General features: G+C 71.9%; 56 protein-coding genes (2 of these 56 cut by a window edge). 16 read left to right on the top strand and 40 right to left on the bottom strand.

Going from position 1 to position 54,350, the window contains the following annotated elements; genetic code table 11:
• From ACX9MN_RS33420 to ACX9MN_RS33390, 7 genes are all read right to left on the bottom strand, one after another.
• Positions 1-186, bottom strand: partial view of a hypothetical protein gene (locus tag ACX9MN_RS33420; protein WP_234083189.1) — the 5' portion only. It extends 39 nt beyond the left edge of the window; the window shows 186 of its 225 coding nt (coding positions 1-186); its start codon is at positions 184-186; the stop codon falls past the left edge of the window.
• 312 nt (positions 187-498) lie between these two features.
• The gene (locus ACX9MN_RS33415) at positions 499-1,011 is read right to left on the bottom strand and encodes a hypothetical protein (protein ID WP_489726542.1); all 513 of its coding nucleotides are present in this window, start codon (positions 1,009-1,011) and stop codon (positions 499-501) included.
• 59 nt (positions 1,012-1,070) lie between these two features.
• Positions 1,071-2,900: a glycoside hydrolase family 15 protein gene (locus ACX9MN_RS33410; RefSeq protein WP_489726541.1), complete on the bottom strand. Its 1,830-nt coding sequence runs from the start codon at positions 2,898-2,900 to the stop codon at positions 1,071-1,073.
• 77 nt (positions 2,901-2,977) lie between these two features.
• The gene (locus ACX9MN_RS33405) at positions 2,978-3,868 is read right to left on the bottom strand and encodes an SMP-30/gluconolactonase/LRE family protein (RefSeq protein ID WP_056531092.1); all 891 of its coding nucleotides are present in this window, start codon (positions 3,866-3,868) and stop codon (positions 2,978-2,980) included.
• 55 nt (positions 3,869-3,923) lie between these two features.
• Complete coding sequence (locus ACX9MN_RS33400) at positions 3,924-4,184, bottom strand: hypothetical protein (RefSeq protein WP_026605127.1); 261 nt, start codon at positions 4,182-4,184, stop codon at positions 3,924-3,926.
• Positions 4,185-4,577: 393 nt separating this feature from the next.
• Positions 4,578-5,237: a response regulator transcription factor gene (locus ACX9MN_RS33395; RefSeq protein ID WP_489726540.1), complete on the bottom strand. Its 660-nt coding sequence runs from the start codon at positions 5,235-5,237 to the stop codon at positions 4,578-4,580.
• 8 nt (positions 5,238-5,245) lie between these two features.
• Positions 5,246-6,586 carry a sensor histidine kinase gene (locus ACX9MN_RS33390; RefSeq protein ID WP_489726539.1) on the bottom strand — a complete coding sequence of 447 codons (1,341 nt, stop codon included), beginning with the start codon at positions 6,584-6,586 and terminating at the stop codon, positions 5,246-5,248.
• A 178-nt stretch (positions 6,587-6,764) separates the two neighbouring features.
• Between ACX9MN_RS33390 and ACX9MN_RS33385 the strand changes: the two genes are divergently transcribed.
• A complete protein-coding gene (locus ACX9MN_RS33385) occupies positions 6,765-7,670 on the top strand; it encodes an MBL fold metallo-hydrolase (protein WP_489726538.1) in 906 nt (301 codons plus the stop codon).
• Positions 7,671-7,728: 58 nt separating this feature from the next.
• Here ACX9MN_RS33385 and ACX9MN_RS33380 read toward each other — a convergent pair whose 3' ends face one another.
• Together ACX9MN_RS33380 and ACX9MN_RS33375 are read right to left on the bottom strand one after the other, a co-directional pair.
• Complete coding sequence (locus ACX9MN_RS33380) at positions 7,729-8,859, bottom strand: epoxide hydrolase family protein (protein ID WP_489726537.1); 1,131 nt, start codon at positions 8,857-8,859, stop codon at positions 7,729-7,731.
• Positions 8,860-9,089: 230 nt separating this feature from the next.
• Complete coding sequence (locus tag ACX9MN_RS33375) at positions 9,090-10,295, bottom strand: MFS transporter (RefSeq protein ID WP_489726536.1); 1,206 nt, start codon at positions 10,293-10,295, stop codon at positions 9,090-9,092.
• A gap of 102 nt (positions 10,296-10,397) precedes the next feature.
• On the opposite strand from ACX9MN_RS33375, the gene ACX9MN_RS33370 reads away from it, so the two are divergent.
• Positions 10,398-10,961 carry a TetR/AcrR family transcriptional regulator gene (locus ACX9MN_RS33370; protein ID WP_489726535.1) on the top strand — a complete coding sequence of 188 codons (564 nt, stop codon included), beginning with the start codon at positions 10,398-10,400 and terminating at the stop codon, positions 10,959-10,961.
• 85 nt (positions 10,962-11,046) lie between these two features.
• Here the strand turns inward: ACX9MN_RS33370 and ACX9MN_RS33365 are convergent, their stop codons facing one another.
• Positions 11,047-12,132 carry an alpha/beta hydrolase family protein gene (locus ACX9MN_RS33365; RefSeq protein WP_489726534.1) on the bottom strand — a complete coding sequence of 362 codons (1,086 nt, stop codon included), beginning with the start codon at positions 12,130-12,132 and terminating at the stop codon, positions 11,047-11,049.
• Positions 12,133-12,425: 293 nt separating this feature from the next.
• Between ACX9MN_RS33365 and ACX9MN_RS33360 the strand changes: the two genes are divergently transcribed.
• Positions 12,426-13,037 (top strand): TetR/AcrR family transcriptional regulator, encoded by a 612-nt coding sequence (locus ACX9MN_RS33360; protein WP_489726533.1) that lies wholly within the window; start codon positions 12,426-12,428, stop codon positions 13,035-13,037.
• Between the two features lie 53 nt (positions 13,038-13,090).
• On the opposite strand, the gene ACX9MN_RS33355 is transcribed toward ACX9MN_RS33360, so the two are convergent.
• Positions 13,091-13,537 carry a type II toxin-antitoxin system VapC family toxin gene (locus ACX9MN_RS33355; RefSeq protein ID WP_489726532.1) on the bottom strand — a complete coding sequence of 149 codons (447 nt, stop codon included), beginning with the start codon at positions 13,535-13,537 and terminating at the stop codon, positions 13,091-13,093.
• Positions 13,538-13,541: 4 nt separating this feature from the next.
• On the bottom strand, positions 13,542-13,781 hold the full coding sequence (locus ACX9MN_RS33350) for a type II toxin-antitoxin system Phd/YefM family antitoxin (RefSeq protein ID WP_026605131.1): 240 nt from the start codon (positions 13,779-13,781) through the stop codon (positions 13,542-13,544).
• A 214-nt stretch (positions 13,782-13,995) separates the two neighbouring features.
• Here ACX9MN_RS33350 and ACX9MN_RS33345 point away from each other — a divergent pair, with 214 nt between their 5' ends.
• Together ACX9MN_RS33345 and ACX9MN_RS33340 are read left to right on the top strand one after the other, a co-directional pair.
• Positions 13,996-14,604, top strand: coding sequence for a PAS domain-containing protein (locus tag ACX9MN_RS33345; protein WP_489726531.1), 609 nt, complete (start codon positions 13,996-13,998; stop codon positions 14,602-14,604).
• A gap of 121 nt (positions 14,605-14,725) precedes the next feature.
• Complete coding sequence (locus tag ACX9MN_RS33340; protein ID WP_489726530.1) at positions 14,726-16,018, top strand: TAXI family TRAP transporter solute-binding subunit; 1,293 nt, start codon at positions 14,726-14,728, stop codon at positions 16,016-16,018.
• Between the two features lie 58 nt (positions 16,019-16,076).
• Here the strand turns inward: ACX9MN_RS33340 and ACX9MN_RS33335 are convergent, their stop codons facing one another.
• Positions 16,077-16,343, bottom strand: a complete 267-nt coding sequence (locus tag ACX9MN_RS33335) for a GNAT family N-acetyltransferase (protein WP_489726529.1) — start codon at positions 16,341-16,343, stop codon at positions 16,077-16,079.
• Between the two features lie 672 nt (positions 16,344-17,015).
• Between ACX9MN_RS33335 and ACX9MN_RS33330 the strand changes: the two genes are divergently transcribed.
• On the top strand, positions 17,016-17,279 hold the full coding sequence (locus ACX9MN_RS33330) for a hypothetical protein (RefSeq protein WP_020094423.1): 264 nt from the start codon (positions 17,016-17,018) through the stop codon (positions 17,277-17,279).
• A gap of 336 nt (positions 17,280-17,615) precedes the next feature.
• Positions 17,616-17,864: a DUF6894 family protein gene (locus tag ACX9MN_RS33325; protein ID WP_026605132.1), complete on the top strand. Its 249-nt coding sequence runs from the start codon at positions 17,616-17,618 to the stop codon at positions 17,862-17,864.
• Positions 17,865-17,952: 88 nt separating this feature from the next.
• On the opposite strand, the gene ACX9MN_RS33320 is transcribed toward ACX9MN_RS33325, so the two are convergent.
• The 6 genes from ACX9MN_RS33320 to ACX9MN_RS33295 all read right to left on the bottom strand — a co-directional run bounded on the left by ACX9MN_RS33320 (position 17,953) and on the right by ACX9MN_RS33295 (position 24,903).
• The gene (locus ACX9MN_RS33320) at positions 17,953-19,017 is read right to left on the bottom strand and encodes a HoxN/HupN/NixA family nickel/cobalt transporter (protein WP_091981621.1); all 1,065 of its coding nucleotides are present in this window, start codon (positions 19,015-19,017) and stop codon (positions 17,953-17,955) included.
• A gap of 186 nt (positions 19,018-19,203) precedes the next feature.
• A complete protein-coding gene (locus ACX9MN_RS33315) occupies positions 19,204-21,321 on the bottom strand; it encodes a TonB-dependent siderophore receptor (RefSeq protein ID WP_234083185.1) in 2,118 nt (705 codons plus the stop codon).
• Positions 21,322-21,869: 548 nt separating this feature from the next.
• Positions 21,870-22,412, bottom strand: a complete 543-nt coding sequence (locus tag ACX9MN_RS33310) for a c-type cytochrome (RefSeq protein ID WP_244534887.1) — start codon at positions 22,410-22,412, stop codon at positions 21,870-21,872.
• Positions 22,399-23,643 (bottom strand): sulfite dehydrogenase, encoded by a 1,245-nt coding sequence (soxC, locus tag ACX9MN_RS33305; protein ID WP_489726528.1) that lies wholly within the window; start codon positions 23,641-23,643, stop codon positions 22,399-22,401. Before soxC ends, ACX9MN_RS33310 begins: the two co-directional genes overlap by 14 nt.
• 170 nt (positions 23,644-23,813) lie before the next feature.
• On the bottom strand, positions 23,814-24,047 hold the full coding sequence (locus ACX9MN_RS33300) for a tautomerase family protein (protein ID WP_020094429.1): 234 nt from the start codon (positions 24,045-24,047) through the stop codon (positions 23,814-23,816).
• Between the two features lie 85 nt (positions 24,048-24,132).
• Positions 24,133-24,903, bottom strand: coding sequence for an SDR family oxidoreductase (locus ACX9MN_RS33295; protein WP_447715062.1), 771 nt, complete (start codon positions 24,901-24,903; stop codon positions 24,133-24,135).
• A gap of 101 nt (positions 24,904-25,004) precedes the next feature.
• On the opposite strand from ACX9MN_RS33295, the gene ACX9MN_RS33290 reads away from it, so the two are divergent.
• The 3 genes from ACX9MN_RS33290 to ACX9MN_RS33280 all read left to right on the top strand — a co-directional run bounded on the left by ACX9MN_RS33290 (position 25,005) and on the right by ACX9MN_RS33280 (position 28,465).
• Complete coding sequence (locus ACX9MN_RS33290) at positions 25,005-25,454, top strand: winged helix-turn-helix transcriptional regulator (protein WP_489726527.1); 450 nt, start codon at positions 25,005-25,007, stop codon at positions 25,452-25,454.
• A 200-nt stretch (positions 25,455-25,654) separates the two neighbouring features.
• Positions 25,655-27,001 carry an MFS transporter gene (locus tag ACX9MN_RS33285; RefSeq protein ID WP_056532321.1) on the top strand — a complete coding sequence of 449 codons (1,347 nt, stop codon included), beginning with the start codon at positions 25,655-25,657 and terminating at the stop codon, positions 26,999-27,001.
• Between the two features lie 324 nt (positions 27,002-27,325).
• Positions 27,326-28,465 carry a hypothetical protein gene (locus ACX9MN_RS33280; RefSeq protein ID WP_489726526.1) on the top strand — a complete coding sequence of 380 codons (1,140 nt, stop codon included), beginning with the start codon at positions 27,326-27,328 and terminating at the stop codon, positions 28,463-28,465.
• 76 nt (positions 28,466-28,541) lie between these two features.
• Here ACX9MN_RS33280 and ACX9MN_RS33275 read toward each other — a convergent pair whose 3' ends face one another.
• The 9 genes from ACX9MN_RS33275 to ACX9MN_RS33235 all read right to left on the bottom strand — a co-directional run bounded on the left by ACX9MN_RS33275 (position 28,542) and on the right by ACX9MN_RS33235 (position 37,875).
• Positions 28,542-29,018, bottom strand: coding sequence for an SRPBCC family protein (locus ACX9MN_RS33275; protein WP_020094434.1), 477 nt, complete (start codon positions 29,016-29,018; stop codon positions 28,542-28,544).
• A gap of 47 nt (positions 29,019-29,065) precedes the next feature.
• The gene (locus ACX9MN_RS33270) at positions 29,066-29,818 is read right to left on the bottom strand and encodes an ABC transporter ATP-binding protein (RefSeq protein ID WP_056527151.1); all 753 of its coding nucleotides are present in this window, start codon (positions 29,816-29,818) and stop codon (positions 29,066-29,068) included.
• Positions 29,815-30,633 carry an ABC transporter ATP-binding protein gene (locus ACX9MN_RS33265; protein ID WP_489726525.1) on the bottom strand — a complete coding sequence of 273 codons (819 nt, stop codon included), beginning with the start codon at positions 30,631-30,633 and terminating at the stop codon, positions 29,815-29,817. The genes ACX9MN_RS33270 and ACX9MN_RS33265 overlap by 4 nt, the downstream gene beginning before the upstream one ends.
• Positions 30,627-31,667 (bottom strand): branched-chain amino acid ABC transporter permease, encoded by a 1,041-nt coding sequence (locus tag ACX9MN_RS33260; RefSeq protein WP_489726524.1) that lies wholly within the window; start codon positions 31,665-31,667, stop codon positions 30,627-30,629. Before ACX9MN_RS33260 ends, ACX9MN_RS33265 begins: the two co-directional genes overlap by 7 nt.
• Entirely contained in the window at positions 31,664-32,563 is a 900-nt protein-coding gene (locus tag ACX9MN_RS33255; RefSeq protein ID WP_489726523.1) for a branched-chain amino acid ABC transporter permease, read from the bottom strand. Before ACX9MN_RS33255 ends, ACX9MN_RS33260 begins: the two co-directional genes overlap by 4 nt.
• Positions 32,564-32,597: 34 nt before the next feature.
• Complete coding sequence (locus ACX9MN_RS33250) at positions 32,598-33,845, bottom strand: ABC transporter substrate-binding protein (protein ID WP_489726522.1); 1,248 nt, start codon at positions 33,843-33,845, stop codon at positions 32,598-32,600.
• A gap of 235 nt (positions 33,846-34,080) precedes the next feature.
• Positions 34,081-36,465 (bottom strand): xanthine dehydrogenase family protein molybdopterin-binding subunit, encoded by a 2,385-nt coding sequence (locus tag ACX9MN_RS33245; protein WP_489726521.1) that lies wholly within the window; start codon positions 36,463-36,465, stop codon positions 34,081-34,083.
• On the bottom strand, positions 36,462-37,001 hold the full coding sequence (locus tag ACX9MN_RS33240; RefSeq protein ID WP_100251668.1) for a (2Fe-2S)-binding protein: 540 nt from the start codon (positions 36,999-37,001) through the stop codon (positions 36,462-36,464). Before ACX9MN_RS33240 ends, ACX9MN_RS33245 begins: the two co-directional genes overlap by 4 nt.
• Positions 36,991-37,875 carry an FAD binding domain-containing protein gene (locus tag ACX9MN_RS33235; protein WP_489726520.1) on the bottom strand — a complete coding sequence of 295 codons (885 nt, stop codon included), beginning with the start codon at positions 37,873-37,875 and terminating at the stop codon, positions 36,991-36,993. The genes ACX9MN_RS33240 and ACX9MN_RS33235 overlap by 11 nt, the downstream gene beginning before the upstream one ends.
• 133 nt (positions 37,876-38,008) lie before the next feature.
• Here ACX9MN_RS33235 and ACX9MN_RS33230 point away from each other — a divergent pair, with 133 nt between their 5' ends.
• Both ACX9MN_RS33230 and ACX9MN_RS33225 read left to right on the top strand, forming a co-directional pair.
• Entirely contained in the window at positions 38,009-38,665 is a 657-nt protein-coding gene (locus ACX9MN_RS33230; protein WP_244540058.1) for a TetR/AcrR family transcriptional regulator, read from the top strand.
• Between the two features lie 123 nt (positions 38,666-38,788).
• Positions 38,789-39,217: a cupin domain-containing protein gene (locus ACX9MN_RS33225; protein ID WP_020094444.1), complete on the top strand. Its 429-nt coding sequence runs from the start codon at positions 38,789-38,791 to the stop codon at positions 39,215-39,217.
• Here the strand turns inward: ACX9MN_RS33225 and ACX9MN_RS33220 are convergent.
• From ACX9MN_RS33220 to ACX9MN_RS33180, 9 genes are all read right to left on the bottom strand, one after another.
• Complete coding sequence (locus tag ACX9MN_RS33220) at positions 39,214-40,434, bottom strand: FAD binding domain-containing protein (protein WP_489726519.1); 1,221 nt, start codon at positions 40,432-40,434, stop codon at positions 39,214-39,216. The genes ACX9MN_RS33225 and ACX9MN_RS33220 overlap by 4 nt on opposite strands.
• Positions 40,435-40,527: 93 nt before the next feature.
• Positions 40,528-41,040: a 2-oxo-4-hydroxy-4-carboxy-5-ureidoimidazoline decarboxylase gene (gene uraD, locus ACX9MN_RS33215; protein WP_056527116.1), complete on the bottom strand. Its 513-nt coding sequence runs from the start codon at positions 41,038-41,040 to the stop codon at positions 40,528-40,530.
• Positions 41,041-41,045: 5 nt separating this feature from the next.
• Positions 41,046-41,399 carry a hydroxyisourate hydrolase gene (gene uraH, locus ACX9MN_RS33210; protein WP_056527114.1) on the bottom strand — a complete coding sequence of 118 codons (354 nt, stop codon included), beginning with the start codon at positions 41,397-41,399 and terminating at the stop codon, positions 41,046-41,048.
• 35 nt (positions 41,400-41,434) lie between these two features.
• Complete coding sequence (gene uraH, locus ACX9MN_RS33205) at positions 41,435-41,989, bottom strand: hydroxyisourate hydrolase (RefSeq protein ID WP_056527111.1); 555 nt, start codon at positions 41,987-41,989, stop codon at positions 41,435-41,437.
• A 25-nt stretch (positions 41,990-42,014) separates the two neighbouring features.
• Positions 42,015-43,382 (bottom strand): MFS transporter, encoded by a 1,368-nt coding sequence (locus ACX9MN_RS33200; RefSeq protein WP_091682436.1) that lies wholly within the window; start codon positions 43,380-43,382, stop codon positions 42,015-42,017.
• A gap of 99 nt (positions 43,383-43,481) precedes the next feature.
• A complete protein-coding gene (locus ACX9MN_RS33195) occupies positions 43,482-44,219 on the bottom strand; it encodes an aspartate/glutamate racemase family protein (RefSeq protein WP_489726518.1) in 738 nt (245 codons plus the stop codon).
• A 193-nt stretch (positions 44,220-44,412) separates the two neighbouring features.
• Positions 44,413-45,909, bottom strand: a complete 1,497-nt coding sequence (locus ACX9MN_RS33190) for an NCS1 family nucleobase:cation symporter-1 (protein ID WP_489726517.1) — start codon at positions 45,907-45,909, stop codon at positions 44,413-44,415.
• A 178-nt stretch (positions 45,910-46,087) separates the two neighbouring features.
• On the bottom strand, positions 46,088-47,251 hold the full coding sequence (puuE, locus tag ACX9MN_RS33185) for an allantoinase PuuE (RefSeq protein ID WP_489726516.1): 1,164 nt from the start codon (positions 47,249-47,251) through the stop codon (positions 46,088-46,090).
• Between the two features lie 249 nt (positions 47,252-47,500).
• A complete protein-coding gene (locus ACX9MN_RS33180; RefSeq protein ID WP_489726515.1) occupies positions 47,501-47,923 on the bottom strand; it encodes a response regulator transcription factor in 423 nt (140 codons plus the stop codon).
• Between the two features lie 409 nt (positions 47,924-48,332).
• Between ACX9MN_RS33180 and ACX9MN_RS33175 the strand changes: the two genes are divergently transcribed.
• The 3 genes from ACX9MN_RS33175 (at position 48,333) to ACX9MN_RS33165 (ending at position 51,537) form a co-directional block, all read left to right on the top strand.
• Positions 48,333-50,006 carry a methyl-accepting chemotaxis protein gene (locus ACX9MN_RS33175; RefSeq protein ID WP_489726514.1) on the top strand — a complete coding sequence of 558 codons (1,674 nt, stop codon included), beginning with the start codon at positions 48,333-48,335 and terminating at the stop codon, positions 50,004-50,006.
• A gap of 343 nt (positions 50,007-50,349) precedes the next feature.
• Positions 50,350-50,688, top strand: a complete 339-nt coding sequence (locus ACX9MN_RS33170) for an SPW repeat domain-containing protein (protein ID WP_331298763.1) — start codon at positions 50,350-50,352, stop codon at positions 50,686-50,688.
• A 156-nt stretch (positions 50,689-50,844) separates the two neighbouring features.
• A complete protein-coding gene (locus ACX9MN_RS33165) occupies positions 50,845-51,537 on the top strand; it encodes a helix-turn-helix domain-containing protein (protein WP_056527092.1) in 693 nt (230 codons plus the stop codon).
• A gap of 168 nt (positions 51,538-51,705) precedes the next feature.
• Here the strand turns inward: ACX9MN_RS33165 and ACX9MN_RS33160 are convergent, their stop codons facing one another.
• Complete coding sequence (locus ACX9MN_RS33160) at positions 51,706-52,608, bottom strand: LysR family transcriptional regulator (RefSeq protein ID WP_020094457.1); 903 nt, start codon at positions 52,606-52,608, stop codon at positions 51,706-51,708.
• Between the two features lie 167 nt (positions 52,609-52,775).
• On the bottom strand, positions 52,776-53,675 hold the full coding sequence (locus tag ACX9MN_RS33155; RefSeq protein WP_100251682.1) for a LysR family transcriptional regulator: 900 nt from the start codon (positions 53,673-53,675) through the stop codon (positions 52,776-52,778).
• A gap of 89 nt (positions 53,676-53,764) precedes the next feature.
• Here ACX9MN_RS33155 and ACX9MN_RS33150 point away from each other — a divergent pair, with 89 nt between their 5' ends.
• A complete protein-coding gene (locus ACX9MN_RS33150; protein ID WP_020094459.1) occupies positions 53,765-54,208 on the top strand; it encodes a PACE efflux transporter in 444 nt (147 codons plus the stop codon).
• Positions 54,209-54,289: 81 nt separating this feature from the next.
• Here ACX9MN_RS33150 and ACX9MN_RS33145 read toward each other — a convergent pair whose 3' ends face one another.
• Positions 54,290-54,350, bottom strand: the end of a protein-coding gene (locus tag ACX9MN_RS33145; RefSeq protein ID WP_489726513.1) for an ATP-binding response regulator. The gene runs 1,781 nt beyond the window's last position; the window shows 61 of its 1,842 coding nt (coding positions 1,782-1,842); the start codon falls outside the window, past its right edge; it ends in the stop codon at positions 54,290-54,292.

Below are 54,350 nucleotides of genomic sequence, written 5' to 3'. Positions count from 1 at the left end.
CGCGACAAGGAGCGGCGCCCAGAAATGGACCAGGCCGCCGCCGCTCCAGACGGAGAAGGTCTCCCGGCACCCCGTCGTGTTCATCGCACATCCCAGGGGGACGAAGTACATGAACCACACGAAGGTCGCGATGACGAGAAGTGTCCCGAAAATCAGCGCGGCGCCCCGCATCGACAACATCCTCATGCGCGCCTGGTCCGGGCGCGCTCCGCTACGGCCCGGGGCCACGATCGGATCCCACCCTGCCAGGACCGACGTCTCCTGTCGCTCCATGACGGGCGCGTCCGCGAGGTTCGCGTGAGAGCCGCGACAGGGATCTCGCGGGATCCGCGCCGGCGCGCACCGCGAGGCGGGGGTCCGCGCCCGTGACCGGCCGCGGCCGGAAGAGAGGCGCGCCGCGGATCCGGCCCGTCCGCTACCGGTGAGATGGCGCGGAAGCCGTCGCCGGTGTGCAAGGGCCGAGCCCGGAGCGCCCGCGGCGGCCGTCCGGGTCTGGCGCTACCGCGGACCGCCGCCGCGCCGCCGCGCGATCTCGTGTCCCGCGCTGTCGAGGGCGCCCGACGGCGCGAGGCTGTCGTTCGGAACGGCCTGCATGCCATCGTGCGCGGTGCGCGAGGTCGGTCGCGCGAGACCGTGATCGCCGGCGGCCTGCTTCATCGCCAGCGCCCTGCGGGAGCTCGTGACCAGGCGACCGCGCGCCCGGGCGTTCCGCCTGCGCTCGCTCTCCTTGCTGGCGCGCTTCACCGCGGCTGCCAGCACCGCGGCCTTCCGGCGGGTCCCGGTATTGTCGGTCGCGGCGCGCGCGCCGGACGGGGCGGCCTTGCCGCGCAGCTCGCGGCGCTGCCGGCGGGAGATATCCCGTGCACGGTCGCGGCTTGCCCGAAGACGCGCGACCAGCTCCGCCAAGCCGCCGTCATCGGCCTCACCGAGCCAGGGGTGATGCGAGCGCGCGACGAGATCGGCCTCGTCCACGCTCAGGAGACGGGCTTCGTGACGGCTCGATCGGGACATGGGCACTCCTGCGCTGAATGAAGGGTGGCGACAGCGGACGGGCGGATGGCGGGCGGCGATCAGTCGGGGCCGCCCAGGGTCGGTGTCCGGCGCAGCGCCGTCTCGCGCAGGGACCGGTCGGCGTAGGTGCCCTGCACCGCCGCGCGACCGCCGTGGTCGAACAGGTCGAGCATCAGGGCGCTGTGGATGAAGCCGAGATGGCTGAAGGCCTGGGGGAAGTTCCCCAGGAAGGCGCCGTCCGGCGCGACCTCCTCGGCGTAGAGGCCGACGTCGTTCTGGAGGGCGCGCAGGGCGTTGAAGCGCAGCCGCGCCTCCGCGTCCCGGCCGAGCCAGAGCAGCGCGTCGACCAGCCAGAAGGCGCAGAGCAGGAAGGTGCCCTCGTGGCCGGGCAGGCCGTCGTCGTTCCGGTAGCGGTAGACGAGGTGGCCGTGCCCGAGGCGCTCGATGACGACGTTCACGGTCCGGGCGAAGGCGGCCTCGTCGACCGGGAAGCCGACCAGGGGCGCCATCAGCAGGGCGGCGTCGACGTCGTCACCGCCGAGATATTGCGGGTAGTAGCCGTCCCGGTGGATCCCCGGGCCGTTCACGCAGGCGACGATGCGGTCGCGCTCCCGGCACCACGTCTCGCGCGGGCCGAACAGGCGGATCGCCCGGTCCAGGGCGACCCAGTTCATGATCGCCGCGTGGAGGTAGCGCTGCTCGGGCTTGCGCGGCTCCCAGAGACCGGCGTCGGGCCGGTGCCAGTGCGCGGCGGAGATGTCGGCCAGCCGGGCGCCGTGCCCGAGCATCGCCTCCGGGAGCGTGCCGCCCAGGCGTGTGTAGAGGTAGAGCAGGTCGAGCACCTGCCCGTACGCGTCGGCCTGATGCTGCTCGGCGGCCTCGTTGCCGGCCCGCACCGGCGCGCTGCCCCGCCAGCCCTCGAAATGCGCGATCGTGGTCTCGGCGAGGTCGGCCTCGCCGGAGACGCTGTAGAGCGGCCGCAGCCGCCCCTCCGCCCGCGCGCAGAGGTCGGACACGAACCCGAAGAAGGCCTCGGCCTCGCGCAGCATGCCGAACTTCTTCAGGACGTAGAAGGACAGGCACGCGTCGCGGATCCAGCAGAACCGGTAATCCCAGTTGCGGATCCCCCCGATCTCCTCGGGGAGGGAGGTCGTGGCCGCCGCGACCATCGCGCCGGTGGGCGCGTATGTCAGCGCCTTGAGCACGAGCGCCGACCGGATCAGCTCATCGGCGAGCGGTCCCGTGTAGGCGGCGTCCTGCGTCCACAGCACCCAAGCCTTGCGCGTCCGCTCCATCAGGGCGCGCGCGTCCGGCGGGGCGTCCGGCAGGGCATCGCCGTAGATGCTGAAGCTCCGCGCCTGCCCGCCCTCGAGGACGAACCGCGCGGCGGCCCCGGCGCCGTCCCGCACGAGTTCGACATCCGCGACGAGGCCCGGGCATCCCGGTGCCGTCACCCGGCCGCCCGCGATCTCCGGCGGCGCGAAGGACTCGGCGAAGCCCGCCAGCGGCCGGTAGGCGACCACCATCGGGACACGGCCCGACACGCCGCTGACGAGCCGGACCAGGAGCGGCCGGTGCGGGCCGCCCTCCGGCCCGACCATGAAATCGTGCAGGGTCACGAAGCCGTCCGGGGTGGTGAAAGTGGTCTCCAAGATGTTGCTGCGGCTCAGGTACTGCCGCGCCGTCTCGTACCGCCCCTCGGGGCGGATGGAGAAATGGCCGCCGCGCCGGCGGTCGAGCAGCCGGGAGAAGGCCGGGTCGGCGTCGAAGCGCTCCAGGCAGGCCCAGTCGATCGATCCGTCGCTGGCGACGAGCGCGCACCCCTCGCAGTTGCTCAGGAGGGCGTAGGCTTCGATCGGCTGATAGGGGCGCTCGCCCGCGTCGGTCATGGAGTCTCCTGGGTGTTGCGCTTCGACGCGCCGGCTGATGTCGGGCGAGGGCGGGCGAGAACCGCGGTCCGGCCTGGTCAGGCGCAGAGCCGGAAGGCCGGCTCCAGCAGCCCCCGCGCGCCCACGTCGATCAGGATCGTCCGGCCATGCTCCGGATCCTCGGCGCGGTCCGCCACGTCCATGCCCTCGTAGGCGGACGTGACCAGCAGGCGGTCGAGATCGCGTCCCGCGAAGGTCGGACAGGTCGGCTGCCGCATCGGCACCGACACGGTGCGGACCCGCTCGCCCGCGGGGCTGTAGGCGTCGAGGCAGCCGGCGCCGAAGCGCGCCGTCCAGATCAGGCCCTCGGCATCCACGGCGGCGCCGTCGATCGCGCCCTCGCCGCCGCGGTGGTCGAAATGGATCTCGACCGGTCCCCGCGGCAGCCCGGTCCTCGGATCGAGCGGGACGCGGTGAAGCACGCCGACGTCGGTATCGACGAAGTAGCCGGTGGCGCCGTCCGGCGAGAAGCTGATGCCGTTGGGGATCGTCAGGCCGCCGAAGAGGCGGTGCACCTTCGTGCCGGCCACGTGATAGATCGAGCCGCGCCCCTTGGTGGCGTCGCGGTCCATCGTACCGATCCACAGCGCGCCGCTCGGATGGACGCGGCCGTCGTTGGACCGGTTGTCGTGCAGGTCCTCCTCAAGGGGGCAGAGCATCCGGATATCCCCGTCCCGGATCGACCGGACGTAGAGACCGTCCTCCGCCGAGAGCAACTGGTGGGCGCCGTCGATCGCCGCGATGTCGCTGACCTGGACAGGCAGGACGTGGACGAGCGCCTTCTGGGCGCTCGCGATCGGCTTCTCGAACAGGCGCGCTTCCAGGATATCGACCCACCACGCCGTCCCGGTGCGCGGATCGTAGCTCGGTCCTTCACCGAGGTGGCAGCGCACCTGGCTGAGAATTCGGATGTCGTGCGGAGGACGCAAAGGCTCGTTCCCGTTCGTGTCGGTCGATGTTCGAGGCGGACCTGTCGCGACGGCGTCAGCACTTGTCGCAGACGCTGCCGAGGACCGCGTCGAGGTCCTTCTGCCGTCGCGTCCGCTCGCGCGGATCGTGCAGCGGCGCGGCCCCCGCGCCGGGCGGCACCGTCTGCCCCACCGACGAGCGGTACGGCGCGTTGATCGTGGTCTCAGGGCCGCCGCCCGTCCCCGTGAACGCGGCTGCCAGCGCCGCATGGATGCAGATGAACGGCGCGATCAGGCCGATGATCGCTCCACGGGTCATCGCTTGTCCGACAGTCATGGCGAGCCTCCCGATTCAATCTCCGATCCGATCTGCCTGCGCGGTGATGCGCGCCTCGTCCGCGGGGCGAGAGCCGACGACCGACGGGAGATCCACGATCGACCACGCCGCCATCGGTGGGCGGGTGCTCCCCGCCGGCCCGCGACCTGCGCACCGCGCCGACCAAGAGCAGCGACGCCCTCTCCATGTAATCGTCGTTTAATCCGCAGTCTCGGCAAAATCACCAACCGTGACTTCACGCATCATTTCGTGCCGCGATGGCAAAGTAGATGGTGACATGCAATCGCGGAGTGCCCTCACGCACGCATCGGCGCGGATTAAACGCGGCGCGCAGTTCAGCGATGGATGTCGGGAAGGATCATCCGTCACTCAGACAGATGCGCGCGGTCCCCGTCACGCCCTGCCGGCCAGCTCTTCGGGCGGGCACACGAGCCCGGCGCCCACGGCGATCCAGACGAGGTGTGCATCCGTTCGGGCACCGAGCTTGGCGCGGATCCCGGACAGGTTGTTGTGCACCGTCTTCAGGCTCAAGCAGAGGGCCTCGGCCACGGCCTGCGCCGTCATCCCCCCCGCGGTCAGGCTCAGGATCTCGACTTCCCGCGGGCTCAGCGCGTCGACGGCCGAGCGCCCGCCCGCCACCTCGTCCTGGGCGATGGCGTGGGCGATGTCGGCGCTCATCGCCCGCTCGCCGCGCAGCACGGCCGCCACCGCCGCCAGCAACGCGCGCGGCGGGCTCGCCTTGGTGACGTAGCCGCACGCCCCCGCGGCGAAGGCTCGGCGCGCGACGACGGCCCCGGTGCGCATGCTGAAGATCAGGATGCGGGCCGCCCCGTCCCACTGGCGGATGTGCCGGATGGCCTCGATGCCGCTCGGCCCCGGGAGCGACAGGTCGAGGATCACGAGATCCGGCCCGTGCGCCTTGTACTGGCGGTAGGCCTCCGCCGCGCTCGCCGCCTCCGCCGTCACGACGAGTCCCGGCTGTCGCTCGATCAGGCGGCGATAGCCCTCGCGCACCACCGGATGGTCGTCGACGAGCAGGATGGACGTGGGCATGAGACGCCTCAGCCCGCGGTCGGGACGGTCGCGCAGGCGCGGATCCCGCTGCCGGTGCCGGTCAGCGTGAAGCTGCCGCCGAGGGCGGCGAGCCGCGCGCGGATGCCGACGAGGCCGCGGCCGGTGCCGGAGGCCGTGCACGAGACATCGCCCTTGCCGTCGTCGTCCAGCGTGAGCGTCACCGCCCGCGTTCCGGTCTCCGTCCGGACGACCCGCAGGAAGATCCGGCTCGGACGCCCGTGGCGGAGGGCGTTGGTCAGGAGCTCCTGCGCGATGCGGTAGAGGCTCGCCGACACGGTCACGGGCATGTCGGCGAGGTCGCCGGCCACGTCGAGATGGAGGGCCGGGCCGGACCTGAGCTGCGCCCGCCAATCCGCCACGAGGCCCCGCAGCGCGTCCTCCAGCCCGGTCTCGGCGAGGTCGGGCAGTTCGAGGCGTGCCAGAGCCCCGCGCAGGCTCTCCCGCATGGTGGCGAGGACGGCCTCGATGCCGCGCGCGTCCGCGCGCAGATCCTCGCGGTCGTCGGGCGCGGCGAGTTCGATCGCGGCCGCCCGGGCGCCCGCGGCGGCGAGGCACTGGCCGAAGGCGTCGTGCAGGTCCCGCGCGAGCGCCTGCCGCTCCTCTTCCTGCACCGTGACGAGCCGCTGCATCAGCTCCGCGCGCGCGGCCTCCGCGCGGGCGAGCCGGTCGGCGAGGTCATCGCAGGCGCGTGCGATCCGGTCGAACTCGGCGGCGGCGAAGCGCGGCAGCGGCGACCTGGTCGGGGCCGCGTCGAGCCTCGCCAGCCCGCGCACGATCTGCCCGGCGGGCGCGACGAGGCGCATGACCGCGAGCCAGTTGAGGAGCAGTGTCGCCGCCGTCAGAGCGAGCGCGAGCCCGCCCGCGAGACGCACCCGCTGCCAGACGCGGGCCGCCGCGGCGATCGGATCGGGCCAGGCGGTGACGCTGCCGATCGTGCGCTCGCGGAAGACGATCGCGCGGATCGTCGGCGCGGCCGCGGCGTCCCCCGTAACCGCCTCCCGGAACCACGCGGGGGCGGCGTCGAGGCCATCCCAGTCGCCGCAGACGCGCCGGGGCAACTCGACGCCGAGCTGGATGTCGGCGCAGATCCCAGGGAGGATGGTGAGGAGGGCCGGTGCGGGTTGCGGCGGCGCGGCGGGCATCGCGACCGGACCGGCGCTGCCGAGACCCGGCTGACGCGCGAGCTGCGCGGCGATCCGCTCCGCCGAGGTCGCGGCCTCCCGCTGCAGGCTCGCCTGGGCCGCGAAGCCGGTCCAGGCGACCGCTCCGGCCAGGCACAGGAGGGCGACCACGAGGAGGCGTAGGCCGAGATGCGCGGGCAGGCTCATGGGGGCGAAACGGCCGGGCTCGAAGCGACGCGCCGATCTGGCACCGGGAACGTCCCGACGCGCAAGCTGGGCCGGGTAAACGCGGGAAGAATGCCCGGTCGCGGGCGGGAGAACGTCCCTGGCCCGAGGCTGACCCGGTCCGCAGGATGGCAGCGTCCCGTCTCCCGCGGAGCCCGCCATGGCCCTTCGTCTCTCCCGCCGCGGCCTGCTCGCCGCCTCCGCCCTGCTGCCGCTCGGCCTGCGCGGCCCCGCCGCGGCCGCGCCCGGGCCCTATCGGGTCGGCGCGATCACCGTGACGCCCCTACGCGACGGGCTGTTCCCGCTGGAGCCGCGCATGATGCCCGCGGCCGAGAGCCCGGCCGGGCGGGCCCTGCTGAAGGGTGCCGGTCTCGCCGCGGACGGTCCGTCGCCGGAGCCGGTCAACGCCTTCCTGATCCGGCGCGGCGCGCGCCACTGGCTGCTCGATGCGGGCTGCGGCACCGTCTTCGGACCGGACTTCGACCGGGTGACCGCCGCGCTGGCGGCAGAGGGCGTGCGGCCCGATCAGGTCGAGACCGTCTGGCTGAGCCACCTCCACGCCGACCACGTGGGCGGTCTCCTGACGCCGGGCCGTCTGGCGCGGTTCGCGAATGCCGAGCTCGTGGTCCAGGAGCGGGAGGTCGCCTACTGGACGGATGCGGGGGCGCAGGCGTCCGCGCCCGCCGCCCTGCGCCCGATGTTCGAGACGGCGCAGGCCGTGCTCGCCGCCTATCGCGATCGGATCCGCCGCGTCTCGGGCGAGGCGGAACTCGCCCCCGGCATCCGCGCGCTGCCGCTCCCCGGCCATACGCCGGGGCATATGGGCGTGCTGATCGCGGACGGCGCGGACCGGTTGCTGATCTGGGGCGACGTCGTCCACTCGCGGCTCCTGCAGATGCCGCACCCGGATTGGACCGTCATCTGGGACACGGATCCGGCGGAGGCGATCGCGACCCGCCGGCGCATCCTCGATCGCGCGGCGGCGGAAGGTCTGATTGTGACCGGGATGCACCTTGCCGCCCGCGGGCGGATCGAGCGGACCGATGCGGGATACGCGCTGATCTAGAGGATCCGGTTCGTGCCGCCGGGTCCGGCTGAGCCCGCGATGCGGCGGGACGACGCCGTCAGCCGCGGCCCCAGTCCCGCAGGTCCCGGACGAACAGGTCCGGCGCCTCCATGGCGGCGAAATGGCCGCCGCGGGGCATCGTCTGCCAGCGCGAGACCGCGTAGCCGCGCTCCAGCCACTCTCGCGGCGGCGCGGGCGTGCGCGGATCCGGGTAGGCCGCGAAGGCCGTCGGCACCGTGACGCGCCGCCCCGGCGGCATCCGGCGCACACCCTCCTGCTGCGCGCCGGCGTAGAACCACGTCGCCGTCGCGAAGGAATCGGTGAGGATGTAGAGCAGGGCGTTGGTCAGGAGCTGATCGTTCGTGAAGACCTGCGCGAAGGGCCGCTCCCGCAGGTCGGCCCAGTCGTGGAAGCGCTCGACCAGCCACGCCAGCTGCGCCACCGGCTCGTCCGCCATGGCGTAGCCGAGCGAGAGCGGCCTGGTGCCCTGCAGCTGCGCGTAGGCCCCGAGCGCCTGCTGGGTGGCTCCGGCCTGCTTCTGCCAAACCCGCTCCGCGGCGCTCTCCGGCTCGGCATCGGGCTGCACCAGCAGGTAGTTCAGGTGGATCGCCTCCAGCGACGCGGCGTGGTCGAGGCCGAGCCAGGCCGCGACCCCGGCGCCCCAGTCGCCGCCCTGCACCCGGTAGCGCGGGTAGCCCAGAGTCTCGCGCATCAGGCGGTCGAACAGCCGCGCCGTGCTGCGCGCGCCGATCGGCGCGGCGGGTTTGCCCGAGAAGCCGAAGCCGGGCAGCGCCGGGATCACGAGGTCGAACGCGTCCTCCGGCCGCCCGCCGTGGCGCGACGGGAAGGCCAGGGGCTCGATCACCGACCAGAACTCGTAGATCGAACCCGGCCAGCCGTGGATCAACAGCAGCGGGCGCCGGCCTTCCGCCTCGCCGACGACGTGGACGGCGTTCAGGTCGAGATCCTCGACGCGGGCCAGAATCTGCGGGAAGCGGTTGAGCTCGGCCGCGGCCGCGGCCTCGTCGAAGCCGTCGAGCCAGTGGGCGCACAGGTCGGCCAGGACGTCCGGATCGCAGCCGTAGCGCCAGCCGGCCCCCGTCGGCAGGCGCGGCATGCGGTAGGCCCGCACGCGCTCCCGCACCCAGGCCAGCCGGTTCGCGTCCCAGGCGACGGTGAAGTCTCGCATGATGCCTCCGCTCGGCTCCGCGTCCCGGGAGCGTGCCGATACCGGCCGTCCCGTTCGCGCGACGTTGATCCGGGTCAACGCGGCCGGGCCGGGACGGTCGCGCCGGGATCGCCCCGCCCGGCACGACGGCTATTGGCGGCGCGATCGCGCGAGGGCTCTCGGCGCCCGGCGGCCGGCTTCGGTGCCCGTCCGGGACGCGGATTCGACCGGAGCGCCGCAGGCAGGGTGCGTCAGCCGGGCGAGACGCGTCGCGACGTCAGCGCCCGCCGCGCCAGGAACCCGGCCGCGCTCATGGCGAGGATCGCGGCCGCGTAGAGGTCGGCGGTCGTCACGTAGCCGATCCGGCGCACGAGATACCCGGCACAGATCACCGGGAGGCTGAACGCCAGGTAGCTCTCGACGTAGTAGCTCGCGAGGAGCTCCGCCCGCTCGCTCGGCTTCGCCAGCGGGACGATCGTGCCGAGGGCTCCGAGGAAGCTCGTCCCGAAGCCGGCCCCGCCGACCAGGGTCCCGCCGATCAGGACCGGCACGCTCCCGCCGTGCATGCCGGCGAGCACGATGACGAGGCCGGCGGTCATGGCGAGCGTCCCGATCGTCAGGTTGGCCGCGGCGTCCCGGCCGCGCCGCTGGAGGACCGCGTGGGCGCCGGCGACCATCAGGGCCGCGACCATGACGCCGCTCGTCAACGGGCTCCGGCTGCCCGTCGCGGCGACGACCAGCGAGGGAACGATGGAGAGGTAGAAGCCCCCGAGCATCCAGGTCGCGATATTGGTGGGCGTGATCGCGGCCAGCGGCCGCCTGGCCTGCGGCGGAACCACGACGCGCGGCCTCAGGGCCCGCAGGGCACCCGCGCGGCGCTCGCCGGTCTCGGGCGTGAGCCAGAGGAGCGCGGCCTGCGCGGCGAACACCGCGCCCAGGATCGCGTAGACGAGGTGGAGGGGGTGCGGGCCGTACTGCACGAGGGCGCTGGTCCCGAGCGCGCCCGCCGCCATCCCGATCAGCGGCATGATCGCGTTCACGAGCTGGGCCCGCGCCCGGTCGACGTCGACGAGCGCGGCGCCCAGCGAACTCGCCGCGATGCCGGTCGCCACGCCCTGGACGAAGCGCGCCGCGATGAGTCCCCACGCCCCGCTGGCCGTCGTGAACAGGGCCATCGCCACCAGCTCAAGGAGCAGCGCGCCGAAGATCACCGGCCGTCGGCCCAGATGGTCCGAGATCGACCCGGCGACGAGGAGCGCCTTGAGGAGCGCCAGCGCGTAGACGGCGAACACCGCGGTCGTGAGCACGGGGGAGAGCGCGTAGGTCTCCTGGTAGAACCGGTACAGCGGCGTCGGAGCGGCGGACGCGGCGAGGAAGGTGCCGAGCACCGCCGCGTGGAAGAACAGCGTGCCGCTGCCCGCGACAGCCACAACTTTCAGCTTGCGGTCCCTGGTCATTGGCGAACCTAAAGGCTAATCCGTTGCGTTTGATGCGTAGGCCCTCCGCACCACAAACGCAATATCTTTGCGTTTGTGGTGCCCCAGATGGCAGAGTGCAGGATGACGACGAGGCAAGGGCCGCGTCCGGGCGGCCGCAGCGCGCGGGTGCAGACCTCGGTTCAGGCGGCCGTGCGCGCGCTCCTGACCACGACGGACCGTTCGGAGATCACGGTGCCCCTGGTGGCCGCCGCGGCCGGCGTGACGCCGTCGACGATCTACCGCCGGTGGGGCACGCTCGCCGAGCTCTTGGCCGATGTCGCGGTCGAGCGGCTCCGTCCTGACGGCGAGCCGGCCGATACCGGGAGCGGCCGGACCGATCTCGAGGCGTGGGCGGAGCAGTACGCGGACGAGATGTCGTCCGCGCCGGGGCGGGAGATGATCCGGGACGTCCTGGCGGCGGCGGACGCGAACTGTGCCCAGCGATGCTGCAGCTTCACCCGCGATCAGATCGCGATCATCGCGGATCGGGCCGTGGCCCGCGGCGAGGCCTTCCCGGACCCCGAGGCGGTGCTGGACGGGGTCGTCTCGCCGATCCTCTACCGGATCCTGTTCGGGACCGCGCTGGACCGGGAACGGATCCTCGAGCTGGTCGACCGCACCCTGACGGCGCTCGAAGCGACCTGACCCGAGGCGCCGACCCCGTGCACCAACCTCGCGGAGGAGGCCGGGCTCCTGACCTCAGCCGCCAGGTGGCGCGACGAGCGGCCTGTCAGAGCGGCTCCACGGGCTGGGCGCGCGTCCGGTCCTTTCCGCGGGTCGCTATCGCGGGTTGCGCCAGCGACGCGCTCGCGTAGCCCGCGGGCGCGACGGCGAGGATCGGTCGCCAGGTCGAGGACCACGCGCGCAGCGGCTCCGGATCGCCGCGGAAGGCCAGGTCGAGAAAGGCCAGCGTTCCGGCGGCGGTCGCCGCCTTGACCTGCGGGTTCAGGTTCAGACCGCCCGTGAGGGGACGGTCGGTGAAGATGCTGTGCGAGCCGCCCTGGAAGACCGCCAAGGACTTCCGGGACGTCGCGATCGCCTCGTACACGGCGAGGCGGTCGCTGAACGGCGAGGTGCGACCGGGCAGCTGGATGACATCCTCAGTCGCCGTCACGTGCAAAGTCGGGATCTCGACGGCGCCCAGGACGGCCCGGAGGTCGCGCTCGCCGTAGAAGGGCGGCGCCGAGATCACGATCCCGGCCGCGATTCGCGGATCCCGCGCCTGAAGGGCGTGCCCGTCGCGGACGACGCGCGCACCCGCGGCGATCAGAGTCGTGTTGGCGCCGTAGGAATGGCCGGCCGCCACGATCCGTCGCGGGTCGATCCGGTCTCCGAAGGCGCCCCCGTCCTGAACGAGGAGGCGGTCCAGGGCGAAGCGCAGGTCGCGCGCCCGGGCGATCGCCTCCCGTTCCTGCGCCGCCCGCTCGATCCGGTCGAGCAGGGCCAGGGGATTGCCGGTCCAGACGGAGCTGTCGCTGCCGACGTGCTGCAGGTGCAGGCTCGCGATCCCGTGGGACGACCAGTGCCGACCGAGATAGCTGTAGCCGGTCCGGGACTGTCCGAGACCGTGCGAGAACACGACCAGCGGGACGCGGCGCCGGAGCGACGACGTGTTAGGCCAGTACAGGCGTACCGGCACCGGTCGCTGGCGCGCGCCGTCGACCCAGTCGAAGTCGACGATCCGGACGTCCTCGACGACGGGCTCCGCCGCGGCCGGCCGCGTCACACCCGCGGCCAGGGTTCCCAGCAGCATGGCGCCAACCTGCCGACGGTTGGGCAATGGCCGTGCCGCTGTCGGACCGGAAGACTCGAGCATGGGGAGGGCTTTCGCGAGAGGAGGGGAGCCAGGAGGGTTCGCAGAGCCGCGCATCGCCGGCCGCAACCCGATCACGACGCGCCCTCGCCCCCCGGCGCGCGCCAACCGAATTCCGTTCGCCGACGGAGGCCCCGACGGCGAACGAGGCTGCCGATATCGGCAGGAAGGGGCGGGCGCCCGACCGGACTCCGCACCGCGTCCCGAGACCGCGCGTCAAAATCGCACTCGGTGTAAAAATATAATTGCACCGCGTGCAACTTTGCAAGTGCGGAATCGCATGTCACAACGCCGGCATGGGGAGCCCGCCACCGAAGCCCGGCAGCCTGCGCGCGCGAAAACGGCAGGAGACACTGGAACGGATCGCCGAGACCGGCCTGCGGCTGTTCAGCCGGCACGGCTACGAGGCGACGACCCTGGACGCGATCGCCGAGGCGGCCGGCATCTCGCGTCGAACCTTCTTCTACTACTTCAAGTCAAAGGAAGAGATCCTGCTGGACTGGCAGATGCGCGGCTTCGGCGCGGCGCTACGCAAGGCCGTCCTGGCCCAGCCGGATGGCAAGGTCCCGGTCGAGGCCGTCCGGGACGCCTTGCTGGCGCTGTCGACGGGTTTCCGGACCCAGGAGTTCATCAGCATCGATCGCGTCATGCGGTCCAGCGAGACCTTGAAGGCCCGCAAGCAGGCGGCCTACGGCCTGCACGAGCAGGCCCTGCATGCCGCGCTGATCGAGCGCTGGCCGGACCCCGTCCGCAGCGCCCCGCTGCGCCTCGTCGCCATGGCGTCGCTCGGTGCGATGCGCTTGGCGATCGAGGCCTGGATCCAGGCGGGCGGCGACCGTCCCGTGGACGCCTTCCTGCGGGCGGCCTTCGCCGGTCTCACGGCCGAGTTCTGCACACCGTCCCGATAGTCCCGCCGCGATCGGCACGCCGCCGCGGCCCCGCGGTGACCGGCGCGACGCCGTCACCGCCCATCGGCCGGCAGCGCGACGAAGGGATCGCAGGCGGGAACGCCGAGCGGCGCGAAGTGCCGCACGTTCCGGGTCAGGACCGTCCAGCCGTTGCAGCGCGCGGTGGCGGCGATCGCGAGATCCGCGAAGCCGGGCGCGTGCCCCTGCCCGCGCGCCAGATCGGACAACCCGCCGATGTGGCGCGCGACGGCGAGGTCGATCGGGAGGACCTTGGCGGCGTACAGGTGCAGCAAGGTATCCAGCCACGCCGCGAGGCGCTCGGCCTTGCGCGAGGCACCGTCCCTGCGGCTCTTCGCGATGCCGTCCTCGATCTCGGCGATCGTGACGACCGAGAGGTGGAGCCCCGCGCTGTTCCGGTCCATCCAGTCGATCAGTGCGACGGCCGGAACGGCCTTGGTCGGCGCGCCGGCCGAGAGCACGTTGGTGTCGACGAGGTACACCGCCTCACAGCTCGGCGCTTCTGAGTCCGCCGGACGGGGGGGCGAGGTCGTCCGCCGCGACGGGCGCGGCCATGAGCAGGCGGCCGAACGACGGGACGCGGGACAGCCGCTGCCAGTCCTCGAAGCTGAGCAGCACGGCCTCGGGGCGGCCGTGGCGGGTGATGATCGAGGGCGCGCCCTGCTTCGCTTGGTCGATGACGGCCGACAGCGTCGCCTTGGCGTCCCGAAGCTGGATCTCCTGCATGGCGCTCTCCGTGACCACTGTAGTCATAATGGGTGTCCAGGTTCCGATCCGCAAGGACCGCCCGCGGCCCGTCGTCGGCACCCGGCCCCGGCGGCTCGCCGAAGCCGACCCGTGTCCGGCACGCAACAGTTGATTGCTGACCAGATTATGCCCCTTGCGGTTGCAGCGCTTTAGGACCAACGTATGTTACTGTTAACTGAATACGGGTGCTCGGGTGGCAGCTTTTAAGCCCCTAGACGGGCAAACAGCCTCGGAAACCTTCCAGACGGCGCTGGACGCGCTCGACGTCGTCGGCCGCTGGGAATGGGACGCGGGCGTCGATCGGGTGCGGGCCGACGCCTTCGTCGCCCTGGTGTACAACGTCGATCCGGCCGAGGCCGAGGAAGGCGTCCCGCTCGGCCGCTACATGAGCAGCATCCACGCGGACGATCGCGAGCGGATCGATGATCTGATTCGGCGCAGCGCCCGCGATGGGACACCGTACCTCGCCGAGCATCGGGTGACCTCGGCGGACGGTCGGACGCGCTGGGTCCTGGTGCGCGGGCGCTTCACCGGCGATCATGTCGGGCGGCTCCAGGGCGGCAGCGGCATTCTCCTCGACATCACCCGGATGCGGATGTTCGAGGACATGGCCGACGAGGCCGTGCCGCGTGCGGAGACGTCGCCTCTCGAGCTGGCAGCGGATCACGCCATCGCGGCGATGTACGCGATCAGCGAGTTGCGGGACGCGGAGCTCAAGGTGCAGGCCGAAGCGCTGCTGATGACGCTGGGCCGCAGGCTCGCCGCCCAGGAGGTCCAGGACCGGCACCGCCAGATGAACTGATCGCGGCGCGCCGGAGCAAGATACAGCACGGGGCGGAGCGTCGACCGATCCTGTCCGGGAGCGGGAGACTGGGCCAGACACGCGCGCTATGCTGGCGGATCGGCAGGTCAGCGCGGCACGGATGATCCGGCGTTCCAGAACGACAGTCATCGTCCTCGGCGTCATCGCCGGGGCCGCCGTCGCTGCTCTGCTCATCCATCTCCTCCTCGGCCTGCTCTCCCTCGACATCGCGGTCGCCAAGACCAGCACCGAGGATCGGGAGGCCGCGCAGGCGCTCACGCAGCTCTTCCAGACCCAGCATCCGCGGGTGCGCATCCGGACGATCTTCGAGCCGGATCGCCTCGGCGCCTCGGCGGCCCTCGACAAGGGCGAGACCCAGCTCGCCCTGGTGCGCAGCGACGCCGCGCCGAAGGACGGGCAGACCCTGGTCATCCTGCGCCGCGACGCGGTGGTCTTCGTCGCGCCCGGGGGCAGCCCCGTCGACAGCGTGGCCAAGCTGCGGGGCAGCACCGTCGGTCTCCTCGACGGGCGGAAGCTCGACCCGCTCCTGCTCGACCTGATCCTGACGCATTTCGGCGTGCCCCCGAGCAGCGTGCATCGCCGGATCCTGAGGATCGACCAGCTGACGGAGGCCGCCCGCAGCCGCCAGATCGGTTCGGTGTTCGTGGTGGCCCCTGTCGGGAGCGCGCTGTGGCTGCCCCTGTTCACGGCGCTGCGCAAAGGCTCCGGGACGGCGAAGCTGTTCGAGGTCGACGAGGCGGCGGCGATCGCCAAGGAGCACCCCGTGCTCGACACGATCGACGTGCCCAAGGGCGCGTTCCTCGGCTCCCTGCCGGCACCGGGCGACGACATCACCACGCTGTCCGTCAGCCACCGGCTCGTGGCCCGCGGCGCCATGCCGGACTGGCTCGCCGGCGAGATCACCCGCGAGGTTCTCACCGGCAAGCCGCGGCTCGTCGCGCTCGACGACGATCTGGCCGGCATCGAGGCTCCCGACACCGACGACAAGGTCCAGGCGCTCCCGATCCACCCGGGCGCGACGGCGTACCTGACCGGGAACCAGCCCAGCCTGAGTGATCAGGCGCAGAACGCGGCCTACTGGGTCGGGCTCATGATCAGCGCGCTGGCCTCCCTCGGCGCGGCGGGCATCGGCCTGTATCGGCGCTTCCGGCCGCTGCAGCCGCCCACCCGGGTCATGCGCCTCCTGGAGATCTGGCTGTCCGTGTCGAGCGCCGATCCGGTCGAGCTCGATCATCTGGAGCGGGAGGCCGACGCGCTCGCGGCGGAGACGATCCGGATGGAGGCCCACAGGCGGACGGAGAGCGTCGAGATCCGCCTCGTCGCCCTGCTCGTCGCGCATGTCCGCGAGGCCGTCCAGCGCCGGCGGCGGCACGTGGCGCAACGGATGACCTAGCGCCAGGCGATCTCGGCACCGCCCCCCGGCGGCGGCCGATCCCGGCCCGGTCGCGGCCTCACGCGAGCAGGTCGCGATGCGTCCGATGCCCGCGCAGCCACGCCCGGGCGTAGCCGCACAGGGGCACGATCCGATCGCCCTCGGCGCGCGCGTGCGCCGCGACGCCTTCCATGAGCCGGCCGGCCGCCCCGGTGCCGCGCAGGATCGGCGGCGCGTAGACGTGGCTGATGACGAGCTGGCCGGGCTCCCGCCGATAGGTCGCGAAGACGACGTCACCGCCGACCTGCAGCTCGAAGCGGCCTCGCTCGACATTGTCGCGCAGCATCTCGGTCCTCCTCGTCCCCCGGCTTTGCGCGGCTCCGATCGGGAAGCACCGCGTCGAACCCGGCGCCCTGCAGGATCCCGCGCCGCCACGGACGGCCTCCCGAAGGCCCGCGCTCCCGCGACGGTTATATGGGGCGCGTGTCCTCGTCGCGGACGCGGGTCAGAACCGACGCGTCGGCATCGCCGCCGACGACGTCGACATGGCGCGCGAGCGCCGCAGCACGACGAGACCCGCCGGCCGGCGCGGCCGGCACGGCAGTCCGCTCCGCGCGGCGCGGATTAAGCGCGGCCCGCGATCGTCTAACCCTAGACATCCCGAGACCACCTGGACCGCCCGGCTCACGCCGCGGCGGTCATTTCGTGCCGGCATCGTCGGCGGACCGGCCCCTCCGGCCCTCCGAGCGGCTCTCAGCGCGGCCCGCCGCGCCGTGTCGGACCGATCTGCGGGCTCCCCGCGGGGAGGCCTATCCACGTCGGCTTCCCACAGCTCAGGCGCGATCCGGGCGGTTTGCCCGCCGATGCGCGCGCGCCCGGACCGCCATCGGATATTTCGGCACGTCGACCCGCAGTATTCAATAAGAAAAACATAACATCATGAGCTCGATATTTTGCGATATTCCGGAACTCATACAGCTTTCTGTGCTTGCCCAATGGTAGTTTTCGGGAGAACATCATGACCGCAATCCGGATCTTCGTCCTCGTGTCGTCGCTCCTTCTCGGCACGGCCGGCGCGGCAACGGCGCAGGGCGCCGCCGGAGGATCGACGTCCGGGCCAGCGCCGTCCGGTTCGGGCGGGCAGCGGATGCAGCACGGCGATCAGATGAAGGGCGGAGAGAGGGGCGGGGGCTCGGGCAACACCGGCGTTCCGGGCGCCTCGCCGGCCGACGACGGAAACAAGACGCAGGATTCCCGTACCACGAAGACGAGAGACCGCTGAGAGACCGCGGGTCCGCGACCGCCCGTCCGGAGGCACGGGCCCGGCCGGAACGGCCGGAGCGGTCCCGTCACGCCGCGCACGCCGTCGCGCGGCGCTCTCACTTCCGATCCGCAGCCCCGCGCGACGTGTCCGTTCGGGGACGCGATCCGGCGACGCGACGGCACGGCCGCCAGCGCCGGAAGGCTCGGAACGGATAGCCGGCCGGGCCCGGCCGGCGCCCGCTCATCCGAGGGCGTCGGCCGCGGTCACCGGCGCGGATCGGGCGCCGCGCGCCGAGAACCGGCGTTTCCGATCCCGGTTAGCTTTCGTGAGGGGAAGCCAGTCACGGAGGCGTGGGTGCCGCGCTATTTCTTCGATATCCACGACGGTCAGTTGCAACGCGACGAGGACGGGACCGAGTGCGCCGATTTCGACGCTGCGCGCAGAGAAGCGATGATCTCCCTCCCGGACGTCGCGCGATGGGAGATCCCGAGCGACGGGGACAGGCAAACCTACACGGTGGTCGTCCGGGATGCGGCCGGCGCCCCGATCTACACGGCGACGCTGACGTTCACCGGCCTGAGGCTCAGCGAGGCGGCCGGGTAGGTTCAGCCCGCCGCGCGCATCCGGCGCGCTCCGACATCGGCCCAACTCACCGGCGCCGGACGTCCCGCGTGGACACGGCCGACGCCGGTCAGGGGATGTCGGCCGGCTTGACGTCGATCCGGTCGAACCGGCCGAGGCGGTAGATGAGGAACGACAGGAGCCACGCCGCCGCGAAAAGGCCGACGATGCCGAAGCCGAGCACGCCGAAATGGTCGTTGATCGCGGCGATCCGCTCCCAGAGCCAGCCCTGGAGGTTGAGCTTGTCCGCCAGGAGGTTCAGCGCCTCCAGCGTGCCGACCACCAGCGCGACCACCACCGACACCAGGGTGATGGTGAGATTGTAGAACAGCTTGCGCATGGGCTGGACATAGGCCCAGCTGTAGGCGCCGAGCATCAGCACGCCGTCGGTCGCGTCGACCAGCGTCATGCCGGCGGTGAACAGCGCCGGGAAGACCAGGATCGTCCAGAGATCGATGCCCTGGCTCGCCTGGGCGGCTGAGAGCCCGAACAGGCTCACTTCCGTGGCGGTATCGAAGCCGAGCGCGAAGAGCAGGCCCAGCGGGTACATGTGCCAGGAGCGCGTCACGAGGCGGAACAGCGGCCGCAGGATCCGGGCGAGGACGCCCTGGTTGGCGAGCAGCATGTCGAGGTCGGCCTCGACGTAGCGGCCGGTGCGCCGCACCTGCCGGAACGCGCGCCAGACCCCCGCGAGGACGACGAGATTGACGAGGCCGATGAGGATCAGGAAGGCGGCCGAGACGCCTGTGCCGATCAGGCCGCCGAGTTCCCGGTAGCCTTCCGAGGCCGTGATCAGGCTGGTGGCGGCCAGCGCCACCGCGGCCGCGGCCACCACCACGACGGTGGAATGGCCGAGGGCGAACCAGAAGCCGACCGAGACCGGCCGCTGGCCCGCCTGCATCAGCTTGCGCGTGACGTTGTCGATGGCGGCGATGTGGTCGGGGTCGACCGCGTGGCGCAGCCCGAAGACGTAGGCCAGCAGCGCGGTCGAGAGCAGGGCCGGCTGCCCCGCGAACAGGCTGTAGGCCCAGGACCAGGCGGCGACGTTGGCCGCGATCAGGACGAGGTAGAGCAGAACGATGCGGCGCCGCACGACGCGGGGCGCCGTGCCATCGGACGGGACGATCGCTTCCATCAAAGCCTTACCCACCCGAATACCGTCCCCTCGGCCCCGTTGCCCGGGCCTGTCGCGTCGCTGCTGCCGTGCAGCACGGAATCCGACATAGCGCAGAAGCGGTCGGCCTGCGGAGTCCCGCAGGCGCGCCCTCTCGCCGGAGCGATGACCCCGGCGGCTGCCTGGACGGGGGCCGCGGGCCCGCCATCAGAACCGCACCGTCACCGAGCCCGTGATCCGCCGGGGCGAGCCCGGATAGACCCGGAACACGTTCAGCGAACTCTCGTAGTACGCGGTGTCGAAGATGTTCTCGACGTTGAGCGCGATCCGGGCGTTGTCGAAGCGGTAGTAGGCGAGCGCGTCGACCGCGACGTAGGCCGGCAGGGTGAAGCCGGAGCCGGCCGCGTCGCCGGCGCGCGCGCCCACGCCCCGCACGCCGCCTCCGATACCGAAGCCGCGCCACGCCCCCTCCGGCTCGTAGACCGCGAGGAGGCTGCCGGAATGGCGCGGCACGTTGATGAGCGGGGCTCCGACCGGGAGCACGTTGTCCTTGGTCACCCGGGCGTCGGCGTAGACGTAGCCGGCCAGGAGCTTCAGCTCGGGCGTGATCTGCCCCTGGGCCGTCAGCTCGAACCCCTGGCTGCGGACGGCCCCGGCGGCGAGGGAGAAGCCGGTATTGGCGGGATCGGGCGTGAGCACGTTCTCCCGCTCCACCCGGAAGGCGGCGGCGGTGAGGAGCAGGCTGCCGCCGAACAGCTCGGACTTGGCGCCGACTTCGTAGCCGAGGCCGGTCTCCGGCGGCAGGGCCGTGCCGCGGGTCACGGCGGCGGCGTCCGGGCCGATGTTCGGCCGGAAGCTCGTGCCGACGTTGGTGTAGAGGGCGAGTTCCGGGATCGGCCGGTAGACGAGGCCCGCCCGGGGCGACGCGGCGACCCGCGACTGGTCGACCTGACTGCGGACGGCGCGCTCGCGGAAGCTCTGCTCGAAGATGTCGAGGCGCACACCGACGAGCGCCCGCCATTCGGGGCTCAGGACGATCTCGTCCTGCGCGTAGAGGCCGGTGTTGGTGATCCGCTCCAAGTTGTTGCGCGGGATGGTGATCGGCGGCAGCGCCTGCCCGTAGACCGGGGCGTAGATGTCCAGGGCGAACGGGCTCGTGCGGAAGTTCGAGCGGAAGTACTGCGTGCGGCTGTCGGTGCTCTCCCGGTCCATGCCGAGCAGTAGCGTGTGGCCGATGCCGGCGGTATCGAAGCGCCCGACGAGGTCGGCCTGCCCGACGGCCACGTCCCAGCGGTAGTCGCGCACGTTGCGGTCGCGCGAGACCGTGCGGTTGTCGGCAGCGATGGCGCGGATCTCCGCCGACTCGCCCGCGAGATCGCCCGTGTTGAAGTAGGTCGCGAGGCGAAGCTGCCAGTTCTCGTCGAAGCGGTGGTCGACGCGGACCTGCAGCGTGTTGTTGTTCTGATAGGTGCTCTGCCCGGGCTCGCCGAGGAAGCGGGAGACGGGCAGGAACCCGAGTTGCCGGTTCAGCGCGATGACGCCCCGGTCGAAGACGATCCGGTTCTTCACGAACTCGGTCTCGACCGTGATCCGCGTGTCCGGGGTGACCTGCCAGCTCACCACCGGCGCGACGAGGAGCCGGTCGCTGTCCACGAAGTCGCGGAAGCTGCCCGCACCCTGGGCGGCGAGGTTGAAGCGGTAGAGCACCGTGCCGTCCGCGCTCAGCGCACCGCCGGCATCGATCGTGCCCCGGGTCAGGCCGAACGAGTCGACCTGGTTGCCGAACTCGACGAACCGCTCGGCGGTCGGCTGCTTGGTGATCAGGTTGACCAGCCCGCCGGGGTCGCTGCGCCCGAACAGGGCCGCTCCCGGCCCCTTGAGCACCTCGATGCGCTCGATGTTCTGGGCGTCGGGCGGCGGCGGCGTCCCGCGATTGAGGGGGAAGCCGTTCTTGTAGATCTCGGAGGTGGTCACGCCGCGGATGGCGTAGCTGAAGATCGACAGGCCGCCGAAATTGTTCTGGCGGGCGACGCCGGGCAGGTAGTCGAAGACCCGGTCGACGCGGGTGGCGGCGATATCGGTGATCGTCTCGCGCGGCGCCACCGACACGGCCACGGGCACGTCGATCTGCGGTGTGGCCGTGCGCGTCGCGCTGACCGCCGCGCCGGCGCCGTAGCCCGGTGTCGGACCGATCAGGCCGATGCTGCCGCGCCCGGACGCCGTCGTCCGGGCGGCGCCCTCGCCGACATGCTCGACCGACAGTTCCTCCAGGGTCACGCTCTCCTGCGCGCGGACCTCCCCGACCGGCACGCCGGCGGACAGCATGGCCGCCAGGGCCAGGCGCGGGCTGCCGCGCCGCGCCCCGGCAGGGCGGGCGCATCCCCGGCGCGGCCTGGGACTCTCGCGGAACGACAATCGTCCAGAACTCGCCACCACACACTCGCTGCTGCCGGCGCGCGGCCACGCGGAGGCGGGCGGCGTCACGCCCGGACGGGCGGCACCGCGCGCTCCGCTGGGGCACCGCGCCCGAGGAACGTCGTCGCGCCGAAGGCCGCCTCCCGTGACGCGCGTCATCGCCGCCGCCGGACCGTCCCGGTGCGCGGCACCGGCGGCCGCGGGGAACGGGCGCGCCCAGTCGACAGGTGCGGGGCAGATCCGGACGCACCGCGCAGCGCGCACCGGATTACCACCCCGGCTCCGGACCGTGCCCGGATAACCTTGGCAGGAAAATACTTGCCGCGGCGACCGGCCGGGTCAACGCCCCGGCAACCGAATGTAATAATGTTGCGACGACAGTGGCGGAACGGCCACAGCACCGTGGCGCCCCGGCGGCGGGCGGGGCCGGGGCGGCCTGATCGGGTACGCCGCTCCCGTCAGGGTCTCACATCCGGCCTGGGATCCGGCACGAACCCGTCGCGGTTCGGCATGCGGACGGCGGCCAGGGTGGCGGCATCGAGCACGGCGCTCTCCGGGACGAGCCCGTTCAGGTACAGGACGTAGCCCGAGACCGCGTAGACGTCGTCGGCGCTGAGCGATTGCGGGGCGTTCATCGGCATCGCCCGCCGGATGTAGTCGAACAGGGTCGGCGCGTAGGGCCAGAAGCTGCCGACGGTCTTGAGCGGTTTCGCCGAGGCGAGCGTGCCCTGGCCGCCGGCCAGCCGCTCGCCGGTCCCGCCCTCGCCCCGGCTGCCGTGACACGAAGCGCATTGGGTCTCGAAGACCTCTCGGCCGTGGGCGACGCTGCCGTGTCCGGGCGGCAGCTTCCGGCCGTCCCGGTCGACGTCGATGTTCCAGGCGGCGATCTCGGCCTCCGTGGCCGGACGCCCGATCCCGAGGCGCTCCGTCGCCCGTACCGGCCCGGCGCAGGCGAGCACCAGGGCGATCCCCGCGGCGGCGCGGGCTTCACGCATAGCCATTGGCCACCTCGCCGTCCGCCGCGATGCGCCAGGGCACGACCGCGTTGTTGTGGTAGAAGGATTTGAGACCGCGCACCGCCGTCAGGTCCTCGAAGCTCGGCTGCACGTAGCCGGTCTCGTCGATCGCCCGGCTCGCGATGGTCGTGGGCGTCCCGTCCCAGCGCCAGGGCAGGCGGAACCGCGTCAGCGCCCGGTTGAGCACCGGCTCCTGCAAGGCGGCGTCGCGCCAGCTCCCGCCCCCGTCCGTCGAGACCTGCACGCCGCGGATCCGCCCGCGCCCGCTCCAGGCGAGGCCGGTGATCTCGTGGAAACCGGGGGCGATCCGCTGCGTGCCCGAGGGCCGCGTGATGATCGACTTGGCCTCCATCACGAAGGTGAATTGCCGCGCCGTGGCGTCCGGCATCAGGTCGGTGTACTTCGACGTCTCCTCGCGGGAATAGGCCGGCTCCGCCGTGACGTTGAGCCGGCGCAACCACTTCACGCTCATGTTGCCCTCGTAGCCGGGCAGCAGCACCCGAAGCGGGTAGCCCTGCTGGGGGCGCAGCCGCTCGCCGTTCTGGCTGTAGACCAGCAGGGCGTCGTCGAGGCACTTCGCGATCGGGATACTGCGGGTCAGCGCGGCGGCGTCCGCGCCCTCGGCCACGACCCACCGCGCGTCTGGCTTGAGCCCGGCCTCCGCCAGGACCGTCGCGAGGCGCACGCCGGTCCATTCGGCGCAGCTGACGAGGCCGACGAGGTCCGACGCCGTCTTGCCCTTGATCGCCTCGAAGCCCGGGTTGCCCGAGCATTCGAGGAAGTAGATGTGCGACTCCGACGGGAAGCGGCGGATGTCGTCCATCGTCAGGATGAGCGGCGTCTCGACGAGTCCGTGGATCATCAGCCGGTGCTGGGCGGGATCGATGTCCGGAATGCCGCCGTGGTGGCGCTCGTAGAATAGGCCGTTGGGCGTCAGGATGCCGTCGAGATCCTGCAGCGGCGTGCGGCTCGACGCCGAGATGTACTGCTTCAGACCCTTCGGGACGTTGCGGATGACGCCCTCCTCGAAGCGCGAGGGCCGGCCGTAGGTCTGGCTGCCGACATCGGCGCCCGGGACCTTCATCCATTCGGGAACGGCCGGAGGCGCCGCCTCGTCCGATCGGGCCGGGCCGCCCGCGAGGACGGCCGCGGCCGCCGCCGCGCCTTGTGCGAGGAAGCGGCGCCGCGCCGGCGGCGATTCGTCGTCCTGGCTCATCGCATGGCACTCCGCCTCGCCCCGCCCGCCGGGGCAGGCCCAGAGTCTCACGCAACGGCGCTCCCTCCTAGTCCCATCGGAACGGGGCTCGAAACGCGGTCCGGGGACGGACGCGCGCGACGAGATCGTCGACGGCTCCGGGCAGGGCCGCCGTCACGATGTGGAGGCCGTCAGCGCGAACCCGTCTCGTGGTGCGCCCGCAGGCGTCGCAGGGCCTCGAGATCGAAGACCTCGTCCGCGCGCCCGTAGCCGCCATCCACGACCTCGTCGACCAAGACCATGGTGTGCGGGCGCGCGGCTTCCCCGAAGAAGGAGACCAGCAGATCCGTCGTGCGGTGGATCAGATCCGCCTTCTGCGGACCGGTCATCATGCCCTGCGGGATCTTGAAATTGGCGAACGGCATCGATCGTCTCCAGGCTGAACTGATGAAACACGGGTCGCGCCCGCGCGCGGCGACGCGGATCTCCTCGCGGATCTCCGCGCGCACCTCATTCCTGCGCCGCGCGGGCCGCGCGAGCGGCCTCGTTCAGGGTCGCGACGGCCGCGTCGAAGCGGTGCTCGGCCTCGGCGTTGCGCTGGAAGGCGACGCGCTGCACCAGGATCTCGGGCGGCGTCGGCTGCTGCTGGAACAGGGCCATCACCTCGTCGATGAAGTCGGCCAGGGGCAGGTAGCCCGCGCGGGTGGCCTGGCCGGGCGTGAGATCCGTCTGGACCGCCGGCGGCACCAGCTCGATCACCTCGACCCGGCCCTTGAGAACTTCGCGCAGCGAGACCGTGTAGCTGTGGATCGCCGCCTTCGTCGCCGAGTAGGTCGGTGTGGTCGTCAGGGGCACGAAGGCCAGCCCGGACGACACGTTGATCAGCGCCGCGTCCGGCCGTGTGACCAGATGCGCGACGAGGGCATCCGTCAGACGGATCGGGCCGAGCAGGTTGGTGGTGATCGTCGCCTCCGCGTCGGAGAGGTCGCGCGCCTGATCCAGCGCCTCGAACCGCATGATGCCGGCGTTGTTGATCACCACGTTCAGGGCCGGGTGCTCGGCCGTGACGCGCCGGGCGAACGCCGCGATGTCTCCGGCATCCGCGATGTCGAGGGGCATCGCGTGCAGGCCCGGGCGGCCGGCCGTGACCCGTTCCAGCGCCTCCGCGCGGCGACCGGCGACGATGACGGTGTTGCCCAGATCGTGGAAGCGATGGGCGAGCGCGGCTCCGATCCCGGACCCGCCGCCCGTGATCAGGATCGTGTTGCCGGAGGTTTTCATGATGGCGACCCCGTTGTTGTCGCCGCAGAGAGTATGGTTGACACTCTCCGCCCTGAAGTAGGCACCGAAAAGATTTGTACGCACCGAAAGGAGAGTGTCGAATGCGCAGGGCTGCCCCTGACCCCGCGATCGAGGCGAAGCGGCGCGGGACACCCCCGCAGGACGTCGATCCGGCGATCGAGGCCCTGGTGAACGACATCATCGGCCAAGTGGCCGACAAGTGGACCATGCTGATCCTCGAGGCCCTGGAGGAGCACGGCATCCTCCGGTTCACGCAGCTCGGCCGGGCCGTGGGCCGGATCAGCCAGAAGATGCTGACGCAGACCGTCCGCCAGATGGAGCGGGACGGTCTCGTCCGGCGGACGGTGCACCCGGTGATCCCGCCGCGCGTGGACTACACGCTGACGCCGCTGGGCCGGAGCCTGGGCGCCGCGTTCTGCGGCGTGTGGATCTGGGCCGAGACGCACCACGCCGAGATCGAGCGGGCCCGGCGGGCGTTCGCCGCGGCGGCCGAAGCTCCGGATCTTCCCGCCGACGCCGAGGCACCGTGAGGACGGAGGGCCTCCCGATCGCGGTCTGGCCGCGCAGGACGGAGGGGCGTGCGGCCCTGGCGGGCTCGCCCGCGCGAAGGCTGCCCCGCGCCTATTAACTGTCGAGCGGAAGAGGGATGTCGTCCTTCTCCAATGGTCTCGCCAAGCTTGGCGTTTCAGTCTAGCGTCTAGACTGAATTCGGCGGCAAGGCGGGCGCATCATGCAATCCACCCCTCCGTACGGTGAGCCGCCGCTCCCGATCAGTTCCGACGCGATCGCCGACGGCCCGAAGGTCCCCGGCGCGGCGCGGCGCCGTTCCGTGGTCGCGGGCGCCATCGGCAACACGCTCGAATGGTACGATTTCGCCACCTACGGGTATTTCAGTGCCGTCATCGGCCGGAACTTCTTCCCGTCCGACAGCCCCACGACGTCGCTGCTCTCGGCCTTCGCGGTGTTCGCCGCCGCCTTCTTCATGCGCCCGATCGGCGGCATCGTGTTCGGCCACATCGGCGACCGCTACGGCCGGAAGACGGCACTCCTGCTGTCGGCGGGCCTCATGGCCGTCTCGACCTTCCTGATGGGCTGCCTGCCCACCTACGCGTCGGCCGGGCTCCTCGCGCCCGTCCTGCTCGTGGTGCTGCGGCTCGGCCAGGGTCTCTCCGTCGGCGGCGAGTACACCTCCTCGGCCATCTTCCTGTCCGAGACCGCAGCACCGGCGCGCCGCGGCCTGACCGGCAGCCTCGCCTGCATCGGGGCCGCCGGGGGGATCCTGCTCGGCTCCATTGCCGGGACGCTCGTCACCGGCCTGCTCACGCCGGAAGACGTGCACCAGTGGGGCTGGCGCCTGCCGTTCCTCTTCGGGATCGTGCTCGGCGTCTTCATCTTCGCTCTGCGTCGCCATATCGACGACGATCACGTCGAGACCGTGTTTCGCGAAGATCGGGCACCGACGGACCAGCGCTCACCGCTGCGCACGGCCGTCGAGATCGACGGCTCCGCCATGCTGCGCGCCTTCGCGATGAATCTCGGCCTGGCGTGCGGCTTCTACGTGGTGTTCGTCTACCTCGTGACGTTCATGCACACCGTGTCGGGCCTGCCGCAACACACGGCGTTTCTCATCAACTCGCTCGCCATGGTGGTTCAAGCCGTGTGCATCCCGATCGCCGGAGCCCTGTCCGACCGCTTCGGGCGCAAGCGTATTCTGGTCCTGACCGGGGCGGGCCTGACAATCCTGTCGTGGCCGCTCTTCATGCTGCTGACCACCGGCGACACGCTTCTGATCGTCCTGAGCCAGGTCGCGTTCGCGATCCTGATCGCCGGCAACGCCGCCGTCGTGCCGACGGCGTTCGTCGAGATGTTCCAGCACCGCTCGCGCTGCACGGCCCTGGCGATCAGCTTCAACGCCTCGATGGCGCTGGTCGGGGGCACCGCCCCGATGGCCGCGACGTGGATCGTCCACCACCTGGCCTGGCCCACGGGGCCGGGCCTCTACGTCGCCGTGCTGTCGGCCATCTCGCTCGCCGCAGTCCTCACGATGCGCGATCGGACCGGAGAATCGCTCGCTTGAGAGGATCGGCGCGCGGGGGGCGACACGCGGAGGCCGAAGTCACGTTGCGGCTCTCACAGAGGCGACGCCCCCATCGGTCGGCGCTCGTCTCGACGGTGCCGGGCGTCCGATCGGCGGCAATCCGGGCGGCGCGGTCAATAGGTCACCCTCACTAGTGGAAGCCGAGAGCGGCTCAGCTAAAATCGACTGAGGGAGACAGAAGAGAGCCTGTCCAGCAATGATCGGGTGAGCACTGCGGAGATCTCTTCTTGCCCGACGCGGTCAGCGCCATGACCGGCAGACGGGCATCGGCGCTCCCGAGGGACCTGGAGCATGGGATTCGACGTGACACGACCTCTCTGGCGCTCAGTTTCATCCCGCCTCGTCGTCGTGTCCTTCTCAGTCCTGATGATCGCGCCGGCGGCGCGGGCGGCCAGCACTCTGGAGGCGGCTCTCCGCGCGGTTCCGGATTCCGTCCTGGCGACGCCTGACCCGATGCCGATCGTCTTCATGGACGTCCAGGCGCTGTCCAGGGCCGCCGGCGGTGCGCTGAGCGACGCCGGCCTGCGGCGCATGGCCTTCGCGCAGAGCATCCGCCCGCTGAACGCCCTCAGCTACGGCGGCGCGCAGACATGGACCGAGAAGGCCGGCATCCCGTTCGAGGACATCTCCTATTTCGCGGCCTTCGGCCAGCCTCCGGCGCGCGTCACTCACTGGGGTCTGGCGACGAAGGCGGCAGCCGACACCCTGGTCGCCAAACTGAAGGACAGGAACTTCCGGCCGGTCTCGACCGCGCCGCGCATTCTCGCCAACGGTGAGCCGCGCGCCCTGAATCTCAGGGCCCGGCAGCCGACCGATCCCTGGTCCGGCCCGATGGGCGAGACCAGCGCGATCCTAGCGATCGATCGCGTCGTCGCGCAGGCGTCCGCGGACGCGGATCTGGAGACACGCGTCGGGGTCGGCCGGAGCGCGGCGGATCACGAGGCGGTCGCCACATCGCTGACGGGTCTGGCCGCCGCGGATGAGCGCGACCCGGGCGCGATCCTTCAAGCGGCCGTCGTGACGCCGCTGATGGGGATCACCCCCGACGATCCTGCCGCCCTCCTGTCGGCGACGACCGATCTGGCCGCGCAGAGGAAGGCGATCGAGGATCAGCGCGAGCGCGGACGGGACGGCGTCCCGGCTTATGCCGGCGGTATCGTCGCGGACTACCAAGGCAAGAATGGACCGGCCCTGCTCGTATCCCTCGCCTATCCCGATTGCCGGACGGCCGACAGGGCCGTCTCCGCGCTGAAGGCGCGTTGGCGAGCCGGCATGACCCCTGCGGCCTCCGTCGACGGCCGCTCGGTCGAGAGCCCGCAGCGCGGCTGTGCCGCCGTCCTCCGCGTCGATCGTGCCGCGGGTGCGAACACCCCGTTCGGAGAGTTCCTCGGGACCTCCCTGCAGCGCGGCTTCAATGTCCTGCAGATCGGGTCGCAGCGATGACCGGGCTCCGACGCGCCGGTCGGGAGCGCGACCGTCCCGGCCGGCGCGGTCGAGGCGCGGTCGAGACGCGGCTTTCCTAGGCCTCGGCCGCTCTGGGCGCGGCCGGGTCGCCGGTCGCTCCGAGTTCGGCGGCGAACTTGCCGAAGAACTCGTCGGCGAGCTTGCGCGCGGTCGCCTGCATGAGCCGGCCGCCCAGCGTCGCGATCTTGCCGCCGACCTCGGCCTTGGCGGTGTAGGTCAGGAGCGTCTCGCCGCCCTCCGCCGCGAGGCTGACGGCGGCGCGGCCCTTGGCGAAGCCCGCCATGCCGCCGTTGCCCTGGCCGACGAGGCTGTAGCCCTCGGGAGGGCGCATGTCCTCCAGGCGGACCGTGCCCGCGAAGGTCGCCGAGACCGGCCCGACCTTGAGGGCGACCTTGGCCGTCATCTCCTCCGGGGAGGCCTGCACCAGCTCCTTGCAGCCGGGGATGCAGCGGGCCAGCACCTCCGGATCGTTCAGCGCCGCCCAGACGGCCTCCCGCGCGACCGGGATCCGATACGCGCCAGCGATGTCCATCCTGGTCTCCTCCTGACACTGCGCCGCCCACCGGCCGGTGCGGGCGCTCAGACCGCGCAGTAGCGCGCCTGGATCTCGGGATCGTCCCGCAGCGCGGCCGCGGGGGCGTGGTAGACGACGGCGCCGCCGTCGACGATGTAGACGCGGTCGGACACGTCGAGGGCGAGCTCGACGTTCTGCTCCACGAGCAGGATCGTGGTGCCGGCCCGCTTCATCGCGACGAACTGCGCGAACATCTCCTCGACCAGGATCGGCATGATCCCCTCCGAGGGCTCGTCGAGGAGCACCATCACGGGCTCGGCCATGAGCGCCCGGGCGATGGCGAGCATCTGCTGCTCGCCGCCCGACATCGTGACCGCCTCCTGCTTCAGGCGCTGCTTCAGCCGCGGGAAGGTCTCGGCGATGACCTCGATCCGCCGCGCCTCGTCGCGGCGCGTCGCGCGCGCGCCCCGTCCTGCCCCCCGGGCGGCCAGGATGCCGAGGCGCAGGTTCTCCTCCACGGTCAGCCCCGGCACGATGCGCCGCTCCTCCGGCACGTAGGCGAGGCCCCGGTGGAATCGCTCGTGGGGCGGCCGGTGGAGGATGTCGGCGCCCGCGAAGGTCACGCGGCCCTCGCGCTTCGCCACGAGGCCCATGATCGCCTTCAGCGTGGTGGTCTTGCCGGCGCCGTTGCGGCCGACCAGCGTGACGATCTCGCCGGGGCGCACCTCCAGCGAGAGGCCCTGCAGGATGTGGGAGTGGCCGTACCACGCCCGCAGGTCCTCGACCGCCAGGAGCGGCTGCGTGACGGCGGCGCTCATGGGGTCGTGCCCGTGATCTTGCCCGCCGTGTTGCCCAGGTAGACGCGGCGCACCTCCGGATGCGCCCGGATGTCGTCGGGGCTGCCCTCGGCCAGGAGCTGGCCCTGGTGGAGGACGACGAGGCGCCGGCACAGGCCCATGACGAGCTTCATCTTGTGCTCGACGAGGATCAGCGTCCGGGTCTCGGCGAGGCGCTGCACGAGGTCCATCATCTCGCGCGTCTCCTCGGGGCTCATCCCAGCGGTCGGCTCGTCGAGGAGGAGGAGGCTCGGCTCGGCGGCCAGCGCCACCGCGATCTCCAGGGCGCGCTGCTCGCCGTGGGCGAGTTCGCGCGCGAGGCGGTCCATCCGGGCGCCGAGCCCGACCTCGCCGAGGAGTTCCTCGGCCCGCTCCGCCAGCTCGGGATAGGCCGCGCGGTCCCGGAAGAACGCGAAGCGGACCCGCCGGGCCTGGGCGGCCACCCGCACGTTCTCGCGCACCGTGAGGTGCGGGAAGACGTTGGTGATCTGGAACGACTTGGCGATGCCCATCCGGGCGAAGGCGTGCGGGGCCGCGCCGGTGATGTCGCGCCCGCGGAACAGCACGCGGCCCTCGCTCGGCGGGAAGGCGCCCGAGATCAGGTTGAAGAAGGTCGACTTGCCCGCCCCGTTCGGCCCGATGATCGCCGTGATGCCGCCCTCCGGGAACGCGACGGTCACGTCCGACAGGGCGCGGAAATGCCCGAACCGCTTACCGAGGCCCTCCGTGGCGAGGATCGGCGGCGCCGTACTCGGAGCCTTTGCCGGCGCGGCGGCGACCGGGGCGGCGCTCACCATCCGGCCCTCCTCAGGCGCGCCAGCACCTCGCCCCAGATGCCGAGCGGCAGGAACAGCACGAAGGCGATGAAGACGGCGCCGACGAAGAGCTGCCAGTGGCTCGTCACGGTGGCGAGCCCGTCCTGCAGGAGCGCGAAGGTCGCGGCGCCGACGAAGGGCCCGAAGAACGTCCCCATGCCGCCGAGCAGCGCCATTATCACGGCCTGGCCGGAGGTCGAATAGTGCATCGTCTCGATCGGCACGATCGAGAGGTGGATCGCCTGGAGCCCGCCCGCGAGGCCGCACAGGGCCCCGGAGATCACGAAGGCCGCGAGCTTCATGCGGCGCACGTCGTAGCCGCAGGCCTGCGCCCGGCCCTCGTTCTCGCGGATCGCCTCGAGGGCGGCCCCGAAGGGCGACGACAGGAGGCGCGAGAACAGCCAGACCGCGACACCGACCACCGCCAGCGCGGCGTAGTACTTCACCACCGGGTCGAGGAGATTGAGGCTGAAGCCCGGCAGGGCGAGCGCCGGCACGTTGATGCCGCGCAGGCCGTTCTCGCCGCCGGTGAAGGCCTCCGCCTGGTAGAAGGCGTAGTAGACGCACATCGACAGCGCCAGGGTCGTCATCGCGAAGTAGATGCCGCGGGTGCGGATCGCCAGCACGCCCATGACGGCGGCGATGAGTGTCGCGAGCAGCGTGCCGGCGACGAGCGCCAGGGCCGGGTGCAGTCCGTAATGGACGATGGCGATGCCGCAGCCGTACGCGCCGCCGCCCAGGAAGGCGGCGTGGCCGAAGGACAGGAGCCCAGTATAGCCGAACAGCAGGTTGAACCCGAGGGCGTAGAGCCCGAGCACCAGGATGTTCACGGCGAGGGCCTGGTAGGGCGCGATCCAGGGGAACACGAGGAGGAAGGCGAGCGTCAGGGCGACGCGGTGCCGGCCGCACCACGCCAGCCGGCGCCCGGCCCGGCCGGAGCCCGGCCGGGCCGCCGGCAAGGTAGCCGGAAGGGCGCCGCCCTTCGTGACGGCGGAGGCGGGAGCGCGGGCGCTCATCCGAGGGCTCCGGCCCGGCCGAGGAGGCCCCGGGGCCGCACGAGCAGCACCACGGCCATGAGGGCGAAGATCGCCATCTTGGTCATGTCGGGGGCGACGAGCGACGTCATCGCCACCACGATCCCGACGACCAGCCCGGCGAGCACGGCCCCGGCCAGCGAGCCCATGCCGCCGACCACCGTGACCACGAAGGCCTCGGCGAGCACCGGGACCCCCATCTCGGGCGTGACGCCCTGCAGCGGCGCGGCGAGGATGCCGGCGAGCCCGGCGAGCGCGCAGCCCAGGGCGAAGACCGCGAGCCAGACCTTGGTGATCTCGATGCCGAGCACCTGCACGATCTGCGGGTCGCGGGCGCCGGCCCGGATCACGAGGCCGAAGGGCGTGCGCTCGATGAACAGCCACAGGGCGCCCACCACCGCCAGCGCGAAGCCGATCAGGAACAGGCGGTAGAGGGGGAAGTAGCCGATGCCGATGTCGACCGCGCCGCGCAGCTCGGGCGGCGCCCCGAAGGGCAGGCCCGTCAGCCCGAAGGCGATGCGCACGCTCTCGACCATCACGTACGACAGGCCGAAGGTGAGGAGCAGCGGGTCGTCGATGCCGCGCCCGTAGAGGGGGCGCACGAGCACGCGCTCCACGGCGAGCCCGAGGAGCCCCATCGCCAGCGGCGCCGCGACGAGACTGAGCCAGAAGCTGCCGGTGTAGCCGTACAGGAAGACGCCGACATAGGCGCCGACCATGAAGAACGCGCCGTGGGCGAAGTTGACGACGTTCATCAGCCCGAAGATCAGCGACAGGCCGATGCCGACGAGCACGTAGATCGCCCCCAGCGCGATGCCGGTCACGAGCTGGAGGGCGAGGAGATCGAGGGGGAAGCCGCCGATCGTGATGGCGCTCAAGGCTGCGCCCTCCCGCGGGTTCGCATGGGGCGCCTCACGCCTTGTGCCCGAGTTCGTCGCAGCCGCGCAGGAAGCGCTCGTCGGGCCCCTCCGTGCCGAGGATCGTGAAGACGTCGTCCGGCGTCTTCATGTCCTTCGACTTCGCCTCGACGATCAGGACCGACTGCACCGACTGGTGGTCGCATTTCCGGAAGCTCTGCGGACCCTTGTAGAAGTCGACCTTGAGGGCCTCCATGGCGGCCACGACCTTGTCGGTCTCGACCGACCCGGCGGCCTTCACGCCCTCCAGCACCGAGCGGACGCCGGCATAGCCCAGCGCCCCGTAATCCGACGGGACGGCGCCGTTGTAGGCGGCGCGGAACCGGTCGTTGAACGCCTTGGCGGAGGGCACGCTGTCCTCCAGGCGCCAGTAGTAGGAGGTGCCGCCGATCACGCCGTCGAAGGCGTCGCCGCCGGCCTTGCGGGCGGTGAAGAGCAGGACCGGCGCGACGAGCTTGGTGGTGCGCTTCAGGCCGAACTCGGTCGCCTGCTGGATCGAGACGACTTGGTCCCGGCCGAAATTGCACAGGCAGAGCACGTCGGGCTTGAGCGCGGCGATCCGGGGCAGGAAGGCCGAGTAGTCGGAGGCGCCGATCGGGTGGCGGATGTCGGCCACGACCTCGATGCCCGAGGCCTCGCCGGCGCGCTTGAAGCCGCGCATCATCTCGTGGCCGTACGCGTAGTCGGCGCTGAGGAAGGCGACGCGCTTGCCCGACTTCGGGAAGACGTAGCGGCCGACCGCGCCCGCGGTCATGTGCGGGTTCAGGGCCTCGTGGAAGGTCGTGCGGCCGAAATCCTTGGCCTCGTTGATCGCGTCGGACTGGCTGATCGAGTTGTAGATCACGCCGCGCTCGCGGGCGACGTTGTTGATCGACAGGGTCACGGCCGCCGAGAGGCCGCCGACCAGGAAGTTGACCTTGTCCTTCTCGATCAGCTCGAGGGTCCGGGTCGCCGCCTCGCCGGGGTTGAGCTTGTCGTCGCGCACGAGGAGCTCGGCCGTGCGGCCCTGGAAGCCGCCGGCCTCGTTGAACGCCTTGACGGCGAGCTGGGCGGCGCGGACCTGGTCGTTCGCCTCGGCCCCGAAAGCGCCGGTGAGCGGCACCGGGAAGCCGATCCGGATCGGGCCTCCGGTCGAACCGCCTTGCGCGATCGCGGAGCGCAGGAGCGCCGGGGCGGCGAGCGCCAGCGCGGATGCGGCGGCGCTGCCCTGGAGCAGCCGGCGCCTGTCGAAGCCCGTTCCCATTCCCGTCCCTCCGTCGGCGTTTCCTCGTCGGGACCGGTCTCTTCGGTGGACCGTGCCCCGTGATGGTCGATGTGTCGTCGTGGTCGATGTGTCCTGACCGGAGAAGGCCATCCGTCCTTGCGAGCGCAGCGAAGCAATCCAGGGAGCCGCCACGTTCGGCAGCGTCCCGCTGCCCTGGGTTGCTTCGCTGCGCTCGCAAAGACGGCGAAGCCTATCCGCTTTATCCGTCCTGTGATCAGATCAGTCCCAGCGCCTCCAGCACGACCTCGGGCGTCACCGGCTGGCGCGCGACACGGGCGTCCAGCGGCGCGAGCGCGTCGTTGATGGCGTTGACGACCGCCGCCGGCGCGCCGGCGGTGCCGGCCTCGCCCGCGCCCTTGGCGCCGATCTCGGACGACGCGGTGGCCGAGACCACGTGGGCGACGTCGATATCGGGCATCTCGCCGGCCATCGGCACGAGGTAGTCGGCCATCGACCCGTTCAGCAGCTGGCCCTCGCCGTCGTAGAGGCAGTGCTCGAACAGGGCCCCGCCGATCCCCTGGACGATGCCGCCGCGGATCTGCTCGTCGACGAGGAGCGGGTTGAGCACGGTGCCGCAATCCTCGACGCACCAGTGCTTGAGCAGCCGCACGAAGCCCGTCTCGGTGTCGACCTCGACGTAGGAGGCCTGCACGCCGTTGGTGAAGGCGAAGGGGTAGTCCTTGGGCACGTAGTGCCGGGTCGCCACGAATTCGGGCTGCACCCCCGGCGGGAGCGTGTCGGGGCGGAAGTAGACGATGCGGCCGAGCTCCGCGAGCGGCATGCGCTCGGTCCCGGTGCCTGCGTCCACCACGGCGCCGTCGCGGACGTCGAGGCTTTCCGGATCGGCCTGCAGGATCGCGCCCGCCACCGCCAGGACGTTGCCGCGCAGCGCCTTGCCGGCCTGCCACGCGGCCTCGCCGCCGATGCCGGCCCCGCGCGAGGCCCAGGTCCCGCCGCCGTAGGGCGTCGCCTGCGTGTCGCCGGAGATCACCCGGACCTTGTCCATCGGCACGCCCGTGGCGGTGGCCACGATCTGCGCGATGATGCCCTCGGTGCCCTGGCCCTGCTCGGTGACGCTGACCGACGCGACGACGCCGCCCTGCGGATCGAGCCGGATCGTGCAGCCGTCCTGGGAGGAGATGCGCGCGCCGCCGACCCCGTAGAAGGCCGCCGACGGGTTGGTGATCTCGATGAAGGCCGCGAGCCCGATGCCCCGGTGGATCCCCCGCGCGCGCAGGTCCGCCTGCTCGGCCCGGAGGCCGTCGTAATCCATCATCGCCTTGAGCTTGGCGAGCGCCGCCTGGTGGGACAGCTTCTCCAGCTTGATCCCCGAGACGCCCGCGCAGGGATAGGCGTCGTCCGGGATGACGTTGCGCTCGCGCACGGCCAGGGGGTCGAGGCCGAGCCGGGCGGCGCCGAGATCGACGAGCCCCTCGGCGACCATCGTGGCGATCGGGTGGCCCACCGCCCGGTACTGGCAGGTCGGCGCCTTGTTCTGGAGCACGACCCGGGCCCGGGCCCGGTAATGCCGGTGCCGGTAGGGGCCGCCGGTCAGGTTGACGACCTGATTGGCTTCGACCGCGCTGGTGCGCGGGTAGACCGAGTAGGGCCCGATGCCCGTGAGGTCGTCCATGTCGAGGGCGAGGATGTCGCCCTCGGCCGAGAAGGCCATCCGGGCGGTGACCCGGTGGTCGCGGGCATGGATGTCGCTCTGGAAGCTCTCCAGCCGGTCGGCGACGAACTTGACCGGGCGCTTGAGCATCAGCGCCAGCGCGCAGGTCGCCATCTCGTCGGGGTAGATGTGGACCTTGATCCCGAAGGACCCGCCGACATCCTTGCAGATCACCCGCACCGCCCCCTCGGGGAGGGCGAGGTGCTTGCACAGGATGTCCTGCATCATGTGCGGCGCCTGGAAGGAGTGGTGGACGGTGAGCATCCCGTCCGCCGCCGCCCAGTCGGCCAGGATCGCCCGCGGCTCCAGGCACACGCCCGTGTGCCGGCCGAACTGGAAGGTCTCCTCGACCACCAGGGCCGCGTCGCGGAAGGCCGCGTCGACGTCGCCGACGTCGAGGACGCGCTCGAAGGCGAGGTTGTCGCCGAGCTCGGCGTGGATCGCGGGCGTCGCGGGATCGAGCGCCGTCTCCATGTCGACGACGGCGGGGAGCGGGTCGAACTCGACCGTGATCGCCGCGAGCGCGTCCTCGGCCTCGGCCCGGCCGTGCGCGACGACCGCGCAGAACGGCTCGCCGACCCAGGTCACCCGGTCGAGGGCCAGGGCGTGCTGGGGCGCCGAGCGCAGGCCCTTGAAGTGGCCGAGCACACCGACCCACGGCGTGCACACGGCAGCCAGTTCGGGCCCCGTCACCACGGCGATCACGCCGGGCATCGTTTTGGCGTCCGCGGTGTCCAGGGCGACGATGCGGGCGTGGGCGTGGGGGCTGCGCAGGAAGGCGACGTGGCCGAGGCGGGCGACGGCCACGTCGTCCACGTAGACGCCCCGTCCCTCGAGCAGGCGCCGCGCGTTCGGCCGCGGGACGGAGCGGCCGATATAGCTGTTCGGCCGGTCGAGGAAGGTGAGGCCGCCCGGATCCGCGCTCATTCGGCGGCCTCCAGGCCGGCATCCCTGCCGGCATCCCGGCGACCTTGCCCGCGCGCCTCGGCGGTCGCCGCGATGGCGTCGACGATGGCGTGGTAGCCGGTGCAGCGGCAGTAATTGCCCGCGATCGCCGCGCGGATCGCCTCGCGCGAGGTGGCCGCGTCCGCGTCGTCCAGGAGCTCGGCGGCCGTCACCAGCATGCCGGGGGTACAGTAGCCGCATTGCAGGGCGTTGCGGGCGTGGAAGGCGTCCTGCAGGTCGCGGATGCGCCCGCTCTCGGTCAGGCCCTCCACGGTCTCGACGGTGGCGCCGTCGGCCTGGACGCCGAGCATCAGGCAGGACCGCACCGCCCGGCCGTCGACCAGGATCGTGCAGGCGCCGCAGACGCCGTGCTCGCAGCCGAGATGCACGCCGGTGAGGCCGAAGGACTGGCGCAGCAGGTCGCCGAGATGCATCCGGGCGGGGACATGCGCCCGCACGGCCTCGCCGTTCAGCGTGAAGGCGACCGCGTGCGCGCGGTCGGGGCTCTCAGACGCCATCGGGACCGCCCTCCTGCGCGCTGCCGCCGCGCATCCTCGCCGCCACGCGGCCGAGGATCACGCGGGCGAGGTGGAGCCGCGTCGCGGCCTTGGTCGTCGGGTCGTCCGGCGGGTCGAGCTCACCGGCGAGCGCCGCCTGGGCGCCCGCGAGATCGCCGGCCTCCAGGGCCGCCGCGGCGGCGCGGGCGAGCACCGGCCGGTCGGCCACGCCGAAGAAGGCGAGGCGCAGGTCCGACAGGCCGCCCGCGGACCGCCGCCCGGTCGCCGCGAGGCCGACGAGGGCGTAGTCGCCGTGGCGGCGCGACAACTCCTCGAAGCCCCAGACCGCGTCGGCCCCCGGAACCGGGAACTCGATCGCCGTGACGATCTCGCCGGGCTCCAGGGCCGTCGTGTAGAGGCCCTGGAAGAAATCGTCCGCCGGGACGCGCCGCTCGGCCCCGGGGCCGCGCACCACGATCGAGGCGCCGGCGGCGAGGCAGCAGGCGGGCCACTCGGTGGCCGGGTCGGCCAGCGCCACCGAGCCGCCGATCGTGCCGCGGTTGCGGATGGCCGGATGGGCGATGTGCGGCAGGGCGGCGGCGAGCAGCGGCAGGCGCTCGCGCACGAGTGCCGCGGTCCCGACGTCGCGGTGGCGCGTCATGGCGCCGATCCGCACAGTGCCGCCGGCCTCGCCGCCGGCCTCCGAGACGCCGGTGAGTTCGGGGATCGCGTTGAGGTCGACCAGCAGGCCGGGCGCCGAGAGCCGCATGTTGAGGGCCGTGACGAGGCTCTGGCCGCCCGCCAGCGGAACGGCCTCCTCCCCGTGCTCGGCGAGCAGGGCCAAGGCCGCGTCGAGCGAGGCCGGACGCGCGTAGGCGAAGTCGGGCGCCTTCAAGCCCTGGTCCTCCTCCCGATGGGCTTTCCATGACCGCCCCGATGGGACAGGCTGGAGGCCCTTATTGATCGTTCGCTCAATAGAAGGCGAAACCGAGATGGCGTCAAGCAGGCCGGCGGACAGTGACGGTCGGGTGCCGACCGGCCGGCGGCTGACGCCGGAGGCCCGCGAGCGCCAGATCGTCGAGGGCGCGGTCGCCTACTTCGCCGAGGTCGGCCTCGACGGGCACACCCGGGAGCTCGCCCGCCGGCTGGGCATCACGCAGCCGCTGCTGTTCCGCTACTTCCCGACCAAGGCGGCGCTGATCGAGCGCATCTACGAGGAGGTCTATCTCAGGCGCTGGGATCCCGGCTGGGAGGCGACGGTGCGCGACACCGCGCTCCCCGTCCTTGAGCGCTTCCGGCGCTTCGAGATCGACTACCAGCGCCGGATCGACGACTACGCGTGGCTGCGGATCTTCGTGTCGGCCGGCCTCAAGGGGTTCGATCTGCCGAGCCGCTACCTCGGCATGGTCCGCGCGCGCATCTTCGCGCCGCTGCTCGCCGGGATGCGCGCCGAGTCGAACCTGCCGGACCCGGAGGTTCAGCCGCTCGCCGCGGACGAGTTCGAGCTCCTGTTCGGCATCCACGGCGCGCTGGTCTACGTCGGCCTGCGCTCGCGGGTCTACGGCATGGACGGCACGGCGGACCGCGACGCGGTCCGGGCCGCCATGCTCGACGCCGCGCTTCCGGGGCTGCTCGCCACCCACCGCCGGGTGGTGACGGCGGCGCGGTCGTCCGACGCGCTGTAGGGCCATCCCGGGATCCCCGGATCACGGGAGGCGCCGGTCCGGCCCGCCCGCGTCACCGGAGCGGGCCGCCGCGGCGATGACTTTCGAGGGAACTGCGTTAGCCTCGCGGGCCGGAGGAACGCCATGACCCAGGGAACGGAACCGGCGGCGCTGCCGCCCCACTTGGCACAGGAATACGCGGCGGCGCGGGACAACGGCTGCGTCGGCACCCGGCTGCTCTCGGAGGATGACCGCTCCCGGGTCTGGACCATCGTCCTGGCGCCCGGCGCGCGGATCGGCTTCCACACGCACGTGCTCGACTATTTCTGGACCGCGGTGACGGCGGGGCGGGCCCGCTCGCATTACGGCGACGGGCGGGTCGCGGAGGTCGATTACCGCGCGGGCGACATCCAGCACCTGTCGTTCGGGCCGGGCGAGTCGATGACCCACGACCTCGCCAATATCGGCGACACGGAGCTGATCTTCACCACCGTCGAGTTCCTGGACAGCGCGAACCCGCCCCTCGCGCTCCCGGCCGCCGTGCGCGCGGAGGCGACCCGCCGCGCGGCCTAAGCGCGGGGGATATCGGGCGGCACCGCCGTCCCGGCCATCACCGCCTCGGGGCTGCGGAACCGCTCCGCCGCCGCCCGCTCGGCCGCGCCGCGCTGCTGCGCCTGCAGGTACGCGCCGAGATCGCGTCCCCGCGCCACGACGGCCGCGCCGTAGGCGCGTCGGCGCGCCTCGAAGGCCGTGAGCGCCGCGTCCACGTCGGCGCCGGCCGCGTCCAGGGCGTCCGCGAGGGCGGCGGCGTCCTCCATGGCCTTGGTTGCGCCCATCCCGACATGGGGCCGGGCCACGAAGGCGGCGTCGCCGATCAGCGCGACGCCGCGGTCCGGGATCATGGTCGGCGTCTCGATGTCCAGGATCGCCTGCAGGAACGGCTGCTCGGCGCGCAGCATGACCTCGGCGAAGGGGGGCGCCAGGATCCGCGCCGCGTCGGCGCGCATCGCCTCCAGCACCGCGGCCTTGATGCGGCCCGGCGGGATGGAGAGGGCGTGGCGGACGCCGCCGGTATCGGTCAGCAGCGCGGCGAGCGCGGCCTCCTCGGTCGGCCTGTACCAGACCGCGTTGAAGCACAGCCCGGCGGCCTCGTCCGCGCGCCCGGGCACGGGATAGCCGAGGATCTGCTCGCCCGGAGGCAGGCAGAACGCGAAATGGCCGCCGATCGCCTCCTGGGTCGCCGGCGCGAGGGCCGCCGCGTCGACGACGGCGCGCCACGCCACGTAGCCGGCGTAGCGCGGCGCGACACCGCTCAGGAACCGGGACCGCACCGTCGAGAACTGCCCGTCGGCGCCGACGAGGAGATCCGCGGAGATCCGGCGGCCGTCCTCGAAGAAGGCGACGACGCGCGCGCCGTCGGATTCGACCGCGGCGAGCGCCGCGCCGTAGCGGACGCTGTCCGGGGGCACGGCGTCCAGGAGAAGGCCGTAGAGCCGTCCCCAGCTCGCCAGCACCTGCGGCAGGCTCCGCTCCGCGATCACGGTCCCGTCCCGGTCGAGGACCCGGCGGCCCTCGACGGTGACGCCGAGATCGCCCGCCCCGGCCGGAGCACCGCAGCGCGCCAGCACCGCCCGGAGGCCGGGATGCGTGACGATCCCCGCCCCGCGGCCCGTGAGCGCGGCCGCCGACCGCTCGAACACCGTGACGGCGTGGCCGCTCCGCGCGAGCAGGCACGCCGTGGTCAGTCCGGCGATCGAGCCGCCGATGACGGCCACGTCCAGTCGCTTCATGCAGCCCTCGAACCGGGACGGCGGTCCCGACCGCGCCCAGCATGGACGCGCCCGGCCGGCCGGCCAAGATCGAAATCGCCGCGGGGCGCCGCGCTAGACCGGCCGCACCAGCCGGTCGAGCCGCATCCGGGTGATCGCGCCGATCTCCTCCAGGGCCGTCGCCTCCTCGTCCGCGACCGCGCGCGCGAGGCGCTCCTCGAACAGCGCGCGGATCTCGCGCAGGTCCCGGCCGCGCACGGCGACGATGAACGGGAAGTTGAACCGGTGCCGGTAGGCGGCGTTCAGCCGGTCGAACGCCGCCGCGTCCGCCTCCGTCAGCCGGTCGAGGCCGGCGCTGCCCTGCTCCTGCGCGGAATCGGCGGTCATCGCCCGGGCCCGGGCTTCCGGGCCGGCGAGTTCGGGATGGCCGTTGAGGAAGGCCAGGCGCACGTCCGGCGGCGCCGCGCGCACGGCCGCCATCATCGCCCCGTGGAGAGCGGCGAGGTCGGCGAAGGGCGCCCCGCCGTGGGCGGCCCGGGCGACCCAGGGCGCGTGCTCGAAGACGCCGCCGAGATACGCGACGAAGGCGTCGCGCTCGAGGGCGTTGAGGCGGTCGAGGTCGATCATGCCGCTCAGCTTCCGCGGTAGGTGGTGAAGCTCGACGGGGCGCACAGCATCGGCACGTGGTAGTGCTGCTTGGCGTCGGCGACGGCGAACCGCACGACCGGGTTGTCGATGAAGATGTCGGCCTCCGCGGTGCCGGCCCGGCCCTGGAAATAAGGGTCGACGAAGAATTCCAGCTGGTACTGGCCGGTCTCGGCCTTGTCGGCCGGGAGGATCGGCGCGTCGGTCCGGCCGTCGGCGTTGGTGACGACGCTCTTCACGAGCCGCCACTGGCCGTTCTCGAGGACGGAGAAGTCGATCCGGACCCCCGCGACGGGGCGGCCGCGATCGGTGTCGAGGACGTGTGTGGTGATGCCCGCCATGCCGGGTCTCCTTGTCGCGTCGGGGATCGGACGGGTCAGCTGCCGCGGTAGTAGGAATAGCCCCAGGGCGTGAACAGCACCGGCAGGTGGTGGCGCTGGCTCGCGTCGCGGATCCGGAACCGGATCGGCACGAGGCCGAGGAAGTTCGGGGTCGGGAGCTTCACGCCCAGGTTCGCGAAATACGCCTCGACGTGCAGCACCAGCTCGTAGCGGCCCGCCTTGAAAGCCTCGTCGACCAGGAGCGGCTCGGCGGTCCGGCCGTTCGGCGCGGTGGTGACCGTCCGGATCGGACGGTAGCCGGTGCCGTCGTGCATCGCGAGGTCGCAGACCATCCCGGCACCGGGCGTGCCGTGGAAATTGTCGATGGCGTGCAGGGTCAGCCGCGGCGAGAGGCCGGCCTGCGACACGGGCGCGGTGTTCAGCGTGCCGGGCTTGGTCGGGGAACCGGCCGGAGCATTGGCCGGAGCCGCCGCCGGAGCGGGCGTGCCCTGGGCCAGCGCCGGGCCCGCGGAGACCGCGGCCGCGGCGCCGAGCCCCGTCGCGACGAGGCCGCGCCGCGTCAGAGCGTGTCGTTCGGGTCCGTGTTCCAAGAAAGCCTCCCTCTCGTGCTGCGGTTCACGCCGGCTCGTGCGCCGCGCGGGCCCGGGCGCGCCGACCCATCTCCGGCGTCGCCGGCGGGACGAAGGCCAGGATCAGGACGAGCGCCGCGGCCTCGACGGCGGCGACCAGCCAGAGGCCGGTCGCGACCGAGCCGGTCTGCTCGCGCAGGTAACCCATCGCCGCCGGCGCTCCGAAGCCCGCGAGATTGGCCACCGAGTTGATGAGCGCGATGCCGGCCGCGGCCGCCGACCCGGCGAGGAAGCGGCCGGGGATCTGCCAGAAGACCGGGATCGCGCTCATCGTGCCGACGATCGCCACCCCGAGCATGAGCAGCGCGAGGACCGGCGCGCCCGCGATGAAGACGCCGGTGAGCGCGATGGCCAGTGCCCCGACGAAGGCCGGGACCCCGCAATGCAGCCGCGCCTCGCCGGTCCGGTCCGAGTGGCGGCCGTTCAGGATCATCCCGGCGCCGCCGCAGAGATAGGCCGCCGACATGATCCAGCCGACCGTCAGCGGGTCGGTGAAGCCGGCGTCGCGCACCACGCTCGGGCCGAAGAAGGTCAGGGCCGAGTTCGCCGTGACGATGCAGAAGAAGATCGCGATGCACTGCCAGACGCGCGCGTCCTTCAGCGAGGCGAGGATGCGGTGCTCGCGGTGGCCGAGGGCCGCGGCGTCGCGCGCGAGGTCGGCCTCGACCAGCGCCTTCTGCTCCGCCGTCAGCCAGCCGGCCTTGGCGGGCCGGTCCGTGAGGTAGAACAGCGTGACGATCCCGGCCAGGATCGACGGGATACCCTCGAGCAGGAACACCCACTGCCAGCCGGACCAGCCGTTGACGCCGTGCATCCCCGACATGATCGCGCCCGCGAGCGGCCCCCCGATGACGCCGGCCAGCGCCGAGGCCGACATGAACAGCCCGAACACCTTGGCCCGGCGCTCGCTCGGATACCAGTAGGTCAGGTACAAGATGACCCCTGGATAGAATCCGGCCTCGAAGACACCGAGCAGGAAGCGCAGGACGTAGAAGAACGCCGGCGTGGTCACGAACATCATCGCCACGCAGCAGAGCCCCCACAGCAGGGTGATCCGCGCGATCGTCTTCCGGGCGCCGATATGCTCCAGCAGCAGGTTGCTCGGCACCTCGCAGAGGAAGTAGCCGATGAAGAAGATCCCCGCGCCGATGCCGTAGACGGTCTCGCTGAACCGGAGCTCGGCCAGCATCTGCAGCTTGGCGAAGCCGATGTTGACCCGGTCGATCCAGGACAGGATCCACAGGACCATCAGGAATGGCAGCAGCCGCCACGTGATCCGGCGGTAGGCGTCGTCCAGGCGCGCGGGCGCCGCGAGGGCCGGCATGTCGGTCGCGTGGTGCGCCTGGATCGTCATGGCTGGCCCCACAGGGTTGCCCCATCCGGAACGGGGCGTTGGAATTCCGAGCGATGCAGGACGGCTGCCAGTCTCGCGCCGGCGGCCGCCCGCCCCGTCTCAGCCGATGGCTTCGCGCGGCGCGAGCAGCGTCGCGAGGGCGTGGCCGAGGCCGACATTGTCCGCGGCGACGGCGGGCGGGCGCCGGTAGGGCGCGGCCGCGGCGGCGACGACCGCCTTCACCCCCGACGTGACCGAGCACAGGACCGGGACCGGCACGTGCGGCTGCAGGCGGGCCGCGAGGCCGACCAGGGCGGCGCCGCCGAGGATCACCGCCTCGGCGCGATCCTCCTCGGCGCAGGCCCGGCAGGCGGCCGCGAGGTCGGACAGCTCCGCCTCCGGGTCCTTGGCGATCTCGCCGCCGGTGCGCGCGATCGTCCGGATGCCCGCGAGGCCGTCACCGACGCCGAGGCTCGCGACGCACTCGCGAAGCATGGGCTTCCACAGGGCCCCGCCGGTCACGATGGCGTAGCGCCCGGCGACCCGCTGGGCCTCGCGGCACGACGCTTCGAGCATCCCCACCACCGGGACCGGTGAGACCTCGCGCAGGGCCAGCAGCCCGGGATCGCCGAAGCAGGCGAGGAAGACCGCGTCGCAGTCCCGGCCGTGCTCCGCGAAGGCGTCGAGGGCGGCGTGGCCGGCGATGGCCAGGGCCGCCCGGCTGGCGATGTAGGCGGCGCCGAACCGCGCCGTGGCCGGGACGAAGGTCGCAGTCGCGCCCGCCATCGTCCCGACCTGCCCGGCCAGGAGGTCGGTCACAGACGTGCTGGTGTTCGGATTGAGCAGCAGGATCCGCATGGCGCCCTCGGGTGGCGGGAGCCGGCCGGATGGCCGGGCAGAGGCCCGCACGCAGCCGGCCGGGGATGGGGAGGTCGGGGGGCCCGGCGGCGCGGGTCAGGCCGCGCCGCCGGGCCGTTCGTGTCTCCGATCCGGACCGGGGCGGGTCCAGGTCCGGACGGGCTCAGGCAGGACGGCCTCAGGCAGGACAGCCTCAGGCAGGACGGGCCGCGCCCGCGGGGCGGCGCATGAGGGCGGTGTAGATCGCGAAGCCCAGGGCGCACCCGATGAACCACGTGAAGTTCGCCACGCCCTCCAGGCCCGGCAGGATCACGCAGAGCACGGGGATGAGGGCCGAGGGGATCATGGCGGTCACCGCGGCGCGGTTGTATCCGCCACTGTACCAGTACGTCCCGGCGGGGCTCATCGTGTAGAGGTCGTCGAGGACCACCTTCTGCTTCTTCACGAAGTAGAAGTCGGCGATCAGGATCCCGAACAGCGGGCCGATGAACGCGCCGAGGACGTCGAGCGTGTAGTGGATCACCGCGGGATTGTTGTAGAGATTCCAGGGCGTGATGAAGATCGAGCCGACGGCCGCGATCATCCCGCCCATGCGCCACGAGATCCGCCGCGGCGACACGTTCGAGAAGTCGAACGCGGGCGAGACGAAGTTCGCGACGATGTTGATCCCGATGGTCGCGGTCATGAAGGTGAAGGCGCCGAGCACGACCGCGAAGGTGCTGTCGATGCGGCTCACCGTCTCCACCGGGTCGGTGATCAGGTGGCCGAAGACCGGAACCGTCGCCGAGGCGGTGACGACCGTCAGGAGCGAGAACCCGAGGAAGTTCACCGGGAGACCCCAGAAGTTACCCTTCCTCACCGCCTCGAAGCTCGCGCCGTAGCGCGAGAAGTCGCCGAAGTTCAGCATCGGCCCGGAGAAGTAGGAGACCACGAGGGCGACGGCGTTGATCATCACCGGCAGGGCGTCCCAGCCGGTATACTTCACGGTGCTCAGGGTCAGCCCGATCTCGCCGATCCCGGCCTTGGCGACGAGGTACGCGGCGAGCGCGATCATCACCACGTAGACCGCCGGCCCCGCCCAGTCGATGAACACGCGGATCGCCTCCATGCCGCGCCAGAAGACCAGCGCCTGCAGGACCCAGAGCGTCATGAAGGCGGCCCAGCCCAGACCCGACAGGCCGGCGAAGCCGTACTGCTTGACGTCGGCGTAGACGGCGAGTTCGGGGTAGAAGCGGAGCGCCACCACCGTCAGCGCCGCCGAGGCGAGGTAGGTCTGGATGCCGTACCACGCGACCGCGATCAGCCCGCGGATGATCGCCGGGATGTTGGCGCCCTTGACCCCGAAGGAGGCGCGGCAGATCACCGGATAGGGCGTGCCGGTCTGCTGGCTCGGCTTGGCGACGAGGTTGCAGAAGATCTGGACGATCACGATGCCGACGAGCAGGGCGATCAGCACCTGCCAGCTCACGAGGCCCAGCGAGAACAGGGAGCCGGCGGTCACGTATCCGCCGACGCTGTGGACGTCAGACATCCAGAAGGCGAAGATGTTGTAGGTGCCCCAGGTCTGCTTGCGCAGCGGGGCCAGATCCTTGTTCACGAGATCCGGATCGTAGCTCGGCTTGATGACGACGGCTTCCCGTTCGTCCGACACGGCCGTGCTGATGCCGGCGGCCTCAACCTGTGCGTACATGGCGTTTCTCCCTGACTGGCGCAGCCCTGTTGCCGGGCTTTTTCCGTGACGCTGACGACCCGCTGGGACCGCCATGCAAAACCTGGAACTCTCCGTCTCCTGACTTCTGAAAACACGACCTGAATACAGATCACGACCGAGTTCGGACCTCGAAGTTCCGGTCGCGACGTCGACTTGTCTATCCCGCGACGACCGCCGCGAGGCGGGTCCGGAGGCCGCCCGCGTCGGCCGGGGCGCCCGCGGCCTCCGCGAGGAGCCGGGCCAGGCCGGACGGGTCGTCCGCCTCCGCGGGGAGTCCGGCCGCGTGGACCCGCTCCGCCATCGCCATGCCCGCCGCGGGCGACGCGTGGGCCAGCCCGGCGCAGACCGGGCCGAAGACCGCGCCGAACAGGGCGCGGCCCATGCAGGTCGGCCGGTAGCCGCCGCGCGGCGGGTGGGCCGCGATCCAGTGACGGGCGATGTCCAGCCGCGTGGTCACCCAGGCGTCGGGGTGATCGCCCACGTAGTCGAGGAACCGCTCCAGCGCGGCCATCCGCCCCGGACGCCCGACCAGGCGACAGTGCAGCCCCACCGACATGATGCCGCCCCGTCCCGCCTCGCCCTCGCGGTACAGGACGTCGAACGTGTCCTTGAGGTAGCCGAAGAACTGGTCGCCGTTGTTGAAGCCCTGGGCGGTGGCGAACCGCATGTCGTTGGCGTCGAGGGTGTAGGGGACGACGAGTTGCTGAAGCCCCCCGATCCGCAGCCAGTAGGGCAGGTCGTCGGCGTAGGAATCGGCGAGGTACAGGAATCCGCCCTCGGCGGCGCCGATGGCGAGCGTGTTCGCGGAGGTGCGCCCCTGGTACAGGCCGAGGGGCCTGCTGCCCGTCAGCGATGCCTGCAGCGCGACGGCGGCGTCGATATCGGCGCGCTCGGCCTCCGGGCTGTGGTCGCGGTAGTCGATCCAGCGCAGGCCGTGGCTGGCGATCTCCCAGCCGGACTCGACCATCGCGGCGACGGCCTCGGGGTTGCGCTGCATCGCCGAGGCGACGCCGAAGACCGTGACCGGGAGGTTGCGGCGCGTGAACGCGCGCCAGAGGCGCCAGAAGCCGGCGCGGGCGCCGTACTCGTAGATCGACTCCATGTTGGCGTGGCGCTTCCCCGGCCAGGGCAGGGCCCCGACGATCTCGGAGAGGAAGGCCTCGGACGCCGCGTCACCGTGGAGGATGCAGTTCTCGCCACCCTCCTCGTAGTTGATGACGCACTGGACGGCGACGCGCTTGCCCCCGGGCCAGGCCGGGTCCGGTCGATGCCGGCCGTATCCGACCATGTCGCGGGGATAGTCCTGGTCGAGGTCGAACATGGCGTGATCCCTCGTTCCGACGCGAGATAGACGCACGGCCGACCGTTGGTCCAATATCTTGTTCGGCTTGATTGATAGGTTGCGCGTTTAGATGGTGCGATCATTGATCTGAGTGTCGGAGCGCCGTCGGGCGGACCGCCACCGGCCTGTCGTCGATCCGGCGGAGCCTGCCCGTGCCGGGTCGACGACCTCACGCGCCGCCGCGTCGGCGGGCCGACGGTCGGGCGTCCCGGGCGGGCACCGCGGACCCTAACGGGCGCGGCTGGCGGGGATCGGGCCGGCGGCGAGCATGCCCATCAGGGCGTCGAACGCCAGCGGCTTCTCGACCAGGGGTATGCCGGCGGCGCGGGCGCGGCTCCGGATGCTCGGATCGGGGTGGCCGGTGATCAGGATCACGGGCACGCCGGCAGCGAGGTCCCGCAGCCGGCCCCACACCGCGAGCCCGTCCATCCCCGGCATGACGTGGTCCAGCAGGACGAAGGTCGGGTGCGGGCCGGGGAAGGCGGCCAGCAGCGCGCGTCCGTCGGCGAAGGTCTCCACCCGGTGGCCCTCGCTCTCCAGCAGGAAGCGGGTCGAGTGCAGGATGGCCGGGTCATCGTCCACGACGTAGATGAGGCTCGACGCGGCGGGCAGCGTGGCGTTCGCCGGGAGCGTGGCGTCCAGTGAGGTCATGGTGCCGAGATTAGGGGTGGTCCGCGGCGGCCGACCTTGACCTGCCTCAAGACCGGGACCGCGTCCGTGCTGGCCCCCCATCCCGAGACCGGCGACGTTCCTGCCCCGGTCGATCCCGGCTCCCGCGCCGCCCGCTGTGCGGCGATCCGACACGTTGGGCGGTGACGCTCCTGTCCGCCCCGGAGGCCCTTTCCGATTGATTCAGCTCCGATTCCTCATCTTGAAGTTGAATAACCGCCCTTGCACGCACGATATCGCGAGCTGGAGACCGAATGACAGACCCCGTAACGGGAAACTCTTCGGAATAAATCTTAATCAGTTTGCGTATATTTTACGCAACCCGATCATGACTGCTCAGCCTGGCTGACGCGTTCGCAGCCCTGGGTTCCGTCGCCTGGACATCCGCCTCATGAAAATGACCATCAAACTGCGACTCGTCTCGCTGCTCGGCGGACTCGGCTTGGTGCTGCTCGCCACGGCGGCGCTCGGAAATCTCTCGCTCCACTGGAGCCATCAGAGCCTGAAGACCGTCTTCGATGACCGCGTCGTCTGTCTCCGGCAGTTCAGCATCATCCGCGACGCCTACGATGACCTGCTCGACGCCTCGCGCCAGCTGCGAAGCAGGCAGATCGAGCCGGCAGAGGCCAAGGACAAGATCGAGCGCGATCTGTCGAAGCTCCACAAGGAGTGGTCGGCCTATCTGGCGACCTACCTGACCCCGGAGGAGGAGGCCCTCGCCAAGGAGCTGCAGGTGCGCGTCGATCGGAACGACGCCATCGCGGCCGAGATCCTCAAGCGCGTCACAGCCGGCGCGGCCTCGGATTTCGAGGCCACCCACACGGACCTGCTGAAGAGCATGCAGGCCACCAACGCCACGCTGAGCAAGCTGACCGCGTTGCAGGTCCGGGAAGCCGAGGCGGAGTTCCGGCGCTCGGAGACGATTGCCGGCTGGTCGCGCCTCGCGCTCCTGGCCGCGCTCGCGCTCGCCGCGCTCAGCATCGCCTACGGCGTGTACGTGATCGTCGTACAGATCACGCGCCCGCTGGGCAGCCTCGTGGGCGTCCTGCAGCGGATGGCCCGCGGCGCGGTCGACGCCGAGATCCGCGAGGCCACCCGCGGCGACGAGATCGGGGCCGTCGGCCAGGCCGTCGAGGGCATCAAGACCATGGTCGCCCGCAAGGCCGCCGAGGAGGCCGAGGTCCGGCGCCGCGCCGACGCGACCGCCGCCGCCGAGCGGAAGCGCACCATGGTCGAGCTCGCCGACGGCTTCGAGCGCGCCGTCGGCGGCATCGTCGGCCTGGTCTCGTCCTCGGCCACCGAGCTCCAGGCCACCGCCCAGCAGATGACCGCCACCGCCCAGGAGACCGCATCCCAGTCGACCACCGTGGCCGCCGCCGCCGAGGAGGCCTCGACCAACGTCAACACGGTGGCGGCCGCCGCCGAGGAGCTCGGCTCCTCCGTGCAGGAGATCGGCCGGCAGGTGACCGGCTCGGCCCACCTCGCCCAGGCCGCGGTCGGCGAGGCCGACCAGACCGCCCACCTCGTCCAAGCGCTCAGCCAGAACGCCGCGCGGATCGGCGACATGGTCGGGATGATCTCCGGCATCGCCGGCCAGACCAACCTTCTGGCCCTCAACGCCACCATCGAGGCGGCCCGCGCCGGCGCGGCCGGGCGGGGCTTCGCGGTGGTGGCCTCCGAGGTGAAGGCGCTGGCCGAGCAGGCCGCCAAGGCGACCGAGGAGATCGCGCGCCAGATCGGCGAGGTCCAGGGTGTGACCGCGCAGGCGGTGACGGCGATCGGCGGGATCACGGGCCGCATCCGGGAGATCGACAGCGTGGCGACGTCGATCGCGGCGGCCGTCGAGGAGCAGGGCGCGGCGACCCAGGAGATCGTGCGCAACGTGGCCCAGGCCTCGGCGGGGACGAACGAAGTGACGGGCAACATCGCCGGCGTGGCGCAGGCCTCGGAGGAGACGGGGGCTGCGGCCTCGCAGGTCCTGTCGGCGGCCTCGGAGCTGTCGCGGCAATCCGAGCATCTCGGCGCCGAGGTCGCCCGCTTCCTCGCCACCGTCCGCGCCGCCTGAGGTCGCCACGCCCGAGATCCGCGTCCGCCCGGTCCGACGGGAGGACGCGGATCTCGCCGACGCGCGCGTCCCGTCGGCGACGACAATCTCGAGAATCGAGTCTGCCACCCACAGCGCGCAGCAAATCCGCGGCGCGCCAAGCTTGCCGGATCCCGACACGCGGGCAAGGCCGCGATCGACTTGAGCCAGATCAATGACCGGCCGCACGGATACCGGATGCTCGGGCCGTGAAAGATGGCAGGTCGTCTGTCGCTCAGGGCTCGGGTGCCCGGACATCGGGCCGCCGATGCCGTCAGCCCGCGCGGGGAATCCGGTGAGAACGATCGAGAACCGAACGGCGGACATGGTCCCGAACGCGCTCAACATGCTCCTGGGCGTCGCGCTCCTCCTCGCACCGTGGTACTTGAATCTGGGCTACGAGACGGCCGCCGCGCGCAACGCCTTCGTGACCGGGGGCGCTATCACCGTGGTCGCACTCCTGGCCCTCGGCGTGACCTGCGCCTGGGAGGAATACCTCAACGTCGCCCTCGGGTTCTGGGCGGCCATGGCGCCCTGGGTTCTCGGCTTCGCCGAAGCGACGGCACCCGTGTGGGTGCACGGCCTGACCGGGCTCGCCGTGGCCGCCCTGGCCGCGTACGCGCTGTGGCGGCTCTTCGTGTCGCCCCAGGCGCGCTCCGTCTGAGCCGCGCCCGTCGCCGCCGCGGCCGCGGGCATCCGGCCGGCACACGCGACTAAGGGATTGCCCTTAAGGGGCGCGCCTTAAGGCTCCGACCGGAATTTCTCCGCCTCCCGCCCGCTGCCAATCTCGTCCCGACCGACGCAGGCGAGGAGCGCAGCGATGAGCACCGAGTTCACGGCACGGACAGCACCGGAGGGGCCCGCAGCCCGTCCCGCTCCCGTCCCGGAGATCGAGGGGAGCACCCTGTTCGCGGGATGCCCCGACGTCGTCGGGACACCGTTCTCCTACGCCCGCGAGGAGGAGATCTACGGAGAGGGCGAGGAGGCCGAGTTCGTCTACAAAGTCCTCAGCGGCGCGGTGCGCACCCACAGGGTCCTGAGCGACGGGCGCCGCCAGATCACGGGCTTCCACCTGCCCGGCGACCTGTTCGGGCTCGGGCAGGGCGAGACCAATCGCCAGACCGCCGAGGCCCTCACCAGCACCAAGGTGCTGATCTTCAAGCGGCGACAGGTCGAGCGCGCCGCGACCGGGCGGGCCGAGGTCGCCTGCCGACTCTGGAGCATGGCCACGAGCGACCTGCGACATGCGCAGGACCTGGCGCTCCTGCTCGGACGGCGCTCGGCCCAGGAGCGGGTCGCTGCCTTCCTGCTGGAAGTCGATGACCGCCTCGGCTCCGCCGGCACCTTCGCGCTGCCGATGACCCGCCGCGACATCGCCGACTACCTCGGCCTGACCATCGAGACCGTATCGCGCACCCTCTCGCAGCTGGAGGAGGACGGGGTGTTGCGACGCGACGGCGGCCGACAGGTGTGCCTGCATCGGACCCGGCTGCGCCGGCTCGTCGAGGATTGAGACAGGCGCCGCGGACGCCACCGGGAACGCCGCTGCGGGCTACCGCGTGGTTTCGCGTTGGCTTTCGGGGTGGCTTCGGGGTGGCTTCGGGGTGGCGCCTGCGCGCAGGACGCTGCCTCGGAGACGGTCGCGGACGGCGCCGGCGAGCGGGTGCGGAGACGAAGGGCGTCACCGCCTCTGGAAGCGCGCGATCAAGCCCGGGGCCTCCTCGCGGATCAGCCCGAGAAAATTGTCGATCACCGGGTTCCGGCGCTGATGATGCAGCGCGTAGACGTCCGCCGACAGGAACGGCGGCTTGATCGGCAGGACGACGACGTCCGGATGCCTCGGTCGGCCGACGAATTCTGGGATGATGGCGAGACCGAAGCCCGCCGCGACCAGGTTGATCAGCGACGAGGCCTCGCGGACCTGCTGCGAGATGCTCGGCGTGAACCCGCGCGCGATGCAGGCTTGGTAGATATCCGCCGCGAAGCGCGAGCTCTCGAGGCCGAGCGAGATCAGCGGCTCGCTGCGGAAGACGTCGATCGCGACACTGCGACCGGCGGCGAGGGTGTGCTCGCGCGGCACGGCCACGCAGAGCCGCTCCGGCCACGCCAGGTGGGCGACGAGATCCGGATCCTCGGGGGGGCTGCGGAGGAAGCTGAGATCCGTCCGGTTCGCCTTGAGGGCCGCGATCTGGTCGGCCGGCGCCATCTCGTGGATGCGCACGTCCACCGCCCGGAAGCGCTGCTCGAAGGCCCGGATCAGGCAACCGGCCGGCCCCGCGAGGACGGAACTCGTCATGCCGATGTTGAGGATGCCGGCCGTTCCGGTGCCGATCGTCCGCGCCCGGTCGACGGCATCGGCGACCTGCGCGAGGACCGCCCGCGCGTTCCCGAGGAAATCCTCGCCCGCCGCGGTCAGGACGACGCGCCGGCTCGAGCGCTCGAACAGGTTGACGCCGATCTCCACCTCAAGATCGCGGATCTGCTGGCTCAGCGGCGGCTGCGACACGCCCAGGCTCTGGGCGGCGGCGGTGAAGCTGAGATGCTCCGCCACCGCGGCGAAGTAGCGAAGATGCCGGAGTTCCATGGGCCGACCCATAGGAATTTCGAATGGATAGAAGCACGGAAGGTCTTTTGCGTCTAGACTCGCGGGGTGGACGTCCTCGACGGCCGGGATCTCGCCGGCCCGTCAGGACCGTCGACAGCGGCGTGTCGCCGAGGCGGGGCCCGGCAGGCGTCCGTCCCGCACCGCGCTCAGGTCCCGCCCGGGTGGATCCCGACGCGCTCCGCGGCGAAACGCTCGCGGAGCCAGGCCGCGGCGGGGCCGCAGGGCCGCTGCTTGTGCCAGACCAGTTCCAGGGCGATCGGCCAGTCGCCCTCATCGAACTGGAGGTCGGGCGTTACGAGGTACGGCGCCGTGAGGGACGCGGCGATGACGTGGTCGGTGACGAAGGCCCAGCCGATCCCGTGCTTCACCATCTCCAGGATGACCCAGTGGCTCTCCACCCACCACACCTCGGCGGCGACCCGCAGACGGCGCTTCTCCGCCCCGTCGCCGCGGGCGGCCACGAGGATCTGGCGGTGGCGCTTCAGCTCCTCCCACGCCACCCGCTCCTTCGCGAGCGGGTGATCGCGGCCGCAGACCAGCTTGAGCGGCACCCAGCCGATGGTCCGGAACCCGAGCTCCGTCGGGAGCCCCTCCTGGCGCCACATCACGCCCAGGTCGGCGGCGCCCGACTGGACCATGCGGCTGACATCCTCCATCAGCGGGAAGAGCAGCTCGAGCTCCACGAAGGGGAAGCGCTGGGCGAAGCTGGCGAAGAGGGCGCCGAGGGCGTGCTCGGGGTAGAGCTCGTCGATGGCGACCACCAGCCGGTTCTCGACGCCCTGCTCCAGGCTGCTCGCCACACCGATCAGGTGCTCCCGCCGGTCGAGCACCACGCGCGCCTCCAGCAGCAGCCGCTCGCCCGCCGGGGTCAGCACCGGGTTCCGGCCCGCGCGGCTGAACAGCGCCAGCCCCAGATCCGTCTCGAGGTTGGCCACCTGCGTGCTGACGGCCGACTGCGCCTTCCGCAGCACCCGCGCCGCGCCCGAGAACGACCCGGCCTCGGCCGCCGCTACGAAAGCCTGGAGCTGGTCGAGCGAGACCGCCATCTATCTGTTTATCCGATACTTCCTAACTTGTGGATCGCCTTATCGCAGATAGAGAGCGGCCGACCAATCCGCCTCTCGAGAGCGAGACTATGCGCACCACCCGCGACCGCATTCGCCACGCCATCCTGTTCGAGGTGATCGGGCTGCTCCTCATCGTCCCGCTCGGGACCGCGGCCTTCGGCCTGCACGCCGCCGACATGGGCGTGATCGGAATCGGCAGCGCCCTCGTCGCGACGAGCTGGAACTACGTCTACAATCTCGGCTTCGACCGGACGATGCAGCGGCTCGCCGGGCACACGCGCAAGAGCCTCGTCCTGCGGGTCGCCCACGCGGTGCTGTTCGAGGCGGGGCTGCTCCTGATCCTGCTGCCGCCGATCGCGTGGTATCTCGGCATCGGCCTCGTGGAGGCCTTCTTCATGGATCTGGCGATCGCGGCCTTCTACGTGGCCTACGCCTTCGTGTTCAATCTCGCCTACGATCGAACCTTCCCGCTCCCGAGCTGGACCGAGGCTGCCGCCGAGCCGTCCCGCTGACGCTCGCGCTAGCCGCGCGGCGAGGCCGCGACGGCGGCGCGGCGGGCGTTCGAGGGTCCGCGGCGCCGCGTGAGGCGCCCGCTATCCCTCCGCGCGGACGAGATCCTTCGTCTCCGGTCCGCGCCGAACCTCCGCGCCCAAG

The sequence above is a fragment of the Methylobacterium sp. 1A genome, assembly GCF_058072805.1.
This window is presented reverse-complemented; position numbering and strand designations above follow the sequence as displayed.

What these genes read in the sequence shown, in the direction of transcription:
- ACX9MN_RS33250 (WP_489726522.1), bottom strand. Translation starts at nt 33,845, where the DNA reads ATGGGAACGGGCTTCGACAGGCGCCGGCTGCTCCAGGGCAGCGCCGCC.
- ACX9MN_RS33270 (WP_056527151.1), bottom strand. Translation starts at nt 29,818, where the DNA reads ATGAGCGCCGCCGTCACGCAGCCGCTCCTGGCGGTCGAGGACCTGCGG.
- uraD (WP_056527116.1), bottom strand. Translation starts at nt 41,040, where the DNA reads ATGATCGACCTCGACCGCCTCAACGCCCTCGAGCGCGACGCCTTCGTC.
- ACX9MN_RS33160 (WP_020094457.1), bottom strand. Translation starts at nt 52,608, where the DNA reads ATGGAACTCCGGCATCTTCGCTACTTCGCCGCGGTGGCGGAGCATCTC.
- ACX9MN_RS33415 (WP_489726542.1), bottom strand. Translation starts at nt 1,011, where the DNA reads ATGTCCCGATCGAGCCGTCACGAAGCCCGTCTCCTGAGCGTGGACGAG.
- ACX9MN_RS33390 (WP_489726539.1), bottom strand. Translation starts at nt 6,586, where the DNA reads ATGAGCCTGCCCGCGCATCTCGGCCTACGCCTCCTCGTGGTCGCCCTC.
- ACX9MN_RS33220 (WP_489726519.1), bottom strand. Translation starts at nt 40,434, where the DNA reads ATGAAGCGACTGGACGTGGCCGTCATCGGCGGCTCGATCGCCGGACTG.
- ACX9MN_RS33260 (WP_489726524.1), bottom strand. Translation starts at nt 31,667, where the DNA reads ATGAGCGCCCGCGCTCCCGCCTCCGCCGTCACGAAGGGCGGCGCCCTT.
- ACX9MN_RS33375 (WP_489726536.1), bottom strand. Translation starts at nt 10,295, where the DNA reads ATGACCAGGGACCGCAAGCTGAAAGTTGTGGCTGTCGCGGGCAGCGGC.
- ACX9MN_RS33330 (WP_020094423.1), top strand. Translation starts at nt 17,016, where the DNA reads ATGACCGCAATCCGGATCTTCGTCCTCGTGTCGTCGCTCCTTCTCGGC.
- ACX9MN_RS33300 (WP_020094429.1), bottom strand. Translation starts at nt 24,047, where the DNA reads ATGCCGTTCGCCAATTTCAAGATCCCGCAGGGCATGATGACCGGTCCG.
- ACX9MN_RS33360 (WP_489726533.1), top strand. Translation starts at nt 12,426, where the DNA reads ATGGGGAGCCCGCCACCGAAGCCCGGCAGCCTGCGCGCGCGAAAACGG.
- ACX9MN_RS33410 (WP_489726541.1), bottom strand. Translation starts at nt 2,900, where the DNA reads ATGACCGACGCGGGCGAGCGCCCCTATCAGCCGATCGAAGCCTACGCC.
- ACX9MN_RS33200 (WP_091682436.1), bottom strand. Translation starts at nt 43,382, where the DNA reads ATGACGATCCAGGCGCACCACGCGACCGACATGCCGGCCCTCGCGGCG.
- ACX9MN_RS33335 (WP_489726529.1), bottom strand. Translation starts at nt 16,343, where the DNA reads ATGCTGCGCGACAATGTCGAGCGAGGCCGCTTCGAGCTGCAGGTCGGC.
- ACX9MN_RS33155 (WP_100251682.1), bottom strand. Translation starts at nt 53,675, where the DNA reads ATGGCGGTCTCGCTCGACCAGCTCCAGGCTTTCGTAGCGGCGGCCGAG.
- ACX9MN_RS33315 (WP_234083185.1), bottom strand. Translation starts at nt 21,321, where the DNA reads ATGCTGTCCGCCGGCGTGCCGGTCGGGGAGGTCCGCGCGCAGGAGAGC.
- ACX9MN_RS33180 (WP_489726515.1), bottom strand. Translation starts at nt 47,923, where the DNA reads ATGACCTCACTGGACGCCACGCTCCCGGCGAACGCCACGCTGCCCGCC.
- ACX9MN_RS33165 (WP_056527092.1), top strand. Translation starts at nt 50,845, where the DNA reads ATGAGCACCGAGTTCACGGCACGGACAGCACCGGAGGGGCCCGCAGCC.
- ACX9MN_RS33320 (WP_091981621.1), bottom strand. Translation starts at nt 19,017, where the DNA reads ATGGAAGCGATCGTCCCGTCCGATGGCACGGCGCCCCGCGTCGTGCGG.
- ACX9MN_RS33380 (WP_489726537.1), bottom strand. Translation starts at nt 8,859, where the DNA reads ATGCGAGACTTCACCGTCGCCTGGGACGCGAACCGGCTGGCCTGGGTG.
- soxC (WP_489726528.1), bottom strand. Translation starts at nt 23,643, where the DNA reads ATGAGCCAGGACGACGAATCGCCGCCGGCGCGGCGCCGCTTCCTCGCA.
- ACX9MN_RS33195 (WP_489726518.1), bottom strand. Translation starts at nt 44,219, where the DNA reads ATGCGGATCCTGCTGCTCAATCCGAACACCAGCACGTCTGTGACCGAC.
- ACX9MN_RS33395 (WP_489726540.1), bottom strand. Translation starts at nt 5,237, where the DNA reads ATGCCCACGTCCATCCTGCTCGTCGACGACCATCCGGTGGTGCGCGAG.
- ACX9MN_RS33365 (WP_489726534.1), bottom strand. Translation starts at nt 12,132, where the DNA reads ATGCTCGAGTCTTCCGGTCCGACAGCGGCACGGCCATTGCCCAACCGT.
- uraH (WP_056527114.1), bottom strand. Translation starts at nt 41,399, where the DNA reads ATGGCGGGCATCACCACACACGTCCTCGACACCGATCGCGGCCGCCCC.
- ACX9MN_RS33265 (WP_489726525.1), bottom strand. Translation starts at nt 30,633, where the DNA reads ATGGTGAGCGCCGCCCCGGTCGCCGCCGCGCCGGCAAAGGCTCCGAGT.
- ACX9MN_RS33175 (WP_489726514.1), top strand. Translation starts at nt 48,333, where the DNA reads ATGAAAATGACCATCAAACTGCGACTCGTCTCGCTGCTCGGCGGACTC.
- ACX9MN_RS33240 (WP_100251668.1), bottom strand. Translation starts at nt 37,001, where the DNA reads ATGGCGTCTGAGAGCCCCGACCGCGCGCACGCGGTCGCCTTCACGCTG.
- ACX9MN_RS33295 (WP_447715062.1), bottom strand. Translation starts at nt 24,903, where the DNA reads ATGAAAACCTCCGGCAACACGATCCTGATCACGGGCGGCGGGTCCGGG.
- ACX9MN_RS33190 (WP_489726517.1), bottom strand. Translation starts at nt 45,909, where the DNA reads ATGTACGCACAGGTTGAGGCCGCCGGCATCAGCACGGCCGTGTCGGAC.
- ACX9MN_RS33350 (WP_026605131.1), bottom strand. Translation starts at nt 13,781, where the DNA reads ATGCAGGAGATCCAGCTTCGGGACGCCAAGGCGACGCTGTCGGCCGTC.
- puuE (WP_489726516.1), bottom strand. Translation starts at nt 47,251, where the DNA reads ATGTTCGACCTCGACCAGGACTATCCCCGCGACATGGTCGGATACGGC.
- ACX9MN_RS33275 (WP_020094434.1), bottom strand. Translation starts at nt 29,018, where the DNA reads ATGGACATCGCTGGCGCGTATCGGATCCCGGTCGCGCGGGAGGCCGTC.
- ACX9MN_RS33285 (WP_056532321.1), top strand. Translation starts at nt 25,655, where the DNA reads ATGCAATCCACCCCTCCGTACGGTGAGCCGCCGCTCCCGATCAGTTCC.
- ACX9MN_RS33150 (WP_020094459.1), top strand. Translation starts at nt 53,765, where the DNA reads ATGCGCACCACCCGCGACCGCATTCGCCACGCCATCCTGTTCGAGGTG.
- ACX9MN_RS33310 (WP_244534887.1), bottom strand. Translation starts at nt 22,412, where the DNA reads ATGGCTATGCGTGAAGCCCGCGCCGCCGCGGGGATCGCCCTGGTGCTC.
- ACX9MN_RS33400 (WP_026605127.1), bottom strand. Translation starts at nt 4,184, where the DNA reads ATGACTGTCGGACAAGCGATGACCCGTGGAGCGATCATCGGCCTGATC.
- ACX9MN_RS33225 (WP_020094444.1), top strand. Translation starts at nt 38,789, where the DNA reads ATGACCCAGGGAACGGAACCGGCGGCGCTGCCGCCCCACTTGGCACAG.
- ACX9MN_RS33340 (WP_489726530.1), top strand. Translation starts at nt 14,726, where the DNA reads ATGATCCGGCGTTCCAGAACGACAGTCATCGTCCTCGGCGTCATCGCC.
- ACX9MN_RS33290 (WP_489726527.1), top strand. Translation starts at nt 25,005, where the DNA reads ATGCGCAGGGCTGCCCCTGACCCCGCGATCGAGGCGAAGCGGCGCGGG.
- ACX9MN_RS33370 (WP_489726535.1), top strand. Translation starts at nt 10,398, where the DNA reads ATGACGACGAGGCAAGGGCCGCGTCCGGGCGGCCGCAGCGCGCGGGTG.
- ACX9MN_RS33385 (WP_489726538.1), top strand. Translation starts at nt 6,765, where the DNA reads ATGGCCCTTCGTCTCTCCCGCCGCGGCCTGCTCGCCGCCTCCGCCCTG.
- ACX9MN_RS33170 (WP_331298763.1), top strand. Translation starts at nt 50,350, where the DNA reads ATGGTCCCGAACGCGCTCAACATGCTCCTGGGCGTCGCGCTCCTCCTC.
- ACX9MN_RS33245 (WP_489726521.1), bottom strand. Translation starts at nt 36,465, where the DNA reads ATGAGCGCGGATCCGGGCGGCCTCACCTTCCTCGACCGGCCGAACAGC.